Source organism: Cupriavidus basilensis (assembly GCF_000876015.1).
GTDB classification, from domain to species: domain Bacteria; phylum Pseudomonadota; class Gammaproteobacteria; order Burkholderiales; family Burkholderiaceae; genus Cupriavidus; species Cupriavidus basilensis_B.
The window spans coordinates 57,672-112,578 of sequence record NZ_BBQM01000018.1 but is presented as its reverse complement, the minus strand read 5'-3'; the positions used below and the strand labels follow the sequence as shown (position 1 = coordinate 112,578).

56 protein-coding genes and 1 tRNA gene (1 of these 57 running past the window's edge) are annotated in these 54,907 nt (G+C 67.8%); 28 read left to right on the top strand and 29 right to left on the bottom strand.

Going from position 1 to position 54,907, the window contains the following annotated elements; genetic code table 11:
* The 5 genes from KF708C_RS19165 to ftsB form a co-directional block, all read left to right on the top strand.
* Nucleotides 1–1,547: the 3' portion of a CTP synthase gene (locus KF708C_RS19165; RefSeq protein ID WP_020201457.1), read on the top strand. It extends 106 nt beyond the left edge of the window; the window shows 1,547 of its 1,653 coding nt (coding positions 107–1,653); its start codon lies off the left edge, out of view; the stop codon is at nt 1,545–1,547.
* A 35-nt stretch (nt 1,548–1,582) separates the two neighbouring features.
* Complete coding sequence (gene kdsA / locus KF708C_RS19160) at nt 1,583–2,452, top strand: 3-deoxy-8-phosphooctulonate synthase (RefSeq protein ID WP_020201458.1); 870 nt, start codon at nt 1,583–1,585, stop codon at nt 2,450–2,452.
* Nucleotides 2,453–2,552: 100 nt separating this feature from the next.
* Nucleotides 2,553–2,843, top strand: coding sequence for a DUF1330 domain-containing protein (locus KF708C_RS19155; protein ID WP_020201459.1), 291 nt, complete (start codon nt 2,553–2,555; stop codon nt 2,841–2,843).
* A gap of 70 nt (nt 2,844–2,913) precedes the next feature.
* Entirely contained in the window at nt 2,914–4,203 is a 1,290-nt protein-coding gene (gene eno, locus KF708C_RS19150; RefSeq protein ID WP_020201460.1) for a phosphopyruvate hydratase, read from the top strand.
* An 86-nt stretch (nt 4,204–4,289) separates the two neighbouring features.
* Entirely contained in the window at nt 4,290–4,628 is a 339-nt protein-coding gene (gene ftsB, locus KF708C_RS19145; protein ID WP_020201461.1) for a cell division protein FtsB, read from the top strand.
* A 189-nt stretch (nt 4,629–4,817) separates the two neighbouring features.
* Here the strand turns inward: ftsB and KF708C_RS19140 are convergent, their stop codons facing one another.
* From KF708C_RS19140 to KF708C_RS19130, 3 genes are all read right to left on the bottom strand, one after another.
* Complete coding sequence (locus KF708C_RS19140) at nt 4,818–5,267, bottom strand: hypothetical protein (RefSeq protein ID WP_059412936.1); 450 nt, start codon at nt 5,265–5,267, stop codon at nt 4,818–4,820.
* Between the two features lie 89 nt (nt 5,268–5,356).
* Complete coding sequence (gene hslO / locus KF708C_RS19135; RefSeq protein WP_020201463.1) at nt 5,357–6,385, bottom strand: Hsp33 family molecular chaperone HslO; 1,029 nt, start codon at nt 6,383–6,385, stop codon at nt 5,357–5,359.
* A gap of 61 nt (nt 6,386–6,446) precedes the next feature.
* Entirely contained in the window at nt 6,447–6,971 is a 525-nt protein-coding gene (locus tag KF708C_RS19130; RefSeq protein WP_017230018.1) for a gamma carbonic anhydrase family protein, read from the bottom strand.
* A gap of 152 nt (nt 6,972–7,123) precedes the next feature.
* Between KF708C_RS19130 and KF708C_RS19125 the strand changes: the two genes are divergently transcribed.
* Nucleotides 7,124–8,029, top strand: coding sequence for a ferritin-like domain-containing protein (locus KF708C_RS19125; protein WP_059413050.1), 906 nt, complete (start codon nt 7,124–7,126; stop codon nt 8,027–8,029).
* Between the two features lie 7 nt (nt 8,030–8,036).
* Here KF708C_RS19125 and KF708C_RS19120 read toward each other — a convergent pair whose 3' ends face one another.
* Together KF708C_RS19120 and KF708C_RS19115 are read right to left on the bottom strand one after the other, a co-directional pair.
* Complete coding sequence (locus tag KF708C_RS19120) at nt 8,037–8,399, bottom strand: hypothetical protein (RefSeq protein WP_020201466.1); 363 nt, start codon at nt 8,397–8,399, stop codon at nt 8,037–8,039.
* A 597-nt stretch (nt 8,400–8,996) separates the two neighbouring features.
* Entirely contained in the window at nt 8,997–10,730 is a 1,734-nt protein-coding gene (locus KF708C_RS19115) for an acyl-CoA synthetase (RefSeq protein ID WP_059412935.1), read from the bottom strand.
* Nucleotides 10,731–10,892: 162 nt separating this feature from the next.
* Between KF708C_RS19115 and KF708C_RS19110 the strand changes: the two genes are divergently transcribed.
* Nucleotides 10,893–11,786, top strand: a complete 894-nt coding sequence (locus tag KF708C_RS19110) for an alpha/beta fold hydrolase (protein ID WP_059412934.1) — start codon at nt 10,893–10,895, stop codon at nt 11,784–11,786.
* Between the two features lie 18 nt (nt 11,787–11,804).
* Here KF708C_RS19110 and KF708C_RS19105 read toward each other — a convergent pair whose 3' ends face one another.
* Nucleotides 11,805–12,920, bottom strand: coding sequence for an NAD(P)/FAD-dependent oxidoreductase (locus KF708C_RS19105; RefSeq protein ID WP_059412933.1), 1,116 nt, complete (start codon nt 12,918–12,920; stop codon nt 11,805–11,807).
* A 244-nt stretch (nt 12,921–13,164) separates the two neighbouring features.
* Between KF708C_RS19105 and KF708C_RS19100 the strand changes: the two genes are divergently transcribed.
* From KF708C_RS19100 to KF708C_RS19065, 8 genes are all read left to right on the top strand, one after another.
* Complete coding sequence (locus tag KF708C_RS19100) at nt 13,165–14,010, top strand: 3',5'-nucleoside bisphosphate phosphatase (protein ID WP_020201470.1); 846 nt, start codon at nt 13,165–13,167, stop codon at nt 14,008–14,010.
* A 141-nt stretch (nt 14,011–14,151) separates the two neighbouring features.
* Nucleotides 14,152–14,775, top strand: coding sequence for an L-threonylcarbamoyladenylate synthase (locus KF708C_RS19095; protein WP_020201471.1), 624 nt, complete (start codon nt 14,152–14,154; stop codon nt 14,773–14,775).
* Nucleotides 14,776–14,842: 67 nt separating this feature from the next.
* Nucleotides 14,843–15,508: a site-2 protease family protein gene (locus tag KF708C_RS19090; RefSeq protein ID WP_020201472.1), complete on the top strand. Its 666-nt coding sequence runs from the start codon at nt 14,843–14,845 to the stop codon at nt 15,506–15,508.
* Nucleotides 15,509–15,596: 88 nt separating this feature from the next.
* Nucleotides 15,597–16,799, top strand: coding sequence for a tryptophan--tRNA ligase (locus KF708C_RS19085; protein WP_020201473.1), 1,203 nt, complete (start codon nt 15,597–15,599; stop codon nt 16,797–16,799).
* 8 nt (nt 16,800–16,807) lie between these two features.
* Nucleotides 16,808–17,401 carry a class I SAM-dependent methyltransferase gene (locus tag KF708C_RS19080; protein WP_156173880.1) on the top strand — a complete coding sequence of 198 codons (594 nt, stop codon included), beginning with the start codon at nt 16,808–16,810 and terminating at the stop codon, nt 17,399–17,401.
* A 150-nt stretch (nt 17,402–17,551) separates the two neighbouring features.
* Nucleotides 17,552–18,436, top strand: a complete 885-nt coding sequence (gene dapA, locus KF708C_RS19075) for a 4-hydroxy-tetrahydrodipicolinate synthase (RefSeq protein WP_020201475.1) — start codon at nt 17,552–17,554, stop codon at nt 18,434–18,436.
* A gap of 48 nt (nt 18,437–18,484) precedes the next feature.
* Nucleotides 18,485–19,702: an outer membrane protein assembly factor BamC gene (gene bamC, locus KF708C_RS19070; RefSeq protein ID WP_029043279.1), complete on the top strand. Its 1,218-nt coding sequence runs from the start codon at nt 18,485–18,487 to the stop codon at nt 19,700–19,702.
* A gap of 79 nt (nt 19,703–19,781) precedes the next feature.
* Nucleotides 19,782–20,570, top strand: coding sequence for an MBL fold metallo-hydrolase (locus KF708C_RS19065; RefSeq protein WP_020201477.1), 789 nt, complete (start codon nt 19,782–19,784; stop codon nt 20,568–20,570).
* Nucleotides 20,571–20,682: 112 nt separating this feature from the next.
* Here the strand turns inward: KF708C_RS19065 and KF708C_RS36720 are convergent, their stop codons facing one another.
* Both KF708C_RS36720 and KF708C_RS19060 read right to left on the bottom strand, forming a co-directional pair.
* Nucleotides 20,683–20,913: a hypothetical protein gene (locus KF708C_RS36720; RefSeq protein ID WP_081651328.1), complete on the bottom strand. Its 231-nt coding sequence runs from the start codon at nt 20,911–20,913 to the stop codon at nt 20,683–20,685.
* Nucleotides 20,914–21,112: 199 nt separating this feature from the next.
* Nucleotides 21,113–22,321, bottom strand: a complete 1,209-nt coding sequence (locus KF708C_RS19060) for a cupin domain-containing protein (protein WP_197090389.1) — start codon at nt 22,319–22,321, stop codon at nt 21,113–21,115.
* A gap of 11 nt (nt 22,322–22,332) precedes the next feature.
* Here KF708C_RS19060 and KF708C_RS19055 point away from each other — a divergent pair, with 11 nt between their 5' ends.
* Complete coding sequence (locus tag KF708C_RS19055) at nt 22,333–22,863, top strand: FKBP-type peptidyl-prolyl cis-trans isomerase (protein ID WP_059412930.1); 531 nt, start codon at nt 22,333–22,335, stop codon at nt 22,861–22,863.
* A gap of 115 nt (nt 22,864–22,978) precedes the next feature.
* On the opposite strand, the gene KF708C_RS19050 is transcribed toward KF708C_RS19055, so the two are convergent.
* The 5 genes from KF708C_RS19050 to KF708C_RS19030 form a co-directional block, all read right to left on the bottom strand.
* Nucleotides 22,979–24,031 (bottom strand): hypothetical protein, encoded by a 1,053-nt coding sequence (locus KF708C_RS19050; protein ID WP_059412929.1) that lies wholly within the window; start codon nt 24,029–24,031, stop codon nt 22,979–22,981.
* A complete protein-coding gene (mutS, locus tag KF708C_RS19045; RefSeq protein WP_156173879.1) occupies nt 24,028–26,721 on the bottom strand; it encodes a DNA mismatch repair protein MutS in 2,694 nt (897 codons plus the stop codon). The genes KF708C_RS19050 and mutS overlap by 4 nt, the downstream gene beginning before the upstream one ends.
* 283 nt (nt 26,722–27,004) lie before the next feature.
* Nucleotides 27,005–27,439, bottom strand: coding sequence for a universal stress protein (locus KF708C_RS19040; protein ID WP_020207013.1), 435 nt, complete (start codon nt 27,437–27,439; stop codon nt 27,005–27,007).
* Nucleotides 27,440–27,480: 41 nt separating this feature from the next.
* Entirely contained in the window at nt 27,481–27,696 is a 216-nt protein-coding gene (locus KF708C_RS19035; protein ID WP_020207012.1) for a YdcH family protein, read from the bottom strand.
* Between the two features lie 223 nt (nt 27,697–27,919).
* Nucleotides 27,920–28,735 (bottom strand): inositol monophosphatase family protein, encoded by an 816-nt coding sequence (locus tag KF708C_RS19030; protein WP_020207011.1) that lies wholly within the window; start codon nt 28,733–28,735, stop codon nt 27,920–27,922.
* Nucleotides 28,736–28,901: 166 nt separating this feature from the next.
* Between KF708C_RS19030 and KF708C_RS19025 the strand changes: the two genes are divergently transcribed.
* On the top strand, nt 28,902–29,819 hold the full coding sequence (locus tag KF708C_RS19025) for an RNA methyltransferase (protein ID WP_231586533.1): 918 nt from the start codon (nt 28,902–28,904) through the stop codon (nt 29,817–29,819).
* 341 nt (nt 29,820–30,160) lie between these two features.
* Complete coding sequence (gene cysE, locus KF708C_RS19020) at nt 30,161–30,904, top strand: serine O-acetyltransferase (RefSeq protein WP_020207079.1); 744 nt, start codon at nt 30,161–30,163, stop codon at nt 30,902–30,904.
* A gap of 34 nt (nt 30,905–30,938) precedes the next feature.
* On the opposite strand, the gene KF708C_RS19015 is transcribed toward cysE, so the two are convergent.
* From KF708C_RS19015 to KF708C_RS19000, 4 genes are all read right to left on the bottom strand, one after another.
* Nucleotides 30,939–31,730, bottom strand: coding sequence for a UDP-2,3-diacylglucosamine diphosphatase (locus tag KF708C_RS19015; RefSeq protein ID WP_059412928.1), 792 nt, complete (start codon nt 31,728–31,730; stop codon nt 30,939–30,941).
* A gap of 84 nt (nt 31,731–31,814) precedes the next feature.
* Nucleotides 31,815–32,315, bottom strand: a complete 501-nt coding sequence (locus KF708C_RS19010; RefSeq protein ID WP_059412927.1) for a peptidylprolyl isomerase — start codon at nt 32,313–32,315, stop codon at nt 31,815–31,817.
* Nucleotides 32,316–32,387: 72 nt separating this feature from the next.
* On the bottom strand, nt 32,388–32,972 hold the full coding sequence (locus KF708C_RS19005) for a peptidylprolyl isomerase (RefSeq protein WP_020207076.1): 585 nt from the start codon (nt 32,970–32,972) through the stop codon (nt 32,388–32,390).
* A gap of 90 nt (nt 32,973–33,062) precedes the next feature.
* Complete coding sequence (locus KF708C_RS19000; RefSeq protein ID WP_059412926.1) at nt 33,063–33,806, bottom strand: tetratricopeptide repeat protein; 744 nt, start codon at nt 33,804–33,806, stop codon at nt 33,063–33,065.
* A gap of 343 nt (nt 33,807–34,149) precedes the next feature.
* Here KF708C_RS19000 and cysS point away from each other — a divergent pair, with 343 nt between their 5' ends.
* The 7 genes from cysS to KF708C_RS36470 all read left to right on the top strand — a co-directional run bounded on the left by cysS (nt 34,150) and on the right by KF708C_RS36470 (nt 41,798).
* Complete coding sequence (cysS, locus tag KF708C_RS18995) at nt 34,150–35,538, top strand: cysteine--tRNA ligase (RefSeq protein WP_059412925.1); 1,389 nt, start codon at nt 34,150–34,152, stop codon at nt 35,536–35,538.
* Entirely contained in the window at nt 35,535–36,374 is an 840-nt protein-coding gene (locus KF708C_RS18990; RefSeq protein ID WP_043367404.1) for a DNA-3-methyladenine glycosylase family protein, read from the top strand. The genes cysS and KF708C_RS18990 overlap by 4 nt, the downstream gene beginning before the upstream one ends.
* A gap of 116 nt (nt 36,375–36,490) precedes the next feature.
* A complete protein-coding gene (locus KF708C_RS18985) occupies nt 36,491–37,462 on the top strand; it encodes an acetyl-CoA carboxylase carboxyltransferase subunit alpha (RefSeq protein ID WP_020206155.1) in 972 nt (323 codons plus the stop codon).
* Nucleotides 37,428–38,876 (top strand): tRNA lysidine(34) synthetase TilS, encoded by a 1,449-nt coding sequence (gene tilS / locus KF708C_RS18980; RefSeq protein ID WP_370552848.1) that lies wholly within the window; start codon nt 37,428–37,430, stop codon nt 38,874–38,876. Before KF708C_RS18985 ends, tilS begins: the two co-directional genes overlap by 35 nt.
* A 131-nt stretch (nt 38,877–39,007) precedes the next feature.
* Nucleotides 39,008–40,258 carry an aspartate kinase gene (locus tag KF708C_RS18975; RefSeq protein ID WP_029044270.1) on the top strand — a complete coding sequence of 417 codons (1,251 nt, stop codon included), beginning with the start codon at nt 39,008–39,010 and terminating at the stop codon, nt 40,256–40,258.
* Between the two features lie 153 nt (nt 40,259–40,411).
* Nucleotides 40,412–40,505, top strand: a tRNA-Ser gene (locus KF708C_RS18970).
* Nucleotides 40,506–40,940: 435 nt separating this feature from the next.
* Nucleotides 40,941–41,798, top strand: a complete 858-nt coding sequence (locus KF708C_RS36470; RefSeq protein ID WP_196812939.1) for an AlpA family phage regulatory protein — start codon at nt 40,941–40,943, stop codon at nt 41,796–41,798.
* Nucleotides 41,799–41,966: 168 nt separating this feature from the next.
* Here the strand turns inward: KF708C_RS36470 and KF708C_RS18965 are convergent, their stop codons facing one another.
* Nucleotides 41,967–43,718 carry a hypothetical protein gene (locus KF708C_RS18965; RefSeq protein WP_144195996.1) on the bottom strand — a complete coding sequence of 584 codons (1,752 nt, stop codon included), beginning with the start codon at nt 43,716–43,718 and terminating at the stop codon, nt 41,967–41,969.
* 96 nt (nt 43,719–43,814) lie between these two features.
* Nucleotides 43,815–44,567: an FkbM family methyltransferase gene (locus KF708C_RS18960; protein ID WP_059412924.1), complete on the bottom strand. Its 753-nt coding sequence runs from the start codon at nt 44,565–44,567 to the stop codon at nt 43,815–43,817.
* Between the two features lie 234 nt (nt 44,568–44,801).
* Here KF708C_RS18960 and KF708C_RS18955 point away from each other — a divergent pair, with 234 nt between their 5' ends.
* On the top strand, nt 44,802–45,167 hold the full coding sequence (locus KF708C_RS18955; protein WP_043367402.1) for a helix-turn-helix domain-containing protein: 366 nt from the start codon (nt 44,802–44,804) through the stop codon (nt 45,165–45,167).
* Here KF708C_RS18955 and KF708C_RS18950 read toward each other — a convergent pair whose 3' ends face one another.
* From KF708C_RS18950 to KF708C_RS34730, 8 genes are all read right to left on the bottom strand, one after another.
* Nucleotides 45,168–45,806, bottom strand: coding sequence for a hypothetical protein (locus KF708C_RS18950; RefSeq protein ID WP_020206149.1), 639 nt, complete (start codon nt 45,804–45,806; stop codon nt 45,168–45,170).
* The gene (locus KF708C_RS18945) at nt 45,806–46,108 is read right to left on the bottom strand and encodes a hypothetical protein (RefSeq protein ID WP_029044269.1); all 303 of its coding nucleotides are present in this window, start codon (nt 46,106–46,108) and stop codon (nt 45,806–45,808) included. The genes KF708C_RS18950 and KF708C_RS18945 overlap by 1 nt, the downstream gene beginning before the upstream one ends.
* 93 nt (nt 46,109–46,201) lie before the next feature.
* Nucleotides 46,202–47,203: a hypothetical protein gene (locus KF708C_RS18940; RefSeq protein WP_020206147.1), complete on the bottom strand. Its 1,002-nt coding sequence runs from the start codon at nt 47,201–47,203 to the stop codon at nt 46,202–46,204.
* The gene (locus tag KF708C_RS18935; RefSeq protein WP_020206146.1) at nt 47,200–48,108 is read right to left on the bottom strand and encodes a recombination directionality factor; all 909 of its coding nucleotides are present in this window, start codon (nt 48,106–48,108) and stop codon (nt 47,200–47,202) included. The genes KF708C_RS18940 and KF708C_RS18935 overlap by 4 nt, the downstream gene beginning before the upstream one ends.
* A complete protein-coding gene (locus tag KF708C_RS18930; protein WP_020206145.1) occupies nt 48,093–49,121 on the bottom strand; it encodes a YqaJ viral recombinase family nuclease in 1,029 nt (342 codons plus the stop codon). Before KF708C_RS18930 ends, KF708C_RS18935 begins: the two co-directional genes overlap by 16 nt.
* Before the next feature lie 87 nt (nt 49,122–49,208).
* Nucleotides 49,209–50,174: a DUF932 domain-containing protein gene (locus KF708C_RS18925; protein ID WP_020206144.1), complete on the bottom strand. Its 966-nt coding sequence runs from the start codon at nt 50,172–50,174 to the stop codon at nt 49,209–49,211.
* Between the two features lie 88 nt (nt 50,175–50,262).
* Nucleotides 50,263–50,562 (bottom strand): hypothetical protein, encoded by a 300-nt coding sequence (locus KF708C_RS18920; protein ID WP_155888351.1) that lies wholly within the window; start codon nt 50,560–50,562, stop codon nt 50,263–50,265.
* Between the two features lie 99 nt (nt 50,563–50,661).
* Nucleotides 50,662–50,985, bottom strand: a complete 324-nt coding sequence (locus KF708C_RS34730) for a hypothetical protein (protein WP_081651572.1) — start codon at nt 50,983–50,985, stop codon at nt 50,662–50,664.
* A 384-nt stretch (nt 50,986–51,369) separates the two neighbouring features.
* Here KF708C_RS34730 and KF708C_RS18915 point away from each other — a divergent pair, with 384 nt between their 5' ends.
* Both KF708C_RS18915 and KF708C_RS18910 read left to right on the top strand, forming a co-directional pair.
* Nucleotides 51,370–51,930, top strand: coding sequence for a hypothetical protein (locus tag KF708C_RS18915; RefSeq protein WP_020206142.1), 561 nt, complete (start codon nt 51,370–51,372; stop codon nt 51,928–51,930).
* Nucleotides 51,911–52,138, top strand: coding sequence for a hypothetical protein (locus tag KF708C_RS18910; protein WP_020206141.1), 228 nt, complete (start codon nt 51,911–51,913; stop codon nt 52,136–52,138). The genes KF708C_RS18915 and KF708C_RS18910 overlap by 20 nt, the downstream gene beginning before the upstream one ends.
* Nucleotides 52,139–52,585: 447 nt before the next feature.
* Here the strand turns inward: KF708C_RS18910 and KF708C_RS18900 are convergent, their stop codons facing one another.
* Together KF708C_RS18900 and KF708C_RS18895 are read right to left on the bottom strand one after the other, a co-directional pair.
* A complete protein-coding gene (locus KF708C_RS18900) occupies nt 52,586–54,007 on the bottom strand; it encodes a Cu(+)/Ag(+) sensor histidine kinase (protein WP_020206139.1) in 1,422 nt (473 codons plus the stop codon).
* On the bottom strand, nt 53,997–54,680 hold the full coding sequence (locus KF708C_RS18895; protein ID WP_059412923.1) for a heavy metal response regulator transcription factor: 684 nt from the start codon (nt 54,678–54,680) through the stop codon (nt 53,997–53,999). Before KF708C_RS18895 ends, KF708C_RS18900 begins: the two co-directional genes overlap by 11 nt.
* Nucleotides 54,681–54,907: the final 227 nt, after the last annotated feature.

Here is a 54,907-nt window from a genome sequence, read left to right as displayed (position 1 = left end):
CCCTCCTCAAGCTAGATCCCTACATCAACGTCGACCCCGGCACGATGAGCCCCTTCCAGCATGGCGAGGTGTTCGTCACGGAAGACGGCGCGGAAACCGACCTCGATCTCGGCCACTACGAGCGTTTCGTCTCGGCCAAGATGCGCAAGTCGAACAACTTCACCACGGGCCAGATCTACGAGTCGGTGATCCGCAAGGAGCGCCGCGGCGAATACCTCGGCAAGACCGTGCAGGTGATCCCGCACATCACCAACGAGATCCAGGCCTTCATCGAGCGCGGCGCGGCCGCCTCGCACGGCGGCAAGGCCGACGTGGCGCTGGTGGAGATCGGCGGCACCGTGGGCGACATCGAATCGCTGCCGTTCCTGGAGGCGGCGCGCCAGATGAGCCTGCGCATGGGCCGCAACCACGCCGCCTTCGTGCACCTGACGCTGGTGCCGTTCATCGCCAGCGCTGGCGAGCTCAAGACCAAGCCGACCCAGCACTCGGTGCAGAAGCTGCGCGAGATCGGCATCTCGCCGACCGCGCTGCTGTGCCGCGCCGACCGCCCGATCCCCGACGACGAGCGCGCCAAGATCTCGCTGTTCGCCAACATCCCGCAGGAAGCCGTGATCTCGGTGTGGGACGTGGACAGCATCTACAAGATCCCGCAGATGCTCAACGAGCAGGGCCTCGACCGCCTGATCTGCGAGGAACTGCGCCTCGACCCGAAGCCGGCCGATCTCTCCATGTGGCAGCGCCTGGTCAATGCCCAGGAAAACCCGCAGCACGAGATCACCATCGGCATGGTCGGCAAGTACGTCGACCTGACCGAGTCCTACAAGTCGCTGATCGAGGCGCTGCGCCACGCCGGCATGCACACCGCCACCCGCGTGAACATCGAGTACATCGATTCCGAGGAGCTCGAGTCGGGCCACCTGGAAGTGCTCGCGCCGCTGGACGCCATCCTGGTGCCGGGCGGCTTCGGCAAGCGCGGCACGGAAGGCAAGATCCGTGCGATCCAGTACGCCCGCGAGAACAAGGTGCCGTACCTCGGCATCTGCCTGGGCATGCAGCTGGCCGTGATCGAGTTCGCCCGCCACGTGGCCGGCATGACCGACGCCAACTCGACCGAATTCAACCTCGAGACCGAGCACCCGGTGGTGGCGCTCATCACCGAGTGGGTGGACCGCGAAGGCAAGGTCGAGCAGCGCTCGGCCGACTCCGACCTGGGCGGCACCATGCGCCTGGGCGCGCAGCGCGTGCCGGTCAGGGCCGACACCAAGGCCGGCCAGATCTACGGCGCCGAGGTCAACGAGCGCCATCGCCACCGCTACGAGGTCAACAACCACTACGTGCCCACGCTGGAAAAGGCGGGCATGGTGATCTCGGCGCGCACCCCGACCGAGGACCTGCCCGAGATGATGGAGCTGCCCGACAGCCTGCATCCGTGGTTCGTCGGCGTGCAGTTCCACCCGGAATTCACCTCCACCCCGCGTGACGGCCATCCGCTGTTCAAGGCCTACGTGGAAGCGGCGCTGGCCAGCCAGAAGAGCAAGGCGGCCTGAGGGCCCGGCACCGCGCAAGCAGGAGACTAGTAGCGATGAAACTCTGCGGCTTCGAGGCTGGCCTGGACCAGCCCTTCTTCCTGATCGCCGGCCCGTGCGTGATCGAGTCCGAGCAGATGGCGCTGGATACCGCCGGCGAGCTCAAGGCGATCACCGGCGCGCTCGGCATCCCGTTCATCTACAAGTCCTCGTTCGACAAGGCCAACCGCTCGTCGGGCAAGAGCTTCCGCGGGCTGGGCATGGAAAAGGGCCTGGAGATCCTGGCCACGGTCAAGCGCGAGATCGGCGTGCCGGTGCTCACCGACATCCACGAGATCGACGAGATCAAGCCGGTCTCGGCCGTGGTCGACGTGCTGCAGACGCCGGCTTTCCTGTGCCGGCAGACCGATTTCATCCGCGCCTGCGCGCAGAGCGGCCGCCCCGTCAACATCAAGAAGGGGCAGTTCCTGGCGCCGCACGACATGAAGAACGTCATCGACAAGGCCCGCGACGCCGCGCGCGAGGCGGGCCTGCCCGAGGACAGCTTCATGGCCTGCGAGCGCGGCGTCTCGTTCGGCTACAACAACCTGGTCTCGGACATGCGCTCGCTGGCGATCATGCGCGAGACCGGCGCCCCGGTGGTGTTCGACGCCACCCACTCGGTGCAGCTGCCGGGCGGGCAGGGCACCAGCTCGGGCGGCCAGCGCGAGTTCGTGCCGGTGCTGGCGCGCGCCGCGGTGGCGGTCGGCATCGCCGGCCTGTTCATGGAAACGCACCCGGACCCGAGCAAGGCCATGTCCGACGGCCCCAACGCGGTGCCGCTGTCGCGCATGAAGGAACTGCTGTCGGTGCTCCGGGACCTCGACGCGCTGACCAAGCGCGCCGGTTTCCTGGAAGACAACTTCGGCTGGCCGGCCTGCGCCTGAGCCCGCCGGCCTGCCGCGCCGCCGGGGGCGTCCGCTGACGGAAGCTCTCGGCCGGTGACGGATCGTATCGAAAGACAATACAAAAACTTCGGAGACACGCATGCCCGCCGGCTATATCATCGCCTACGTCGATGTGACCGATCCCCAGCAGTACGAGCAGTACAAGGTGCTGTCGAGCAAGGCCATCGCGGCGCACGGCGCTGAGATCCTGGTGCGCGGCGGCAAGACCGAGCAGCTCGAGGGCGAATTGGCGCCGAGCCGCGTCGTGGTGCTGAAATTCCCCGATTACGAGGCCGCGAAGGTGTTCTATGCCTCCGAGGAATACGGTGCCGCGCGCGCCGCGCGCGAGCATGCCGCGAAGATGAACATGATCGTGGTGGAAGGCGCCTGACATATTGGTCGGGCATCATCCGCGCTGATCCCGGTCAGCAGCAAGATTCAAAACAGTCAGAGAGGAATTCATGAGTGCAATCGTAGATATCATCGGTCGCGAAGTTCTCGACTCGCGCGGCAACCCGACGGTCGAGTGCGACGTCCTGCTGGAATCCGGCGTGATGGGCCGCGCGGCGGTGCCGTCGGGCGCGTCCACCGGCTCGCGCGAAGCCATCGAGCTGCGCGACGGCGACAAGTCGCGCTACCTGGGCAAGGGCGTGCTGAAGGCGGTCGAGCACATCAACACCGAGATCTCCGAAGCCATCATGGGCCTGGACGCTTCCGAGCAGGCCTTCCTGGACCGCACCCTGATCGACCTCGACGGCACCGACAACAAGAGCCGCCTGGGCGCCAACGCCACGCTGGCCGTGTCGATGGCGGTGGCGCGCGCCGCCGCCGAGGAAGCCGGCCTGCCGCTGTACCGCTACTTCGGCGGCTCGGGCGCGATGCAGATGCCGGTGCCGATGATGAACATCGTCAACGGTGGCGCGCACGCCAACAACAGCCTGGACATCCAGGAATTCATGATCATGCCGGTGTCGCAGACCAGCTTCCGCGAAGCCCTGCGCTGCGGCGCCGAGGTGTTCCACGCGCTCAAGAAGATCCTGGCCGACAAGGGCATGTCCACCGCGGTCGGCGACGAAGGCGGCTTCGCGCCGAACTTCGCTTCCAACGAGGAATGCCTGAACGCCATCGTGCAGGCCGTCGAGAAGGCCGGCTACCGCGTCGGCGAGGACGTGCTGCTGGCGCTGGACTGCGCCGCCAGCGAGTTCTTCCGCGAAGGCGAGGACCTGTACCACCTGGACGGCGAAGGCCTCAAGCTGACCTCGACCCAGTTCGCCGACTACCTGGCCAACCTGTGCGACAAGTTCCCGATCGTGTCGATCGAGGACGGCATGGCCGAAGGCGACTGGGAAGGCTGGAAGACGCTGACCGACAAGCTCGGCAAGCGCGTGCAGCTGGTGGGCGACGACCTGTTCGTCACCAACACCAAGATCCTCAAGGAAGGCATCGAGAAGGGCATCGGCAACTCGATCCTGATCAAGATCAACCAGATCGGCACGCTGACCGAGACCTTCGCCGCCATCGAGATGGCCAAGCGCGCCGGCTACACCGCCGTGATCTCGCACCGCTCGGGCGAGACCGAGGACAACACCATCGCCGACATCGCGGTGGGCACCAACGCCGGCCAGATCAAGACCGGCTCGCTGTCGCGCTCGGACCGCATCTCGAAGTACAACCAGCTGCTGCGCATCGAGGAAGACCTCGGCGACATCGCCAGCTACCCGGGCAAGAGCGCCTTCTATAATCTGCGCTAAGCCCGCGTCATGCGCCGGCCGCGGATAACCCTCATCGCGGCCGGCGCCGACGGCCCCGACCTCTTCTGCAAAGCGCCGGAATCCCTATGCGCCTGATCTCGCTGCTGCTGTTCGTGCTGTTGCTCGCCATTCAGTACCCGCTGTGGCTGGGCAAGGGCGGCTGGCTGCGCGTGTGGGACATGGACAAGCAGGTGCAGGAGCAGAGCGCGCGCAACCAGGCGCTCAAGCTGCGCAACGCCAAGCTGGAAGGGGAAGTGAAGGACCTGCAGGACGGCACCGGCGCCATCGAGGAGCGTGCCCGCTACGAGCTGGGCATGGTCAGGGACGGCGAGGTGTTCGTGCAGTTCGTGGCGCCCGCGCCCAAGGTCAGCGCCACGCCGCCGCTGCCCCCGCCGCCGAATTCGCCGGCCGGCGGCAGCCACTAGCGCCGGCGCCGCGCATGGCACCCGCCGCGGGTGCTGTCATGCCGCCGGCGGGATTCGCCGGTCCGGCGATTCCCCGTTTTTCCCTCGTTTTCCCCCAATTGCAGCTACCTGTCGCGGCTCGCATTGCCGTGGCGGGCGGCGTCTCGTCCACGCGCGCCGGCGTCTTGCCGCCTCATTGCTGCCGCCCCATTACCACCAGTACGGATAACCGCCCCAGCCCCAGCCCGGATAACCATATCCGCTGCTGAAGCCGACGCCGCCGCCCCAGTGGCGCCCGCCCCAGCCGCCGTAATACAGGTTCCAGCTCGGCGACGGGTAGGCGTAATAGGAATAGGCGCGCGCGTAGGCCTCGGCCTGCTGCTGGCGCGCGATGGCGGCGTCCTGCTCGCGCAGGATGTCGCGGTTCAGCGTGCCCAGCTTCTGGCTTTCCTCGGGGGTGATCGGCGCGGGCGGGATGCTGTTGGGCACCAGCCGCGCGGTCGGCGGCGAGCCGTTGATGTCGCGCGGCAGCCCGGCGCAGCCGCCCAGCAGCGCGGCGCCGAGCAGCAGCGCGCCAAGCGCGCCCGGCAGGCGCCGCGCCGCGGCGGCAGGCGCGTTTGGAGACGGGTTCGGAGACGGGTTCGGAGACAAAGCGGACATGATATTTCCCCTGGCTCTGGTGGGTCACTGACGCTTGGACCCCGGCGCACCGGGCAAAGGTTCCGCCGGGTCCGGCCGCCGCCCGCCGCTCAGTGCTGCTGGCTGGCGCCGTCGCCGGCGCCGGTGGCCACCGGCACCGGCGTGAACAGCTGGGCACAGTCGACCGGGTCGAAATGATATTGCTGGCCGCAGAAATCGCAGTGGATCTCCACGTTGCCGCGCTCCTCCAGGATGCTCTCGATCTCGGCGCGGCCCAGGTTCTGCAGCATGCCGGCCACCTTGGGGCGCGAGCACGAGCAGTGGAAATGCGGGCCGAGCGGCTCGAACACGCGCACGCCGGCGGCCTGCAGGTCTTCCCAGAACAGGCGGCGCAGCAGCGTGTCGGGGGTCTCGGCCAGCAACTCGCCGGCCTTGAGCGTGGCGCCGAGCTGGCAGGCGCGGTCCCAGGTGTCGAGGTCCTGCGCGCGGGCACTCTCGGCCAGCGGCGCGCCGGTCTCGCCGACCTGCGCCGGGGCGCGGCCGGCGTGGCCTTCCAGGGTGCCGCCGTAGCTCGGCAGCTTCTGCAGCAGCATGCCGGCGGCGACCTGGTCGTCGGCGGCCAGCCACAGGCGCGTGTCGAGCTGCTCGGACGAGCGCATGTAGTGCTCGAGCACCGCGGCCATCGAGTCGAACGCGCCATGCGCGTCGGCCAGCGGCACGATGCTCTGGTAGGCCTGCTGGCCAGGCAGCTTGTCCTGCGGGTCCAGCGTGATGGCGAAGCGGCCGCCGCCGCGCACGTTGACCAGGTCGGCCAGCGTGGCGTCGTCGGCCACCTGCGCGCCCTCGGCCAGCTTGGCGGTGGCGCGCATCGACAGATCGGACAGGCATTCCACCACCAGCATGCGCACCGGGCCGTCGCCGTGCACCTGCATCACCAGCGCGCCGTTGAACTTCAGGTTGGCGGTGAGCAGGGCGGCCGCGGACATCATCTCGCCCAGCAGCCGGCGGACCGGCGCGGGATATTGATTGCGGCGCAGCACATCCTGCCAGGTGGCGCGCATGCGCACCAGTTCGCCGCGCACGGGGGCCGCGTCGAACAGGAATTTCTGCAGGATGTCGGGGGAGGTGGAATCAGTCACGATGGTCCGTCGGTAGATCGGCGCGGGCGCGGTTCCTGGCCGGCGCCCTGGTCGATGCGTGTTAGTCGATGCGTTTCAGCTGCGTCTTGTACATGGCCTGGCGCGTGGCGTAGGTCTCGGCGTTGCGGTACAGGTTGGCCACGTCCTGCTCGGTGAGCTCGCGCACCACCTTGGCCGGCGCGCCCAGGATCAGCGAGCGGTCCGGGAACACCTTGCCCTCCGTGACCACCGCGCCGGCGCCGACCAGGCATTCCTTGCCGATCACCGCGCGGTTCAGGATCACCGCCTGGATGCCGATCAGCGAGCCTTCGCCCACGGTGCAGCCGTGCAGCATGGCCTGGTGGCCGATCGACACCTTGTCGCCGATGGTCAGCGGGCAGCCCGGGTCGGTATGGAGCACGGTGCCTTCCTGCACGTTGCTGGACTCGCCCACCACGATCGGCTCGTTGTCGCCGCGGATCACCACGCCGGGCCACGCGCTCGCGCGCGCCTTGAGCGTCACGTTGCCGATGATGGTGGCCTCCGGCGCGACGTAGGCATCCGGATCGATGGTCGGGGCGATGTCGCCGAGCTGGTAAAGCGCCATGAAGTCTCCTGCACAAGTGCGTATGGGTATATGGGGTTTGCCGCCGGGCTTTAAAGGTTCGCGGGAGGGCGGCGGCGGGGACGCGCGATGTGGCGGATGCCGGCCGCGCCGAGCGCCGGCCCTACAATGGCGGCAACCCGGATTTTACGCTGATGGCAGCCAACCTGAACGACACCCCCCGCGCGGCCGAGCCCGCTTTCCCGGACGCCGCCGCCGCGGCCACCCCCGGCCTGCCGGATGTCACCGGCCTGTCGCTGCGCCGGCAGGCGCTGGCCATCCTGTGCCTGCGCGACGCCCGGCAGAAGGCGGCAGCCACGCGCCGTATGCGCCAGGCCGCCGCGGGCATGGCGCCGGAAGCACTCGGCGCCGGCGAAACCCTCACGGCCACGCTGCCGCTGCCGGGCCGCCCCGAGCGGCCGGAGCTGGTGGCGCCGCAGCGCGTGGAGCGGCGCCGCTCGATCCATACGCCGGCCGGGCGGGCCGCCATGATCCACGCGCTGGCGCACATCGAGTTCAACGCCATCAACCTCGCGCTCGACGCCCTCTGGCGCTTCGGCGGCATGCCGGCCGGGTTCTACCTCGACTGGCTGCGCGTGGCCGACGAGGAGGCGCTGCACTTCACGCTGCTGGCCGACCACCTCGCCACGCTGGGCGCCGGCTACGGCGATTTCCCGGCGCACAACAGCCTGTGGGAGATGGCCGACAAGACCGCCGGCGACGTGCTGGCGCGCATGGCGCTGGTGCCGCGCACGCTCGAGGCGCGCGGGCTGGATGCCTCGCCGCCGGTGCGGGCCAAGCTGGCCGCCGCCGGCGACCACGAGGCCGCCGCCATCATCGACATCATCCTGCGCGACGAAGTCGGCCACGTGGCCATCGGCAACCGCTGGTACCGCTGGCTGTGCGCCGGGCGCGGGCTGGATCCGGTCGCCGCCTATGGCGAGCTGGCGGCGCGCTACCAGGCGCCGCGCCTGCGCCCGCCCTTCAACCTCGAGGCGCGCCGCGCGGCCGGCTTCGACGACGCCGAGCTCGCGTGGCTCGAGGCGCAGGCCGCTCGGTAATACCCGCTCAGTAATACTCGGCCATCACGACCAGGCCCTGCTGGCCGCCGTCCGGATCGCTCTTCCTCACGAAGCGCGCCGTCTCGACCGAGGCGCGCGCCGACTTCAACTGCACGGACTTGCCGGGCATCAGCGGCACGGCGGCGAACTCGGCGGCCTGGGCGCCGTTCTGCGGGCAGCTCACCGAGGCGCTGCCGGAGCCGGCGCTCATCTGCGTCATGCACGACGGCGCGACGATGGCGCCGCGGAAGAAGATCACGCCGCCGGCGCCCCACGCCGGGACCGAGAGCAGCGCGCACGCCAGCGCCAGCGTCAGGCGGTGCTTGAGGTTGCGGATGGAGGCGTTGCCGGTGCGTGCATGCGTGCTCATGGTGATCCCCTTTTGGTCATTGAGCCCAGGAAAATTCGTAAAGCCTTGTCGGAAATTTCTTCTTGTTTGATAGGAAGTTTATTTTCTGTTTGTGGGAAATTCAACTTAGAAAAGATGAATTTTCCTACGTCTATTCGTTCGTTGTTGTGTTAAGTCAATCGGCCTTTTATGCGGGTTTTCAGCATCTTGATATTGGAATAAACAGCATCTAGATGAGATTTATCCTAATTTAAATGATGCGGATGAAGAATAATCAGTGGAAAGTTTTTGGACGATTTTTCTTTAAGAGTTATCTTATGAATAAGATAAATTCCATGCCATTCGATATGCCATGCCATCCGATGCGACTGGCCTGCCATGAACGGTATTTCGCCGACATGACCTGCGCTTTGACTGTGCGATCGGCAACGTGGCCACCTGTCTTCGCTAACGTCAACTTTGGCGAATACTTGACACGGGAATCCACCAGTCCGGATGCCTGCCGGGCAGAGTGGGAAAAAGAGGGGAAAAGATGCGGGGGGAGGGGAAGTGCGGGGAGGCGGCGCAGACCGGCCACGCAGGCGCCGGCGGGCCGGCGCGCGCATGGCCTGCCGGGGGCTAGTGCGCCGGCGTCGTGCCGCGCTGCGCTTCCATCTCGCGCAGCACGCGGCGCTGGATCTTGCCGGTGGTGGTCATCGGCAACTGCGCGATGAACTCGATGGTCTTGGGGTACTCGTAGGGCGCGAGCAGGCCGCGCACGTGCTGCTGCAGCGCCGCGGTCAGGTCGGCGTCGGCCTGCGCGGAGCGGGCCACCGACGGCTGCAGCACGACGAACGCCTTCACCACGGCGCCGCGCTCCGGGTCCGGCGACGGCACCACGGCGCAGTTCGACACGGCCGGATGCTTGAGCAGGCAGTTCTCGATCTCGCTCGGGCCGATGCGGTAGCCCGACGACTTGAAGACGTCGTCGGCGCGGCCCTGGTACCACAGGTAGCCGTCGGCGTCGGCGCGGGCGAGGTCGCCGGTGCGGCACCAGCGCAGGCCGCCGTGCTCGACGAACCGGTCCCGCGTGGCGGCCTCGTTGCGCCAGTAGCCGAGGAAGAACACCGGGTCGGGGTGGCCGTGCCGGTCGGTGTCGCACACGGCGATCTCGCCGGTTTCGCCGGGCGCGCACGGCCGGCCGTCCTCGTCGACCACGGCCAGCCGGTGGCCCGGATACGGGCGGCCCATCGAGCCGGCGCGCGCCGGCCAGCCGAGCTCGCCGTCGTCGTTCTGCGCGGTGCAGTTGCCCACGATGTAGTTGATCTCGGTCTGGCCGAACATCTCGTTGACCACCACGCCGAGCGCGTCGCGGCACCACGCGAACACGGTCTCGCCGACCGCCTCGCCGGCGCTCATCAGCGCGCGCAGGTGCAGGCGGTACTGGCCGCGCGGCGCCGGGCAGGTCTTCATCATCTGCTTGAGCGCGGTCGGGAACAGGAAGGTGTTGGTGACGCGGTAGCGCTCCAGCAGCGCGAACGCCACCTGCGCCGAGAAGCGGCCCTGGTAGCCCACGATGGACTGGCCGAAGTACAGCGCCGGCATCAGCGCGTCCCACAGGCCGCCGGTCCAGGCCCAGTCGGCCGGGCTCCAGAACACGTCGCCCTCGCGCGGATACCAGTTCTGCGAGCAGACGAAGCCGGTCAGGTTGCCGATCAGCGCGCGGTGCGGGATCACGGCGCCCTTGGGCGGCCCGGTGGTGCCGCTGGTGTAGATCAGCACGGCCGCTTCGTCGGCCTTGGTCAGCTCGGCGGTGAAGTCCGGCAACTGCGCCGCCAGCAGCGCGTCCCAGCCGTGCCCGGCGCGGGCCGCGGCCGCGCCCACGCCGATCACCGCGGCAAGCGCCGGGCATTCGGGGCGCGCGGCCAGCACGTTGTCGATGGCGCTCTCGTCGGCGATCGCCACGCGCGCCTCGCTGTGCCGGAAGCGGAAGGCCAGCGCCTCCGGCCCGAACAGCATCGACAGCGGCATGGCGATGGCGCCGAGCTGGTAGATCGCCATATGCGCGATGACCGTCTCGATGCGCTGCGGCATGACGATGCCGACGCGGTCGCCGCGCGCCACGCCGAGCGCGCGTAGCGCGCGCGACAGGCGGTTCGCCTCGGCCTGGATGTGGGCGTAGCTGTAGCTGGCGCGGCGGCCGTCCTCGTGCTCGGTGTAGACCGCGATGCGGCCGGCGCTGGCGGGGTCGCGCGCCCAGCGGCCGCAGCAGGCTTCGGCGAGGTTGAAGTGCTCCGGCACGTGCCAGCGGAAGCTGTCGTACAGCGCGCGGTAGTCGTCGCGCCGGCTGGCGGGCAGGGCGGATGCGGTCATGCAGGTCTCCTGTTTGCTGGCGTTCGCGCGGCGGCGTGGCGGCGGCATCGAGGCAGCGGGTGCCGCTATAATCGCCTGAGCGAACGATCGTTCTATTTTTATCGCGCCTCCCCGTTGTCGCGGGTGAAGGCGCCGGCCGGAAAGGGACCGGGGGAGACCACCATGACAATCAGAGAAACCTCGCGCTCGGAATTTATCACGTTGCGCGGGCTCGCCATGCACGTGCGCCACTGGGGCCGGGCGGGCGCGCCGAAGCTGTTCGCGCTGCACGGCTGGATGGACGTGGCGGCTTCGTTCCAGTTCATGGTGGACGCGCTGGCGGGCGACTGGCACGTGATCGCGCCCGACTGGCGCGGCTTCGGCCAGACCGCCTGGCCGACCCGCCATCCGGGCACCGAGTCGTACTGGTTCCCCGACTACATCGCCGACCTCGAGGCGGTGCTCGACCACTTCCAGCCCGGCGAGCCGGTCAACCTCGTGGGCCACAGCATGGGCGCCAACGTGGCCTGCTTCTACGCCGGCATCCGTCCCGCGCGGGTGCGCCGCGTGGTGGACCTGGAAGGCTTCGGCATGACCGCCACGCGCGCGGAGCAGGCGCCGGGGCGCTACGCGCTCTGGCTCGACGAGTTGCGCGCGCCCCCCGCGCTCAAGACCTACGACAGCGTGGCCGCGGTGGCCGCGCGGCTGCAGAAGACCAACCCGCGCCTGCCCGACGACCGCGCCGCCTTCCTGGCCGCGCACTGGTCGGCGCGCAACGCCGGAGGCCGCTGGGAGATCCTGGGCGATCCGGCGCACAAGATGGTCAATCCGGTGCTTTACCGGCTCGACGAGGTGATGGCGATCTGGGCGCAGGCCACCGCGCCGGTGCTGCACGTGGAGGCGCGCGACTCGCAGACGCTGAGCCACATCGCGCGCGGGCAGCCGCTCGACGAATTCCGGCAGCGCTTCAAGGCGTTCCGCGATTTCCGCGAGGCGGTCATCGACGACGCGGGCCACATGCTGCACCACGACCAGCCGCGCGCGGTGGCGGCGCTGGTCGACGACTTCTGCGCGTGAGGCGCGCCCGCGCCGGGTTCAGGCGTGCGTGAGCTTGTCCTTGAGCGCGGCGTTGTTGCTGGTGTGCACGTGCACCAGCGCCTTCTCCGGGAAGGCGTAGTGATAGGCCTTGCGCAGCGCCAGCGCGGCCTCGTGGAAGCCGGACAGGATCAGCTTCTGCTTGTTCGGGTAGAAGGCGATGTCGCCGGCGGCGAAGATGCCGCGGCGCGAGCTTTCGTAGGTGGTGGTGTCCACCACGATGCGCCCGGCGCGCATGTCGAGATCCCAGTGCGCGATCGGGCCCGGCTCCGACACCAGGCCGTACAGCGCCACCAGTTCGTCCGCGGGCAGGCTCACGGTGTCGTCGCGCGTGCGGATGTCCACGCCGGTCAGCGTGTCGCCCTCGGTCTTGAGCGCGCCCAGCATGCCTACCACGAAATCCATCTCGCCGGCCGCCACGGCCGCGCGCATTTCCGCCACCGTGCCGTCGGCGGCGCGGAAGCCCTCGCGCCGGTGCAGCAGGGTGACGCGCGCGGCCACCTTGCGCAGCGCCAGCGCCCAGTCCAGCGCGGAGTCGCCGCCGCCGGCCACCACCACGCGCCTGCCGGCGAAGCGCGCCACGTCGCGCACCGCGTAGTGCAGGTGGCGGTCTTCCAGCGCGGCGGCCTCGGGCAGCGCCACGCGCTGCGGGGCGAAGGCGCCGGCGCCGGCGCAGATCAGCACGGCGGCCACGTCGAAGCGCCTGCCGCCGTCGGTGGTGACCAGCAGGCGCGGCGGATGCGCGTGGCCGGCGTCGGGCGCGGCCGGCGCGGCCTCGCCGGCGCGGGCGATCTCCTCCAGGCCGTTGGCGCGCTCGTTGAAGTGCATCGGGAACGCGAACGGCGCGCACTGCTCGAGCAGGCGGTCCACCAGGTCCTGCGCCAGGCAGCCGGGCACCGCGGGGATGTCGTAGATCGGCTTCTCGGGATAGAGCTCGGCGCACTGGCCGCCGGCGCGGTCCAGCACGTCGACCAGTTCGCAGCGCAGGCCCAGCACGCCCGCCTGGAAGGCCGCGAACAGGCCGACCGGGCCGGCGCCGACGATCAGCACGTCGGTGCGGGTCACGCCGTCGGCGTGGGCGGAGTCGGCTGGGATGGCGGAAGCGTCGGTCGGCATGGCATGGCGGGCGGCGCGCTTGGCGCCGCCGGGCGGGAGGATCGAGAGGCCCCAACTATACCGCGCGGCGGGGCGCCGCCGGCCGACGCCAGCGTTGGCGGCAGGGCTATCGGGCTGTACCTCGGCCGTACCTCGGCCGCACCTCGGGCGGCGCTGTCGGGCCGCCCCGCCGGACCGGCCGACCGGCGCGCGGCGGCGGCCGGCGCCGCGTGTGCGGCCTCGCGCGCGGGAGTAGAATGGCGGCATGCAGAACCCTCACGCCATCAACGCCGATCTCCATTGCCATTCCACCGTGTCCGACGGCATGCTGTCGCCGCGCGACGTGGCCGCGCGCGCCCATGCGGGCGGCGTGGCTTTCTGGGCGCTGACCGACCATGACGAGGTCGGCGGGCAGAGCGAGGCGCGCGCCGCCGCCGAGGCGCTCGGCATGCGCTTCGTGCCGGGCGTGGAGATCTCGGTGACGTGGGCCGGCCAGACCGTGCACATCGTCGGGCTGCAGATCAACCCGGCCTGCCCGGCGCTGGTCGAAGGGCTGGCCGCCACGCGCTCGGGCCGCGCGGCGCGCGCGCAGGACATCGGCGACGCGCTCGCGGCCATCGGCATCGAGGGCGCCTACGAAGGCGCGCTGCGCTACGTCGGCAACCCGGACCTGATCTCCCGCACGCATTTCGCGCGCTGGCTGGTGGACCAGGGGCGCTGCAAGACCATCAGCGACGTGTTCAGCGAATACCTCGGCGAAGGTCGCCCCGGTTATGTCGGGCACCGCTGGGCCCGGCTGGCCGACGCGGTGGGCTGGATCCAGGCCGCCGGCGGCATTCCCGTGATGGCGCATCCGGGCCGCTACGACTACACCCAGCTCCAGCACGACGCGCTGTTCGACGAGTTCGTGCAGCTCGGCGGCGCCGCGGTCGAGGTGGTGACGGGCAGCCATACGCCCGACCAGTACCGCAAGTATGCCGACGTCGCGCGCCGCTACGGCCTGCTGGCCTCGCGCGGCTCGGATTTCCACGGTCCCGGCGAAGGCCGCACCGAGCTGGGCGCGCTGCCGCCGCTGCCGTCGTCGGTCACGCCGGTCTGGCATGACTGGTAAGCCGGCCCGGCCCGCGGCCGCCCGGCGCTCCGATGGCCCGCCCCCGTCATGCGCACCGTCCGATCTTTTTCCCCGCAAGACCTGCCCGTCGCGCATGTCGCCTTCGCGCCGGGCCGGCGGCCTTTCGCCCTCCGACCGCCCATGTCCCAATATTTCGACATCCACCCGCTCAATCCGCAGCCGCGGCTGATCAAGCAGGCCGCGCAGATCATCGGCCAGGGCGGCCTGATCGCCCTGCCGACGGACTCCAGCTACGCGCTGGCCTGCCGGCTCGACGACAAGGCCGCGGTGGAGCGCCTGCGCCGCCTGCGCGGCATCGACGACAAGCACCACCTGACGCTGATGTGCAGCGACCTGTCCGAGCTGGGCAACTTCGCGCGCGTCGACAACCGCCAGTACCGCTGGCTCAAGGGCGCCACGCCCGGGCCCTACGTGTTCATCCTCGAGGCCACCAAGGAAGTGCCGCGGCGGCTGTCGCACCCGGCGCGCAAGACCATCGGCGTGCGCGTGCCCGACCACCCGATCCCGCTCGCGCTGCTGGCCGAGGTGGGCGAGCCGCTGATCTCGGCCACCCTGCAGCTGCCCGGCGACGAAGCCCCGCTCAACGAGCCCGAGGTGATCCGCGCGCGCCTCGAGAAGCTGCTTGACCTGGTGATCTGCGGCGGCGCCGCGCCGGCGCAGCCGACCACCGTGATCGACCTGACCAGCGGCGAGCCCGAGCTGATCCGGCAGGGCCGCGGCGACATCGGGCGCTTCGGCCTCTGAGCGCCGCCGGCGCGCTCCACGCGGGCGGCCGCCTCAGGCGCGCGGCGGCCCGGTACAATAGCGCCCCATGGATTCTTCCCTGATTCAGACCCTTGCGGTCTACGCCCTGCCGGTCCTGTTCGCCATCACGCTGCACGAAGCCGCCCACGGCTACGTGGCCAAGCTGTTCGGCGACAACACCGCCTATGTGATGGGCCGCGTCAGCATCAACCCGGCGCGGCACATCGATCCCATCGGCACCATCGCGGTGCCGCTGCTGCTCTATTTCATGACCAGCGGCCAGTTCGTGTTCGGCTACGCCAAGCCGGTGCCGGTCGCCTTCGACCGCCTGCGCAACCCGCGCTGGCACGGCATGTGGGTGGCGCTGGCCGGGCCGGGCAGCAACGTGCTGCAGGCCTTCCTGTGGGCGCTGATGGCGGTGGGGCTGGTGCTGGCGCAGGTGCAGGAGCCGTTCTTCAGCCAGATGGCGCGCGCCGGCGTGCTGGTCAACCTGGTGATGGCCGCCTTCAACCTGTTCCCGGTGCCGCCGCTCGACGGCGGCCGGGTGCTCACCGCGCTGCTGCCGCAGCGGCTCGCGCATGCCATCTCGCGCATCGAGCCCTACGGCATCTTCGTGGTGCTGGCGCTGGTGGCCGCCGGCGTGATCACCAAGGTCTGGATGCAGCCGGTGATGGGCGTGCTCAGCGGGCTGGTGCAGCTGATGCTGCAACCCGTGCTGGCGCTGGTGCAATAGCACGCCGCCGGGCCGCGCCCGGCGCGCCGCATCCGACCTGCCATACCGAGTACCGAGTACCGAATCCCCATCAAAAGCACAGACAGACATGTTTCCCGACCGCGTTCTCTCCGGCATGCGGCCTACCGGTGCGCTGCACCTGGGCCACTACCACGGCGTCCTGAAAAACTGGGTCCAGTTGCAGGCCGAATACCCGTGCTTCTTCTTCGTGGCGGACTGGCACGCGCTGACCACCCACTATGAATCGCCCGAGGTGATCGGCGAGTCGGTGTGGGAGATGCTGATCGACTGGCTCGCGGCCGGCGTCGATCCCGAGCGCGCCACGCTGTTCATCCAGAGCCGCGTGCCCGAGCACGCCGAGCTGTTCCTGCTGCTGGCGATGGGCACGCCGCTGGGCTGGCTGGAACGGGTGCCGACCTACAAGGACCAGATCGAGAAGCTCAAGGACAAGGACCTGTCCACCTACGGCTTCCTCGGCTATCCGCTGCTGCAGGCGGCCGACATCCTGATCTACCGCGCCGGCCGCGTGCCGGTGGGCGAGGACCAGGTGCCGCACGTGGAGATCACGCGCGAGATCGCGCGCCGCTTCAACTACCTGTACGGCCGCCAGCCCGGCTTCGAGGAACGCGCGCAGGAAGCCGCCAGGAAGCTGGGCGGCAAGCGCACCAGGGCCTATCTCGAGCTGCGCCGCGCCTACCAGGAGCAGGGCAAGGCCGAGGCGCTGGACGAGGGCGCGGCGCTGGTGGCGCAGTCGCAGAGCCTGGCCGCGGAAGACCGCGAACTGCTGCTGGGCTACCTGGGCGGCTCGCGCAAGACCATCCTGGTCGAGCCGCAGGCGCTGCTGACCGCGGCCTCGCGCATGCCGGGGCTGGACGGGCAGAAGATGTCCAAGTCCTACGGCAACACCATCCGCATGCGCGAGGACAAGGCCTCGGTGGAGAAAAAGGTGCGCACCATGCCGACCGATCCGGCGCGCGTGCGCCGCACCGACGCCGGCGACCCGGCGCGCTGCCCGGTGTGGCAGCTGCACCAGGTCTACTCGGACGCGCCCACGCGCGAGTGGGTGGAGCCGGGCTGCCGCAGCGCCGCCATCGGCTGCATCGAATGCAAGCAGCCCGTGATCGACGGCATCCTGCGCGAGCAGCAGCCGATGCTGGAGCGCGCGCAGAAGTACATGGACGATCCCGCGCTGCTGCGCGACATCGTCGCGCACGGCTGCGACCGGGCCAGCCAGGTGGCGCGCGAGACCATGCGCGACGTACGCGCGGCGATGGGGCTGGGATATCAATGAACAGCGCGATGAACCACGCCGCCGCCGCCGCGCCGCCCTCGCCGTGGGTGCTGCGCTGGGCGCACCTGGCGCGCGCGGGCGGCCGCGTGCTCGACCTCGCCTGCGGTAGTGGCCGCCATGCGGCGTGGTTCGCCGCGCGCGGGCATGCCGTGCTGGGCGTCGACCGCGACGGCGCGGCGCTGGCCGCGCTGCCCGCCGGCATCGAGACGCTGCAGGCCGACCTGGAGCAGGGCGCGTGGCCGCTGGCCGGGCGCGCGCCGTTCGACGCCATCGTGGTGACGAACTACCTGCACCGGCCGCTGTGGCCGCACCTGATCGCCGCGCTGGCGCCGGGCGGCGTGCTGATCTACGAGACCTTCGCCGCCGGCAACGAGACCGTGGGCAAGCCCTCCAACCCGGATTTCCTGCTGCGGCCTGGCGAACTGCTGGACGCGGTGCGCGGCGGGCTGCGCGTGGTCGCCTATGAGGATGGCGTGCTGGAAGTGCCTAGAACTGCCTTTGTGCAGCGCCTGTGCGCGGTGCGCGAGGCGGCGAGGGAGGGTGAGGGCAAGGGCGGCCAGGCCAGCGCCGGCGCGCCGCCACGCTATCTTCTGCCCGGCTGAAGTGCGGCCAGGGCTATGCGCCCGCATGCCCGGCGAGACCCGGACTTCACGCGCTGAACCGGCTTGGGTTTTCCCGGGTCGAAGCAGCGGTCGGAAGGCCCGGGCGATCCGGTACAATCGCGGTATTCGTTTCCCGAATTCTCAAACGTTATGACACAGATTAACGGCAGCATCGTCGCGATCGTGACGCCGATGCAGGAAGATGGCAGCCTGGATTTCCCCGCGCTGCGCGCCCTGATCGACTGGCACGTGGCCGAGGGCACCGACGGCATCGTGATCGTCGGCACCACCGGCGAGTCGCCCACCGTGACGGTGGACGAGCACTGCGAGCTGATCCGCGTGGCCGTGGAGCAGGCCGACAAGCGCATCCCGATCATCGCGGGCACCGGCGGCAACTCCACCAGCGAGGCGATCGAACTGACCGCCTTCGCCAGGAAGGTCGGCGCCGATGCCTCGCTGCAGGTCGTGCCGTACTACAACAAGCCGACCCAGGAAGGCATGTACCGCCATTTCCGCACCATCGCGGAAAGCGTGGACCTGCCGGTGGTGCTGTACAACGTGCCGGGCCGCACCGTGGCCGACATGCAGCCCGAGACCGTCCTGCGCCTGGCGCAGGTGCCGGGCATCATCGGCGTGAAGGAAGCCACCGGCAACATCGACCGCGCCGCGCAACTGATCAAGGACGCGCCGCAGGGCTTCGCCATCTACAGTGGCGACGACCCCACCGCGATCGCGCTGATGCTGCTCGGCGGCCACGGCAATATCTCGGTCACGGCCAACGTGGCGCCGCGCAAGATGCACGAGTTGTGCGTGGCTGCCCTGAAGGGCGACGCCATCGCCGCGCGTCGCATCCACATGGAACTGGTTGCGCTGAACAAGGCGATGTTCGTCGAGGCCAACCCGATTCCCGTCAAGTGGGCACTCCAGCAAATGGGCAAGATGCAGGGCGGTATCCGCCTCCCGCTCACCCCGCTGTCACCGGAATACCACGACGTGGTGCGCAAGGCGCTGTCGGATGCCGGCCTGCTCGGCTGAGATCCCGCGGTACCCTGCCGTTGTCCCATCAACTAGGATTGCGTGTCAATGAAACTCAAGCTTAACCGCCGCGGCGCAACGCAAGTTCGCCGTGCCGCCCTGGTCTTGCCCGTGCTGGTGGCCAGCGCGATGTCCGCGTGCAGCAGCATCAACGATGCGATGGCGCCGGACAAGATCGACTACAAGGCCAACGCCAAGCGCACCTCCACGCTCGACGTGCCGCCCGACCTGACCAAGATCGAAGGCGACCGCCGCTACTCCGTGCCCGACCAGAACGGCACCTCCACGCTGTCGACCTACAACCAGTCGACCAAGGTGGCGCAGCAGCAGGTCGGCACCGAGAACGTGCTGCCGTCCACGCAGGGCGTGCGCATGGAGCGCGACGGCAACCAGCGCTGGCTGGTGATCAGCAACGGCATGCGTCCGGACCAGTTGTGGCAGTCGCTGCGCGAGTTCTGGCAGGAGAGCGGTTTCCTGCTGGTGCAGGACTCGCCCGAGACCGGCATCATGGAAACGGACTGGGCCGAGAACCGCGCCAAGATTCCGCAGGACTTCATCCGCAACACCATCGGCAAGGTCTTCGACGGCCTGTACTCGACCTCCGAGCGCGACAAGTTCCGCACGCGCCTGGAGCGCACGCAGAACGGCAACCTGGAGGTCTACATCAGCCATCGCGGCGCGCAGGAGCAGCTGACCGGCATCGACAAGTCGCAGACGGTGTGGACCCCGCGCCCGTCCGATCCCGAGCTGGAAGCGGAATTCCTCTCGCGCTTCGCGCAGCGCCTCGGCGTGCAGAAGGAGCAGGCCGACCGCATGGCCAAGAACGGCGGCGCGCCGGCGGCAGCGGCGTCCGGCGCGGCCGCCGCGCCCGTGGTGGCGGCCAAGGCGCCCGCGGCCGGCAGCAACCTGACCCAGGTCAACGGCAGCCAGGCGCTGCAGCTGGCCGAGCCGTTCGACCGCGCCTGGCGCTCGGTCGGGCTGGCGCTGGACCGCGTCAACTTCACGGTGGAAGACCGCGACCGCGCGCAGGGCCTGTACTACGTGCGCTACGTCGATCCGCGCGACACCGTGGACAACCGCGGCTTCTTCTCCAAGCTGTTCGTCAGGACCGGCTCCGAGGACAGCAAGCGCGCCAAGAAGTACCGCGTGGCGCTCAAGGGTGACGGCACCGGCACCACGGTGACGGTGCAGAACGACGCCGGCCAGCCGGAAAGCACCGAGGTCGGCAAACGCATCCTTTCGCTGCTCGACGAGCAACTGCGCTGAGCGCGGTGCAGGTCGTGCCAGCATACCCGCGGCGTCCTGCCGCGGGAGGCTCCAGCAAGCTGCCGCGCGAGGCCGGCGCATGATGCGCTTCGCCTTTCTCGGCAGCGGCAGCGAGGGCAATTCCCTGTTGATCGAAGCGCGCGAGGGCAGCGCCACCACGCGGGTGCTGCTCGACTGCGGTTTCGGCATCCGCGAGACCGCGCGCCGGCTCGAGCGGCTCGGCGTCACGCCGGACCAGCTCGACGCGGTGCTGGTCACGCACGAGCATGGCGACCACGTCGGCTCGGCCTATGCGTTCGCCTCGCGCCACGACCTGGCGGTCTACACCAGCCACGGCACCTGGCTGGCCACCTCGCACCTGCGCGGGGCCGAGACGGCCGACGTGCGGGTTTGCTGCGCCGACCATCCGCTGGCCATCGGCGCGCTCCAGATCCTGCCGTACACGGTGCCGCACGACGCGCGCGAGCCGCTGCAGTTCGTGCTCGGCGACGGCGACGCGAAGCTCGGCGTGCTGACCGACGCCGGCATGGAAACGCCGTACATCACCGCGCGCCTGTCGGGCGTGCACGCGCTGGTGCTCGAGTGCAACCATGACCGCGAGATGCTGCGCAACTCCGCCTATCCGGCCTCGTTGAAGCGGCGCATCGGCGGCGATTTCGGCCACCTCGCCAACGAGGTCGCGGCCGGGATCCTGGCGCGCGTGGCGCACCCGGGACTCCAGCGCGTGGTGGCGGCGCACCTGAGCCAGCAGAACAATACGCGGGAACTGGCGACGCAAGCGCTGGCGGGAGCACTTTCCGCGGCGGCCAGCGAGATCCTGGTGGCGGACCAGCACGAAGGGCTGGGCTGGCAGCCGGTCAGGGCCTGAATCCGGCGCGCCGCCGCGCGTGTGGCTGCCATGCGACAGCCGGTGCGGAAACGAACCGCATGGACGAAAAAAAGCCGACCCGAAGGTCGGCTTTCTTATCGGTCGAGACCGATTACTGCTTTGCAGCAGGAGCCGAAGCGTCGGCAGCGGGAGCCGAAGCGTCAGCGGCCGGAGCCGAAGCGTCAGCAGCCGGGGCAGCAGCGGGAGCCGAAGCTTCCGGTGCCGGAGCAGCAGCGGCGGGAGCCGAAGCTTCCGGTGCGGGAGCGGCGGCTTCTTCTTTCTTGCCGCAAGCGGCGAGAGCAACGGCGGCGAGCAGCGATGCGATCAGGAGAGACTTCTTCATTGTTCGTCCTTTAACTTTAATAACAGAAAAACAGGCGATGAATAATTACCGGTAATTATCGCTCTTGAACTGCAAAATAGAGGCTCTCCCGGGTGCCGACAAATGCAGTGGTACACAGTACTAGCCAGCCGACGATTATATCCGCGTTTTCCCGGCTTGTGTAGCGCTGTCTTTTCCTGTTTTTGCTTGTTACGGATTATTACAGCGGAGATGGCGCAAATTGCAGCCAACCCTCCAGCGCCCAGTGATGAAAGGTCTCCATCAGGTCGGGCAGAGCAGCGCTGGCGGCCACTTCGGCGGCACTCAGATGGCGCTGGTCGGCCAGTTGGCGCAGCCAGCGCGCCAGTTCCGCGGGCGGTTCGTAGGCTTCGCCGTTGATAAAGAAATGGGTGCGGTCGTACAGCGCGATCGATCCCGGCGCCAGCACGATGCCGTGAGATAGTGCCAGCTTGGTGTATTTCTTCAGCGTGATTTCCGGTATCTCCGGGAATTCCACGCTCGGCTTCGGCTCGGAAAGGTGGGTACCCAGAAACTCGGAAATCATGCTACCCGACCAACGAAGGGCACCGAGGCGCTCGCCGACCGCGCGCACCATGCCGGCCGGCAATTGCGCCGGCCGCGCGGTGGCGGCCTCGCCCGGGTCCGCGTAGCGGCCCTCGAGTTCCTCGTTGTCCTCGACCGTCTCCGACAGCCAGGCCAGGAAATGCCCGGCCAGCTCGCGGTAGGCCGGTGCGCGGAAGCCGACGGAGTAGGTCATGCACTCGCCCTCGGCCACGCCGTCGTGCGCGTATTGCGGCGGCAGGTAGAGCATGTCGCCGGGCTCCAGCACCCATTCCTGCTCGGGCGTGAAGTCGGCCAGGATCTTGAGCGGCAGGTCCGGCACCAGGTCGAGCCGCGGCTGGGACGAGATGCGCCAGCGCCGCCGGCCCGATACTTGCAGCAGGAACACGTCGTAGGAGTCGAAATGCGGACCCACGCCGCCGCCGTCGGTGGCGTAGCTGACCATCAGGTCGTCCAGGCGCGCATCGGGGGCGAAACGGAATTGCCCCAGCAATGCCGCGGCTGCACTATCGTGGAGGTTGACGCCCTGCACCAGCAGGGTCCATTGGCGCGTCTTGAGCGAGGGCAGGTTGTCGGCGGCGAAGGGGCCCTGCTCGAGCTTCCAGCGGTTGCGGAAGTGCGACACCAGGCGGGACTCGACGTCGTCCCGGTCGGCCAGTTCGAAAAGGGACTCGCGCGATACCGGCGGCACGATTCCCGGTATGGCCTGTCGGATCAGCAGGGGCTTGCGGTGCCAGATATCGCGCATGAAAGCGGCCGGCGTCATGCCTCCCAGCAGGGGGAGCGGCACGTCTGGATCGACGGGGCCGGGGGGCAAGGCCTGCGCGTATAATGCGGAATCGTTCATGGAGTCAAGAATTGAAAATCGCTAAGAACACGGTGGTATCCGTGGTGTACAAGCTGTCGGATGCGCAGGGCAATCTGATCGAGGAATCGGATGAGCCGATGGTCTATTTGCACGGCGGCTATGATGGCACGTTCCCCAAGATCGAGGAAGCGCTGGAAGGCCACGAAGCCGGCTTCGAGACCCAGCTCCAGCTCGAGCCCGACGAAGCGTTCGGCGATTACGACGCCGAGATGGTCAAGGTGGAGCCGCGCGACCGCTTCCCCGAGCCGCTCGAGATCGGCATGCAGTTCGAGGGCGTGCCCGAGGACGGCGACGAAGACGATTCGATCATCTATACCGTGACCGACGTGGCCGAAGACAAGGTCGTGCTCGACGGCAACCATCCGCTGGCCGGCATGGCGCTGCGCTTCTGGCTGCAGGTGTCGGAAGTGCGCGAAGCCACCGACGACGAAGTCCAGCATGGCCACGCCCACGGCGCCTCGGGCGTCGAGGTGGTGGACGAGGACGAAGACGAGGACGACAGCAAGCGCACGCTGCACTGAGTGCGCACCGCCGCGCAGCACGTTCGCTCCCGAAAAGCCGGCTTTGCCGGCTTTTCGCTTTCATGGGCCACCGCATTGGCTACCATCCTGGCCGCCGCATCGTCCCCCGCGCCGCTCAGTCCGGCCCCGGGCCGTCCCTGAGCGTCACCTCGAACGGCCTGGGCGAGCCCGGCGTGATCGCCAGTTCGGCGTACTGCCCGGGCGCGCCGGCCGGCAGCGCCACGCGGGTCACGTTGCGCAGCGTCTTGCCGCCGGCATCGCGCAGCGGCGTGTCGATGCCGAAGCCGCCCAGGCTGGTATGCACCAGCAGCACCTGGCCGCGATAGCGCGCGGCCAGTTCGCGCAACTGGCGCTTGAATTCCAGGAAACCGTCGCGCGCGCGGCGGCGCAGGAAGCCATCGAACAGCGATGGGTTGCCGCGCTGCTCCCAGCCGTTGCCGAACTGCGGATCGGCGTGGACCAGCACCACGATGCCGGGCAGGTTCTGCTGCTGCGCCAGTGAGAACGCGCGCGCGAGCCACTGGCGGTTGGCCTCGCGGCGGTCCTCGAACTCGCCGTTGCGGCCGCCCTCGGAGCGATAGTGGTTGTTGTCGCCGGGCAGGTTCAGCGTCACCAGCAGCGCGCCGCCGGCGCTCCAGCGCACGTTCTCGCGGTAGCTGCGGAAGGTAGCCTGGTCGGACTGCCGCATCAGCGCGGCGGTGCGCTGGCCCAGCGTGGCGTCGTCGGGAAAGAACAGCTCGCGCAGCCGGTTGAGGCGCTCCACCGCGTCGAAATGGCCGTTCACGTCGCGCTGGCATTCCGCCCAGTCGGTTTCGCCGGGCAGGTAGACCAGCGGCAGCGGCGACTGGTCGAGCAGGCGCTGGCGTGCCGCGAGCAGGGCGTCGCCGCACGATTCAGTGTCGCCCTTGATGCCGCCCAGGTGCACCACGAAATCGAGCCGGCGCTCGGCGGCGTAGTCGAGCAGGCGCGCGGTGCGCGCCTCGGCCGCGGGCCACTGCGGCTGGCCGGCGATCAGCGCCAGGCGCACGGTCGCGGCGGCCGGCGCGGCGGCGCGCCGGGGCGCCGCCGCCGCGTGCAGCGCGGGCAGGGCCAGCGCCGCGCCCAGCAGCACGGCGCGGGCCAGCGCGCGCGCCGGCGCGTGGCGGCGGCGCGGCCCGGTCGGCGTCATGCGGTGGCTACCGCATCCCTGGCCAGCGCCCGCAGCCGGTAGAGCGCGTCGAGTGCCTCGCGCGGGGTCAGGCTGTCGGGGTCGAGCCCGCCGATGGCGTCGAGCAGCGCGGACTGCTCCGGCGACATCGCGCCGCCCTGCGCCGCGGCGGGCCGCGCGTAGTCGTCCTCGTATGCCTCCTCGTCCGGCGCCGGCGGCGCGGCGAACAGGTCGAGCTGCGGCGTGGGAGTGGCGTCGGCCGACTGCTGCTCCAGCCAAGCCAGGTGCTTGCGCGCGGCACGGATCACCGGCTGCGGCACGCCCGCCAGCTGCGCCACCTGCAGGCCGTAGCTCTGGCTGGCCGGGCCGTCCTGCACGGCGTGCAGGAACACGATGCCGTCGCCGTGCTCCACCGCCGAGAGATGCACGTTGGCCGCCTGCGTGAACTCCTGCGGCAGTTGCGTGAGCTCGAAGTAGTGCGTGGCGAACAGCGTGTGGCTGCGGTTGTGCGCCAGCAGGTGGCGCGCGATCGCCCACGCCAGCGCGAGGCCGTCGAAGGTCGAGGTGCCGCGGCCGATCTCGTCCATCAGCACCAGGCTGGCCGGGGTGGCGTTGTGCAGGATGCCGGCCGCCTCGGTCATCTCCACCATGAAGGTGGAGCGCCCGCCGGCGAGGTCGTCGGCCGCGCCGATGCGGGTGAAGATGCGGTCGATCGGGCCGATCACCGCGCGCCGCGCGGGCACGTAGGCGCCCACGCAGGCCAGCAGCACGATCAGCGCGGTCTGGCGCATGAAGGTCGACTTGCCGCCCATGTTCGGGCCGGTGATCAGCAGCAGCTTGCGTGCCTCGGTCAGTTGGCAGTCGTTGGCGATGAACGGCACCGACTCCGACGCGAGCTGGCCTTCCACCACCGGATGGCGGCCCTGCGCGATGTCGATGGCGTTCTCGTCGACGCGCTCGGGCCGGGTCCAGTCCAGCGTCTGCGCGCGCTCGGCCAGCGCCGCCAGCACGTCCAGCCGGGCCAGCGCGCCGGCCACGCGCTGCAGCTCGCCGATATGCGGCAGCAACTGCTGCAGCAGCGCGTCGTAGAGCTGCTTCTCGCGCGCCAGCGCGCGGTCCTGCGCCGACAGCGCCTTGTCCTCGAAGGCCTTGAGCTCGGGCGTGATGTAGCGCTCGGCGTTCTTGAGCGTCTGGCGGCGGCGGTAGTCGTCGGGGACCTTGTCGGCCTGGCCGTTGGTCACTTCGATGTAGAAGCCGTGCACGCGGTTGTATTCCACGCGCAGGTTGGCGATGCCGGTGCGGGTGCGCTCGCGCGTCTCCAGGTCGACCAGGAACTGGCCGCAGTTCTCGGAGATGTCGCGCAGCTCGTCGAGCTCGGCGTCGAAGCCGCGCGCGATCACGCCGCCGTCGCGCACCACGCTGGCCGGCTCGGGCGCCACCGCGGCCACCAGCAGCGCCTGGCAGTCCTGCGGCACGGCCAGTTCGGCCACGGTCTGGCTCAGCAGCGGCGCGGCCTCGTCGGGCCGCACGCGGGCCTGCACCTCGGGCAGCGCGGCCAGCGTGTCGCGCAGCGAGGACAGGTCGCGCGGGCGCGCGTTGAGCAGCGCCAGGCGCGCGGTGATGCGCTCCACGTCGGACAGCCGGCGCAGCGCCGCGCGCAGCGGCTCGATGCCCTGCTCCAGCAGCGCGCCGATGGCCTGCTGGCGCGCCTGCGGCAGCGCGCGGTCGCGCAGCGGATGGTGCAGCCAGTGGCGCAGCAGGCGGCTGCCCATCGTGGTGGCGCAGGTGTCGAGCAGCGAGAACAGCGTGGGCGACTCGCCGCCGCGCAGGGTCTCGGTCAGCTCCAGGTTGCGGCGCGTGGCGGTGTCCAGGCCGACGAATTCCGATTCGCGCTCGACCGTCACGCCCTGCACGTGGCGCAGCGACTGGCCCTGGGTGGAGGCGGCGTAGTTCAGCAGCGCGCCCACCGCGCCCAGCGCCGCGCCCAGCCCGGCGCAGCCGAACGGGTCCAGGCTGGCCACGCCGAGCTGCTCGCGCAGGCGGCGCGTGCCGGCCTCCTGGTCGAAATGCCATTCCGGCAGGCGCGTGCGCGCGCAGGCCAGCGCCGGCAGTTCGATGCCGTCGGCGAACAGCAGCTCGGCCGGGCGGATGCGCTCCAGTTCGCGGCCCAACTGTGCCACTTCGCACTCCATCAGGCGCAGCTCGCCGCTGGCGAGGTTGAGCCAGGCCAGCCCCATCTTGCTCACGCCGCGGCGCGTGGTGTGCTGGTGCACCGCCATCAGGAAGGTGTCGGCCTTGTCCGGCAGCAGCGCCGCGTCGGTCAGCGTGCCGGGGGTGACGATGCGCACCACCTTGCGCTCCACCGGCCCCTTGCTGGTGGCGGGGTCGCCGATCTGCTCGCAGATCGCCACCGACTCGCCCAGCTTGACCAGGCGCGCGAGGTACTGGTCCACCGAGTGGAACGGAATGCCGGCCATGCGGATCGGCACGCCGTTGGAGGCGCCGCGCGCGGTCAGCGTGATGTCCAGCAGCCGCGAGGCTTTCTCCGCGTCGTCATGGAAGAGCTCGTAGAAATCGCCCATCCGGTAGAACAGCAAGGTGTCCGGATGGTCGGCCTTGAGGCGCAGATACTGCTGCATCATCGGCGTGTGCTTGGCGCCGGAAGCCTCCGCCGCCGTCTGGTCCGGGTCCGTCTTTTTCTGCAATCCCATTGCCATTAAACCTGTTTGGCACGGAGGGCCGCTGCCGGCGCCCCCGTGCTTGCCACCGCCTTGCCGGCCCGATCGGCGCGCACGGCGCGCGGCGCGGGCGCGGCGGAAACAATCCGGCCGCGCGAGGGGCCTGCCTCGGGACGCAAGGGGGTATTTTGGAAGATGGGCGATATGGTACAGCACCGGCCGCGCGGCTTGGGGCCGGCGGCGCCCGGCGAGGGCGCCGGGCACGGCAACGCGCCCCGGTGAGCGGGGCGCGGAGGGAGGGCTGGCGCGCGTGCGCTCAGCGGAACACCAGCACCGGGATGGTGCTGTGCGTGAGCACCTTCTGCGTTTCGCTGCCGAGCAGCAGGCCGCTGATGCCGCTGCGGCCGTGCGATGCCATGAAGATCACGTCGCAGCCCTGCTCGGCGGCGGTGGCGATGATGCCGCGGTACGGCGCGGCCGAAACCGAGGTGACGGCGTTGCACGGCACGCCGGCCAGCGCCGCGGACGCTTCGATGCGCGACAGCTCGGCGCGCGCGGCGGCCTCGACGCGCTGCTCGAACACCGAGCGCTTCTCGTGGGTGGCGTCGCTGGTCGGCAGGAACGGATATTCCTCCAGGCTCATGTAGGCGGTCAGCTTGGCGCCGGTGGCGCGGGCGAACTCGATGGCGGCGCCGACGGCCTTCTGGGAAAGCTCGGAGCCGTCGATGGGGAGGAGGATGTGCTTGAACATGGGTGGTACCTGGGTTGGGGCGTTGGGGAGGGGGCGGTGCTTCAGGCCGAAGCCTTGCGCAGGATGACGTAGAGCTCGTCCTTGAGCTTGAGCTTTTCCTTCTTGAGGGACTCGATGGCGGTGCTGTCGGCCGGCACCAGCCCGGCTTCCATGTTCTTGATTTCCTGGTCCATCTCGTTGTGGCGATGGAACAGCTTGGCGAAGTGCGTGTCCTGTGCCTTGAGCACAGAGATCAATTCGCGGAATTCGGGAAACATGCGAGGCTCCTTGAAGTGGCGGTCCGGGCTGCGCGGCGGCCTGCAGCGGGCGGGAGCCCGCGCCAGGGCGAGGGTGCCGGCAGCGCATGCCTTCATTGTGTGCCGGCGCGGCACCGCGGGCCTTGATATGGATCAGGCTCACACGGCGTATGCGCCGCCTGCGCGCAAACGAAAACGCCCGCTCCGTGAGGGGCGGGCGTTGCGAGCGGGCGGCGGGGGAGGCTCAGGCCGCCTTGGCGTGGTCGGCCGAGAACGGCGACAGCAGGCGCACCATCTGCGCGAACGCCTTGGGGTTGCCGGCCAGGATCTCGCCCTGCTCGAGCTGGCGCGCCTCGCCGGCGTAGTTGCCGGTCAGGCCGCCGGCCTCGGTCACCAGCAGCATGCCGGCGGCCATGTCCCAGGGCTTGAGGCCCTGCTCGAAGAAGCCGTCGGTGCGGCCGCAGGCCACGTAGGCCAGGTCCAGCGCGGCGGCGCCCGGGCGGCGCAGGCCGGCGCAGTTCTGCGTCATCAGCGCGAACAGCTCCATGTACTGGTCCAGGCCGGCCAGGTCGCGGTACGGGAAGCCGGTGCCGACCAGGCAGTCGGCCAGCTTGTCGCGGCGCGAGACGCGGATGCGGCGGTTGTTCAGGAACGCGCCGGCGCCCTTGCTGGCGGTGAAGAGCTCGTCGCGCGTGGGGTCGTAGACCACGGCCTGCACCGGCACGCCCTTGTGCAGCTGGGCGATGGAGACGCAATACTGGGGAAAGCCGTGGATGAAGTTGGTGGTGCCGTCGAGCGGGTCGATCACCCACGTGTATTCGCCGGCTTCCTCGCCCTCGGCCCAGGACTGGCCGGACTCTTCCGCTAGAATGGCGTGTTCCGGGTAGGCCGTGTGGATGATCTCGATGATCGCGGCCTCTGCGGCGCGGTCGACTTCGGTGACGAAATCGTTGTGCTGCTTGCGGGAGACATGGACCCGGTCGACGTCCATCGACGCGCGGTTGATAACGGAACCTGCCTTGCGGGCCGCCTTGACGGCGATATTGAGCATCGGATGCATGAATCTCTCCAGGCCGGCCAGGAGTGCGCCCCCCGGCGCGAAAGGCCGGGCGCGCTGCCCTCCGGGGGCGGCTGACAACACAACGAATTGTAGAAGAACGGGCGCGTCGCCTTGGCCGGAAACCGGCGGAACGGGCGGCGCACCGAAGATGAAGCCTGGATTGTATATGAACCCGCCGAACCAGACGAGTGCCGCCGCCGGCGACGCCGCCGCCACGCCGCGCCAGCCAATGGATATGACGCAGGGCGCACCCGCGGCCTTCGCCGCCGTGCGCTTCGTGCTGGTGGAGACCAGCCATCCCGGCAACGTCGGCGCGGTCGCGCGGGCCATCAAGACGATGGGCTTCGGCGCCGTGCCGGGCAGCCTGGTGCTGGTCGCGCCGCGCGAGCCGGAAGTGCGCGCGCACCCGGACGCGGTGGCGATGGCCAGCGGCGCCGACGACGTGCTGGCCGGCGCGGTGATCGTGGACGGCATCGAGCACGCGCTGGCCGGCACCGCCTACGCGGTGGCGCTGACCGCGCGCCAGCGCGAGTTCGGCCCGCCGCGCCTGCTGCCGCGCGACGCCGCCGCGCAGGCCGCCGGCCGCATCGCCGCGCGCCTGGCCGCCACGCCCGGCGAGCCGCCGGCCGGCGCGCATGTGGCCTTCGTGTTCGGCAACGAGCGCTTCGGCCTGCCCAACGAGGCCGTGGCGCGCTGCGCGGCGGTCACGCACATTCCGGCCAACCCGGCCTACACTTCGCTCAACCTGGCGCAGGCCGTGCAGCTGATCGCCTACGAGATGCGGCTGGCCCTGCTGGCGCCGCGCGCCACGCCGCTGGCCGAGATCGGCTATGCTGGCGAGCCGGCCACCGCCGAGCAGGTCGAGGCCATGTTCGGCCACCTGCAGACGGGGCTCGAGGCGATCGGCTTTCTCGACCCGGCCGCGCCCAAGAAGCTGATGCCGCGCCTGCGCCGGCTGCTGGCGCGCAGCGGGCTGGAGCGCGAAGAAGTGAACATCCTGCGCGGCATCGCCAAGCACATGCTGCTGGCCGCGCGCGGCGAGGTCCCCGGCGCCGCGCGCGCGCCGGGCAAACAGGAGACGTAAGCGGTGGTGCAGATTCCTGCCTTCGGCGCGATCCACGCGATCGGCCTGACGACGACCGGCCCGGCAGTTGGCCCGACAACCGGCCCGGTAGCCGGCACGACGACCGGGCCGTTCCGCGCGCCCGCGCGATGTTGACGGCCGGCGCCGCCGGCGTCCGCCAGCGCGGACGGGGCGGCGCACGCGCAGTCAATGTCCATGACGGCAGCAGGGCACCAAATCTCTTACACTCCCTGCTCCGTTCCCACCGGCCAACGACCATGCCGGCGATCGCGTTTCCACCCCGGCGCACCTGACCGGGCCGGGGCCCGCGGCGCACGGCAGGGCAACACGACACGACCACGATGTTCTCTCGTCTGAAGGAAGATATCGACGCCATCATGCGGCGCGATCCCGCCGCGCGCAGCCGTCTCGAGGTGCTGACCTGCTATCCCGGCCTGCATGCCGTGGTGTTCCACCGCTTCGCGCACGCCTGCTGGAACGCGGGCTTTCACTGGCTGGGGCGCTGGATCTCGCACTGGTCGCGCTTTCTCACCGGCATCGAGATCCACCCGGGCGCCAAGGTCGGGCGGCGCGTGTTCATCGACCACGGCATGGGCGTGGTGGTGGGCGAGACCGCCGAGATCGGCGACGACTGCACCATTTACCAGGGCGTGACGCTGGGCGGCACCTCGCTCTACAAGGGGCAGAAGCGGCATCCCACGCTGGGCGCGGGCGTGGTGGTCAGCGCCGGCGCCAAGGTGCTGGGCGGCTACACCATCGGCGACGGCGCGCGCATCGGCTCCAACGCCGTGGTGCTCAAGCCGGTGCCGCCGGGCGCCACCGCGGTGGGCGTGCCGGCGCGCATCATCCTGCCCGACGCGCCCGGCGCGCAGCAGGGCGCCAAGCAGGAATTCTCGGCCTACGGCATCACGCCCAACGCGGACGACCCGGTCTCGCTGGCGCTCAAGAGCCTGATCGACAACGCCGCGCAGCAGCACGAGCGGCTGGAGATCGTGATGGCCGCGCTGGACCGGCTCGGCGAGCATCTCGAGAACACGCCGAACGACCGGTTCGACGCCAGCGAGCTGCGCAAGCTGATGAAGTGACGATGATGGCGGCGCGGGGCCGCGCCGGGCGCGCTCAGTCCGCCTGCGGCAGCACGCTGAAGCCGCTGGCGTCGAGCTGCAGCACCGCCGCGCGCGGGCGCCGGCCGTCGAGGTCCCAGTCGGTCAACACCCAGCGCACGCCTTCGGCGCTTTCGTGGCGCGCGGGGCGGTGGGTGTGGCCGTGCACCAGCACCGGCGCGCGGCTGGCGCGCAGCAGCGCGGCCACCGCCTGCGGCGCGGTGTCGCCGTAGTCGGGCGGCGCGTCGCGGCGCGCCTGGCGGGCGCGGCCGGCTTCGCTGTCGGCGCGCAGCCGGCGCGCCACGCGCAGGCGCAGCGCCAGCGGCAGCGCCAGGAACGCGCGCTGCACCCAGCCCTTGCGGGTCCAGCGGCGAAAGCGCATGTAGCGCGCGTCGCCGGTGCACAGCATGTCGCCGTGGCTCAGCGCCACGCGCTGCCCGGCGCAGTCGATCACGGTCGGGTCGGGCAGCAGCGTGGCCCCGGCGGCGCGCGCGAAGCGCTCGCCCAGCAGGAAATCGCGGTTGCCGTGCATCAGGTACACCTGCACGCCATAGCGGGCCAGCTCGCGCAGCCGGGCCGCGATCTGCGCCGCGAACGGGCTGTCGGTCTCCTCGTCGCCCACCCAGAATTCGAAGAAGTCGCCGAGGATGAACAGCGCGCGCGCCTGCACGGCGGCGCGCTCGAGCACGCGCTCGAACGACGCCAGCGTGCGCGGCATCGCGGGCGTGAGGTGCAGGTCGGAAATGAACCACGCCGGCTCCGGCACCGCGAGGGCGCCGGCAGCCGGCGTGGAGGGGGGCATGGTCATGGGGAGGAAAAGAAGTTCTGGCCCGACATCATGCCGCGACCCGGCGCCACCCGGCGGCACGGACCGCCGGGCTGCGCCGCGGATTTACTCGACCACCACGGCCTTTTCGATGACCACGTCCTCGAGCGGCACGTCCTGGTGGAAGCCCGCGCTGCCGGTGCGCACGCCCTTGATCTTCTCGACCACGTCGGCGCCTTCGCTCACCTTGCCGAACACGGCGTAGCCGAAGCCCTGCGGGGTCGGCGAGGTGAAGTTGAGGAAGTCGTTGTCGACCGTGTTGATGAAGAACTGCGCGGTGGCCGAGTGGGGCGCGTTGGTGCGCGCCATCGCCACCGTGTAGCGGTCGTTCTTGAGGCCGTTGCCGGCTTCGTTCTCGATCGGGGCGTCGGTGCCCTTTTGCTTCATGCCGGGTTCGAAGCCGCCGCCCTGGATCATGAAGTTCTTGATGACACGGTGGAAGACCGTGTTGTCGTAGTGGCCCTTGCGCACGTAGGACAGGAAATTCTCGACCGACTTCGGCGCCTTCTCGGCGTCGAGTTCGATGGTGATGACACCCTGGTTGGTGTGGAGTTCTACCTTGGACATGTTGCTTTCCTCTGTTCGGTGATTGCCTGGCTGTTGCCCGGCGTGACGACGGGGCGGGGCGGCCGTGCAGCCTTACTTGACGACCGTGGCCGACTCGATGACGATCGGCGCGGCCGGCACGTTGTGCATCGGGCCATATGACGTGGTAGGCGCGCTCTTGATCTTGTCGACGGTATCCATGCCTTCCACCACCTTGCCGAACACGGCATAGCCGTTGCCGTCCGGCTGCGGATAGTCGAGGTTGGAATTATCCACCACATTGACGAAGAACTGTGCGGTGGCCGAGTTGGGATCGCTGGTGCGCGCCATCGCCACCGTGCCGGCCTTGTTCTTCAGCCCGTTCTGCGCTTCCAGCGGGATCGGCGCGCGCGTGGCCTTCTGCTTCATGTCGCGGTCGAAGCCGCCGCCCTGCACCATGAAGCCGTTGATGACGCGGTGGAAGATGGTGCCGCTGTAGAAGCCGCTCTTGACGTACTCGAGGAAGTTCGCCACGGTCTTGGGCGCGGCATCGGGGTAGACCTCGATCGTGAACTTGCCCGCGCTGGTGACGAACTGCACCCGTTCGGTCCTGGTCTGCTGTGCCTGCGAGGCCAGCGGCGACAGCGCCAGGGCGCCGGCGAACAGGCCGGCAAGGACGAGGCGACGCGAAAAAATCATGCTTGACTCCGTGGGTCGGGGAAACATTGGGGACGGGCCGCGGCCCGCCTGCCGGATAGGGAGGATGCGGCGGCTATGGCGTCTGTGACGTTACCGCGCGGGTTCGGCGGCGGCATCGCTGGCGGCGCCGCTCGCGCGGGTCTCGGTGGCGGCCGCGGCGGCGCCGGCGGCCGGCTTGCGCCGCGCGCCGGCGGCCGGCGCTGCCGGCGCCGGCGCCGGGGTGGCCGTCAACTGCCGGAGGCCGGCCTGCGCCACGGCGTCCGCCGGGTTGCGGCGCAGCGCGTCGCGGTAGGCAGTCTCGGCCAGGCGGCGGTAGACGTCGCCGAGATTGGCGTAGCCGACCGAGAAGCCGGGCCTGACCTCGACCGCGAGCAGCAATTCCGCCTCGGCGCGCTTGAGGTCGCCGCGCCTGGCATACAGCAGCGCCAGGTTGTTGTGCGGCTCGGGCAGCTCGGGGAAGTCCTGGGCCATCGACGACAGCGCGGCAATCGCCTCGTCCTCGCGCCCGGCCTGGGCCAGCGCCCAGGCGCGCTCGAAACGCGCCTGCGCATTGCGCGGGTTGGTGGCCAGCACGCGGTCGAAGCCGCTGATGGCCTCGTCGTAGTGTTGCTGCGCCGCGGCCTTCTGCGCCGCGGCCATGCCCGGGTCCGCCGAGCGCACGCCGCCCGGCGGCGTGGCCGGCGCCGCCAGCGAGAGCGGCCCGTTCTGCGCGCCGGCGGGCGCCGCCGCCAGCAGGCCCGCCAGCATTGCCGCCAGGCCGATCGACGCGGCCGCGGTGCGTCGGCGCGCGGGCTTGGGTGAAGCGGTTTTCAGGGTGGGCAGGAACAGGCTCATGTAAGGGCGGTCCGTTATACTCCGCGGCATTCTAGCAAAGCGCGGCCCGCGGGCCGCGCTTTGCCGCTTGTGCGGGCGCGCGGCGGGCCGCCTCCGGGCGCCGCCGTGGTGCGCCGCGAGGCGCGGGGCGCGTCACGGCGGGCGGGCGCTTCCGGTAAGATATGGGGCGCGCCGGAATTTGCCCGGGCGCAAATCGCCGGACTCGCGAATGGCGCGACAATGGCGTGACGATCTGGCGCGATTGTCGCCTTGTCGCCTGGCCGTGTCGCTGTGCCCTGTTGTGCCGTCGCTGTCGCAACCTGTCATGCTGCCGGCAGGATTTCTCTTCCATTCACCTCGTTTCATGTATCCACTGAATATCTACAACACGCTCGCGCGTGAAAAGCAGCTCTTCGTGCCAATCGAACCCGGCCGCGTGCGCATGTACGTCTGCGGCATGACGGTGTACGACTATTGCCACGTCGGCCACGCGCGCGTGATGGTGGTGTTCGACATGGTGCAGCGCTGGCTGCGCACCGCCGGCTACGAGGTGACGTATGTGCAGAACATCACCGACATCGACGACAAGATCATCCGCCGCGCGGCCGAGAACGGCGAGACCATCGGCGCGCTGACCGACCGCTTCATCCGCTACATGCACGAAGATGCCGACGCGCTCGGCATCCAGCGCCCGGACCACGAGCCGCGCGCCACTGAGTACGTGCCGCAGATGCTCGACATCATCGGCAAGCTCGAGGCGCGCGGCCTGGCCTACCAGGCCAGCGACGGCGACGTAAACTATGCGGTGCGCAAGTTCCCGAACTACGGCCGCCTGTCGGGCAAGTCGCTCGAGGACCTGCGCGCCGGCGAGCGCGTGGCCACCAACGAGGCCAAGCACGACCCGCTCGACTTCGTGCTGTGGAAGTCGGCCAAGGAAAGCGAGCCGGCCGAAAGCAAGTGGCAGTCGAAGTGGGGCGTGGGCCGCCCGGGCTGGCACATCGAATGCTCGGCCATGAGCTGCGCGCTGCTGGGCGAGCATTTCGACATCCACGGCGGCGGCGCCGACCTGCAGTTCCCGCACCACGAGAACGAGATCGCGCAGTCCGAGGGGGCGAGCGGCCAGACCTTCGTCAACCTGTGGATGCACAACGGCTTCGTGCGCATCAACGACGAGAAGATGTCGAAGTCGCTCGGCAACTTCTTCACCATCCGCGAGGTGCTGGCCGCCTACGACGCGGAAGTGGTGCGCTTCTTCATCCTGCGCGCGCACTACCGCAGCCCGCTGAACTACAGCGACGCGCACCTCGACGACGCCCGCCATTCGCTCACGCGCCTGTACACCGCGCTCAAGGACGTGCAGCCCGACGGCGAGCCGCTCGACTGGGAGGAAGCGCACGCGAAGCGCTTCGTCGACGCGATGGGCGACGACTTCAACACGCCGATCGCGATGGCCGTGCTGTTCGACCTCGCCAGCGAGGTCAACCGCACCGGCGCGCCGGCGATGGCGCGCCAGCTCAAGGGCCTGGGCGCCACGCTGGGCCTGCTCGGGCGCGACGCGCACGCCTTCCTGCAAGGCGGCAAGAGCGCCGACGGCCTGCAGCCCGGGCAGATCGAGGCGCTGATCGCCGCGCGCAAGGAAGCCAAGGCCGGGCGCAATTTCGCCGAGGCCGACCGCATCCGCGCCGAGCTGCTGGCCGGCGGCGTGATCCTCGAAGACAAGCCGGGCGGTGTCACCGAGTGGAGGCGCGCTTGAACGCTGCCGCGCGCAAGACGGTGCCGCCCGCGGCGCCGGCCAAGACCGCCGCGGCCGGCAAGGCCGCCGCGCCCCGGCCGGCCAAGGCCGCAGGCGCGGCCAAGGCCGCCGCCAAGCCGGTGAAGCCGGCGCCTAAGGCCGGCGCGCGCGCCGCCAAGGCGCCCGCGCTGCCCGAGGCGCAGGCGGTGCCGCTGCCGGTCGAGGCCGTGGTCGACGCGGTGCGTCCCGCCTACTGGGACGAGGCCTGCGCCGACCTGATGAAGCGCGACCGCATCCTGCGCAAGATGATCCCCACCTACGGCCCCGCGCACCTGATCTCGCGCGGCGACCCCTTCATCACGCTGGCCCGCTCGGTGGTCGGCCAGCAGATCTCGGTCAAGGCCGCGCAGACCGTGTGGGAGCGGCTGGCGGCGCTCTGTCCCCGGCTGACGCCGGCGCAGATGCTCAAGGCCGGGCACGAGAGCCTGGCCGGGTGCGGCCTGTCGCGCCGCAAGGCCGAGTACATCGTCGACCTCGCCGAGCACTTCAAGGCCGGGCGCGTGCACGTGGGAAGCTGGGCGGAGATGGACGACGAAGCGGTCATCGCCGAGCTCACGCAGATCCGCGGCATCGGCCGCTGGACCGCCGAGATGTTCCTGATGTTCAACCTGATGCGGCCCAACGTGCTGCCGCTCGACGACGTCGGCCTGATCAACGCCATTTCGGCTAATTATTTCAGCGGCGAGCCCGTCACGCGCAGTGAGGCGCGCGAGGTTGCCGCCAACTGGGAGCCCTGGCGCACCGTGGCCACCTGGTACATGTGGCGCAGCCTTGACCCGCTGCCAGTGACCTATTAGCCTGACGGGGCGCAGAATTTGCAAGGAAGTGCGCGAGACTGCATCCGCAGACTTGCGGTTCAGCGGGCGAATTCCGGTAGAATGCGCCCCTTCACAGACAGGTACGTGTGATTCTCATGAAAACCACCTTCCTGGATTTTGAGCAGCCCATTGCCGAACTCGAGGCAAAGATCGAAGAACTGCGTTTCGTGCAGGACGATTCGGCTGTCGACATCTCCGAAGAAATCTCGCGGCTGGCCGGCAAGAGCCAGCAGCTTACCAAGGACATCTACGCCAACCTGACCCCGTGGCAGGTGGCGCAGATCGCCCGGCATCCGCAGCGTCCCTACACGCTGGACTACGTGCGCGAAATCTTCACCGATTTCCACGAGCTGCACGGTGACCGCGCGTTTGCCGACGATCTCTCCATCGTGGGCGGGCTGGCCCGCTTCAACGGCCAGGCCTGCATGGTGATCGGCCACCAGAAGGGCCGCGACACCAAGGAGCGCGCGCTGCGCAACTTCGGCATGTCCAAGCCCGAAGGCTACCGCAAGGCCAAGCGCCTGATGGAGCTGGCGGACAAGTTCGGCCTGCCGATCTTCACCTTCGTCGACACCCCGGGCGCATTCCCCGGCATCGACGCCGAAGAGCGCGGGCAGTCCGAGGCCATCGGCCACAACCTCTACGTGATGGCCGGCCTCAAGGTGCCCCTGATCGCCACCATCATCGGCGAAGGCGGCTCCGGCGGCGCGCTGGCGATCGCCGTGGGCGACGTGGTGCAGATGCTGCAGTTCGCCACCTACGCCGTGATCTCGCCGGAAGGCTGCGCCTCGATCCTGTGGAAGACCGCCGAGAAGGCGCCCGAAGCCGCCGAGGCGCTGGGCCTGACCGCGCACCGCCTCAAGGCGCTCGGCCTGATCGACAAGATCGTCAGCGAGCCGCTCGGCGGCGCGCACCGCGACGCCAAGGGCATGGCCGCCATGCTCAAGCGCTCGCTGGCCGATTCGCTGCGCCAGTTCCAGGGCATGGACGTGAAGGAGCTGCAGGCGCGCCGCCACGCGCGCTTGCTGGCCTATGGCAAGTTCAAGGAATCCGGCACGGCGGGCTGATCCGTCCGCCGGCTTGACCGACAAGGTCGCACAGGCCCTCCAGGCCGGTGCGGCCTTTGTCGTTTCTGGCCCCGGCGAGCGGAGCGGCACGGTGGCGGTGGCGCTGTCGGGCGGGCGCGACTCGGTCGCGCTGCTGCACGCGCTGCGCGCGGCGGTGTGCGCCGCCGCGCTGCCGCTGCGCGTGGTGGCGCTGCACGTGCACCACGGCCTGCAGGCCCGCGCCGACGAGTGGGACGCGTTCTGCGCGTCGCTGTGCCGCGACTGGCAGGTGCCGTTCCTGAGCCGCCGCGTCACCGTCGGCCAGCAGCACGGCGAAGGCCTCGAAGCCGCCGCGCGGCGCGCGCGCTACGCCGCGCTCGAAGCCATGTGCGGCGAGGCCGGCGCGCACCTGCTGCTGTTCGCCCATCACCAGGACGACCAGGCCGAGACCGTGCTGCTGCGCCTGTTCCGCGGCAGCGGCCTGGCCGGGCTGGGCGGCATGCCGCGCCTGCGGCGCATGGGCGCGGACCGGCAGATCGTGCTGCTGCGCCCCTGGCTCGACGCGGGCCGCGACCAGATCGACGCCTACTGCGCGGTCCACGCGCTGCCGTGGATCGACGACCCCTCCAACCACGACCCGCGTTTCGCCCGCAACGCGCTGCGCCAGCACATGCCGGCGCTGGCCGAGGCGTTCCCGGCGCTGCGCGCCAACGTGGCGCAGGCCGCCGCGCACCTCGCGCAGGCCGGCGAACTGCTCGACGCGCTCGCCACGGAATGGATGGCGCCGCTGGTGCGCCCGCCGCGCGACGCCGCCACCGTGGCCGAACTCGACCTCGCCGGGCTGCGCGCGTTGTCCGCGGCCCAGGCCGACGCCGTGCTGCGCCTGTGGCTGCGCGAGCTCGGCACGCAGGCGCCGTCCACCGCGCGGCTGTCCGCCATGCGCGCGCAGCTGATCCGGCACGACGGCGGCGAGCCCGCCATCCGTCACGAAGCGCTGGTGCTGCGGCGTTTCCAGGGCCGCGTGCTGGCCTGCCGCGCCGAGCCGGATGTGTCCCCGCCGGAACTGGCCCTGCGCTGGAACGGCGAGGCGAGCCTGCCCGCGTCGTCGTGGCGCGGCGAGCTGCGCTTCACGCGCGACGACACCTTCGGCGTGCCCGAGGCCGTGCTGCGCGAGCCGCTGCGCCTGGCCGCGCGGCAGGGCGGGGAACGCATCGTGCTGCGCCCCGGCGGCCCCGCGCGCGCGCTCAAGCAGGCCTACCAGGAAGCTGGCGTGCCGGCGGCGCGGCGCGCGCACCTGCCGCTGCTGTGGGCCGGCGGCCAGCTGGTGTTCGCGGCCGGCCTCGGCATGCACCGCCGGTGGCCGCAGGCGCCGGCCGCGCCGCGCTGGCGGATCGAATGGTTGGCGTGGCAGGGCGGGGTGCCGGCCGCCGAATAGGCCGCATCCGGCGCGGGTGCGCACCGCCCTCCACATCGGCCGGCGCCTCCTCGGGCCGCCCGCGCCTTGCCTCGGCACGCCTCTTCGTGTATTTTCAGAGGTTTTGCACAATCGCTGGCGTCGACAAGAAGATGGCTCTCATCGTTCACAAATACGGCGGCACTTCGATGGGTTCTCCGGAACGCATCAAGAATGTCGCCAAGCGCGTTGCCAAATGGCATCGCGCCGGCCACCGCGTAGTCGTGGTGCCTTCGGCCATGTCGGGCGAGACCAATCGCCTGCTCGGCCTCGCCAGGGAAATCTCGGCCCAGCCGAACCCGCGCGAACTGGATATGCTGGCCTCCACCGGCGAACAGGCCAGCGTGGCGCTGCTGGCCATCGCGCTGCAAGGCGAGGGCATCGACGCCATCAGCTACACCGGCTGGCAAGTGCCCGTGAAAACCGATTCGGCCTTCACCAAGGCCCGCATCGAATCGATCGACGACGAGCGCATCCTCGCCGACGTCGATGCCGGGCGCGTGGTCGTCATCACCGGCTTCCAGGGCATCGACGACGAAGGCAACATCACCACGCTCGGCCGCGGCGGCTCGGATACCTCGGCCGTGGCCATCGCCGCCGCCATCGAAGCCGACGAATGCCTGATCTACACCGACGTGGACGGCGTCTACACGACCGATCCGCGCGTGGTCGAGGACGCCCGCCGCCTGGACAAGATCACCTTCGAGGAAATGCTGGAAATGGCCAGCCTCGGCTCCAAGGTGCTGCAGATCCGCTCGGTGGAGTTCGCCGGCAAGTACCGCGTGAAGACCCGCGTGCTGTCGTCGCTGACCGACCCCCTGATGCCGCTCGAGAAAGAAATGCACTCGGGCACGCTGATCACTTTTGAGGAAGAGTCTGACATGGAAGCAGCCGTCATCTCCGGCATCGCCTTTGCCCGTGACGAGGCCAAGATCACCGTCCTGGGCGTGCCCGACAAGCCCGGCATCGCCTACCAGATCCTGGGCCCGATCGCCGACGCCAACATCGACGTCGACATGATCATCCAGAACCAGTCCGTCGACGGCAAGACCGACTTCACCTTCACCGTGCCGCGCGGCGAATACCAGCGCGCGCTGTCCATCCTGAACGACGGCGTGAAGGGCCACATCGGCGCCGCCAGCGTGTCGGGCGACCCCAAGGTGTCGAAGGTCTCGGTGGTCGGCGTGGGCATGCGCTCGCACGTCGGCATCGCCAGCAAGATGTTCCGCACGCTGTCCGAGGAAGGCATCAACATCCAGATGATCTCCACCTCGGAAATCAAGATCTCGGTGCTGATCGACGAGAAGTACATGGAACTCGCGGTGCGCGCACTGCACAAGGTGTTCGAGCTGGATCAGGCGTGATCCGGCGCGGCAGGCCGCATCCGGCCCGCCGCACGTTTTGCCGGGGTGCACAAATTTTTGCGGCCGGTCATCGAAACTTCGTTGACCAATCGAAAACACCCCGATAGAATACGCGCTTCGTTGTGTGGCCTCCCTCACACAACGGCAGGTTTGGGAGACGTGGCCGAGAGGTCGAAGGCACTCCCCTGCTAAGGGAGCATCCGGGCCAAAACCTGGATCGAGGGTTCGAATCCCTCCGTCTCCGCCAGCAATGGCGGCAGAACCCCGGAAGATTGCGGTCTTCCGGGGTTTTGTTTTTTCTGGCCCATCAGCCAGCCCATCATCAGATGGAGCCTATCCCGGCGGTTGTCAGCCTTTCCTCGTGTACTCTCGAAGTCATTGACCACCAATGCAAGAGGAACACGTGCGAGTCCGCGTCGAACTATCTTCTGGCCCCCTGATTGAATTCTCGGATTTCTGTCATGCGATAGCTCAGGCCATTTGCCCCGCTGACGAGCAGCCGCTTGAGGGGATGAGATGTGTGGTCGGGAGGAGAACAAGACGCAGCTTCACCGTGCGTCGGCTCCCAGATGGTAACGGGCAGCCTCCCGCGGGCGAGTTCCAAGTGGGTCCAATTTCCGATGGTGCGCTCTTCCATAGCCAGTCGATTCTGGAGCCATGGTGCCCTGATGGCGAAGGAGCAGTGGAATCTCCCGTAGACGCTTCGCAGGATCAAGTCCGGGAGGCGTGGCTGCCCTTTGCGCTGAGCGACAGTGACCGTTGTTGGCTCGAGGGCGTGCTCCCTCAGTTGCCACCACTGCGGTATCCAATCTCTGATGAAGAGGCCGCTGCTTTTCTGACGGCCTACCGTGACCTGAAGGAACGGCCGGAGTGGGAGCCGATGCTGATGACGACAGCAGAAATGGAGCGGAGGAGGGACGGGCAGGCGGCCGTGTTGGCACGTCAACGAGAGGCACTGCAAGCTGAATTCAAGCGTGGCAACATAGCTGCCGTTGACAGCATGTACGTGCCGGTCCCGGTGCTTACCACCGGCAGCTATATTCCACGTGAGCAGGCGGTTGCATACTTAGATCGGTGTGGTCTTGTTCCTGAGGGCAACGATGCGGAAACCGAAGCACAATTCCCACGGCAAGAGACTGAGTCGGGGCAGAAGGCGACCTCGGCTGCAATGCCGGAGGTAGAGCAAGCTCAAGGGGATACCGAGCCCCTTCACACGACCCCGAAATTGACGGAGAAGCCTGTCGTCAGCAAGGCAGGTGAGTTGCGTGAGCCGAAAAGCCGCGGTGGTGCGGGCTATCTGGCGGAGTCTTTGCCCGCTGCCGAGAGGCGACAGATAGGCAAGGTCGCGCGGTTGCCTCGCGTCATGGAGCTTACCGGGCTTGGGCGGAGTTCTATCTACAACCGCATGGACTCGCGCTCAGCCCAGTTCGATCCCTCCTTCCCTCGATCTTTTCCGCTTGGGGCTCAGAACGGAGGGGCTGTTGGCTGGGATGAAGAGCAGGTTAAGGCGTGGGTCGCCAAGTACGCGGCAAACGATTGAGAGTGAGAACAGCATATGGCTAGCGAGGGGTGCCGGCGATTGTTCGTTTCTATGCGGTGTGAAAGGCTTCGCTGAGTCCAATGGATGGCCATAACTCCGCCTGCAAATGCATGAAGGGCAAAAAAAGAGACTGGCCACCGGAAGGTGAGCCAGTCTCGGCTCATGGTCTTACCAGGTCGACAGCGCGGCCTTGATAACGGTCGTAAGTTGGTCAAAGCCTTGCTTTTTGAGCAATGGCGTGAGTTCTTCCGTGCCGGCTGGCACCAGCAGACCGTAGCGCAGATGGCCGTTGTGCAGGGCAATGACAAATTTTGCGCCAGACTTGAGAAGATCGCGATATGTATGCCGGTAGTCGTACAGAATATCCAGATAAAGAGGCATGGAATCGGCGTCTGCGATGTCTTCGTACTTGGCGTTCAACACCATGACATCCGGATTGCGCGGATAGATCGACCAGCTGATCTTGGTGTTGTCTAGCAGGATTTTGCTCGCATCGCTACTGTCATACACTGCCAATTGCCCGTTCGGGCCAAAGCGAAGGTAGCCCGGCCCGATTGGAGGGAACGGCACCGGCCCTATGGTCAACACATCCTGCACTGATGTGTAGGTATTGGCTGGGGTGCCCAGCAGTGGGCACTGAACGACCCCGTCTTCGATGATCGGATTCTCACCATAGTGGCACTCAGTCGATGCTCTGATCGTGACCGAATCCATGCTGCGCGTTGTGATCACGGCGTAGCCAGTCGTGCTCGTAGTGAAGGTACCATTGAGCAGCGCCAAGAAGTCGCTCTGCGTGCCGGCCGGCATGGCATCGACATACGATTTTCCATCCAGCACAGTACGGCGATATTCCAGACGCACCGGCATACCGGTCACCGTGTCCGATGCCGTCACGATATTGCCATTGATGGCTTGCACAGCGAGGTTGCCATCGATATCGCTGGCCGCCGTGAAGGGCGCCCAGGTGCCATCGGTCTTGAGTGCATATTGACCAAACGAATAGGCGACGGCCGCTGCCCCCGTACTGCTAGGTGACCACACATCAGTAGACAGTGCTTGCTCTTCGTAGTTGGATTGGAGCGTCAGTCCGTTAAGCATCCAACTGCGACGTATAGCGGCGACAGATACTAGCTTGTTGGCATCGAAATCCGAACGCGTACCCGCGTAGGTATACATCGTGTCTGCCAGCAACGTGCTCGGGTCGACGTCGCTGATGTAGACCGGCTTCGTCTTGGCTGCATTGACATCGGCCAGGGTGACGGCCGCGATGCTGCCCTTGGTCACAATGGCGTTCATGACGGCACGCACGGTGTCGGCGTCGCTGCGGCCGCCGGCTGCGAGTTCCAAGATTTTATCTACAACAGCGGCGGCAAAGGCATTGGCTGCGTTGTCACCTGTGGCGATGTAGTCGTCCTTAACATTCACGACGCCACCGACCAGAGAGACGATGGCCTTCTGGGCAGCTTCCCGGCTCTTGCCGCTCTCGATCAAGGCTTGCGACATGGTGGTGATCGGAGTGATGTGCTGTATCGGGGTACCGTCGACCACGGCACTCAGCACGAAACTGCTAGGAAAGACGTAACCGGGGCGAGACAGGTCGTGAGTGTTGGCATCGACTACGACCAGGATCTTCTTGCCGACTGCACTGTCGGCGACCACAAGGCCGTAGTTGCCACTGGCATCGGTCACGGTGGTGGGTTCGCTGGCGTCACAAGCACCGTTGTCGTTCTGGTCGAGGCAGACGGTGGCGCCAACGAGGTAGCCGTCAATGGCCTTTCCGGTGAGGGTTGGTGTCGCAGGCGAAGTGGGGGAGGTTGGCGGCGCCGAGTCGGCGGGCGCACCACTGCCATCGCCACCACCGCATGCGCCCAGCATGGACGCGCAAACTGCAGCAAGGATTGTGGGTTTGAGTTTGTTCATGGGATGTCCCCGTCAAAAAAGCACCTGCGCGAACAGTCGTCGCGTGGTGAAGCTAGGAAGTGTTGGGTTTCTGCTTCGATGGTCAGGGCGCGGTCCTTATGGCCGTGCGGACGTTGCCTGGTAGTTGCCACGTTCGTACACCAGCGTGCGGTTGCGCATGGCAATCAACTGGAATCCAGCGTCATGCAGGAGACGCGCGGACTCGGAGATTTCCTGCCGGTTGTGCGTCTCGAAGAGGACATAGCGCGTGCGTTCCAGCGTGCGCGATCCCCCCTTCAGCGCCTCGGCACCATGCCCCTCGATATCGATCTTCAGCAGGTCAATGTGCACGAGACCATATGGAGCGAGGCGGGCATCGAGCGTGCCCGTCTTCACGGTCCGCGTTTGCCGGCGTCCCGTTGCGGTGACGCTGTTCTCTCCGAAGAGCGGATCATCGAAACTGATCTCCAGGCTGTCGCCCTCGGTTGCTGATAGCGCGCATGTGATCGGTTCATACCAGCTTCCCGCACTGCCAATGCGATCCTGAGTGAACGCATGGGCCTCCTGCATCATGTCGAAGCCGAAGACGCGCGCCCTATTGTTGAGGTGATGCCACCAGCGGATCGTCACGCCGATGTTGACGCCGCAATCGACGACGACAGGTGCTGCTGCGCTGCGCAAATGGTTCTCGACTTCAGGGTGCCGCAGCTCACCCTTGCCGAAGTTATCGTGAATGTTGAGCACCTCGTCGAGGGTCGACACCGTGCCGAAGACGGGCAATTCCAGAGCAAAGGGCACCGCCCGCAGGGTTCGGAACAGTGACACCAGACGGCCCTTGGGGCCGATCAATTCTTTGAGCTGTTTTTTCATTTGTGATCTGAATAGGTAATAGACCTCGCGCACAGCAGCGCAGGTCTGTGAACTCCGGGGGAACACGCGGCCAAAGCACGGCGACGCAAGGTCGCCATGTCCTCGATGCCCTCGGGAAGGGAGGGCACCGAGATGGCTTATGAACTGGTTGACGTCAAAAACGGGAGTTATTGTAGAGTAAACACTACAACAAAAGACGAATATAGAACGTCGAGGATCAGTCGCCGGGCAGGCATCCTGCCCGGCATGACTGCCTCTCGCCCGGACAAACCTCCCCGTCGCTCTGCCGCGCATGCGGCCTCCCGCGCCGTTCCTGTCTCCGCGGTACTTGGCAGGCGCATCAAGGAGTGCCGGCATGCGGCCGACAAATCCCAGGAGACGCTGGCCTTCGAGGCGCAGGTCGACCGCACCTACATCTCTGCCATCGAGCGCGGGATCGCCAATCCGTCCATCGAGACATTGGCAGACATTTGCTACGCGATCGGGATCAGCCTGGCAGCGCTTTTCGAGCCCATGACAGAGGTTCCACGTGCCCCGAGTGGGGAGCGCCGTGCGAATGCTGCGACACCGCCCGAGATCAAGCGCAGCCGGCTGCGGTAGCTATGCCGTTCCGTCCGATCGCCGGATCGAGACGCAGCCCTCGATCGCGACAGGGCGCCGTCCGGTAGCGATGACGTATGTCGTCCGACCGCCGGCCTTGCCGAACTCCAGCCGTGCATTGAAGGCGGCAAGCCCAGGTCCGGTCTCGGCCGGGTCCAGCAGCAGTAGGGCATGGGGCACGAAACCCCGAGCCCGCTGCCGTCCCTCCACCCCGACCACCAGTGCAGCGTGCGCTGACGCCGGGTACTGGGTGTGCCAGCCGATGACTACCGGCCAGCCCTTGGCCAGTTCCTGCGCGCAGAAACGGAGCACCTCTGCCGATCTTCCCTCGGCCGTGACCGGTCGCAAGCCGCAGTTCAGCTCCCAAATGAGGCTCGCCAGTTCTGCCAGCGTCAGGCCATGCAGGTAATGAGGGGAGGCGCGGTCCCAGAATCTGGCCTCGGGACCGTGTGCATACCGCCAGACATGGACCGGATCGGACAGCTTGCCGAGCAGCGCGAGTGCCATGGCGGTGCAATGCAGCGTGCTGCCGCCATCCCATCCTCCCTGTCGACTGAAGAGTGGTTTGCCAGAGGTGGCCATCGTGAGCCGCTGGCCGAGGCGCAAGGCCGGATGCAGCTTTTGGATCAGAGGGGACATCAGTAATCACTCGGTAGCAATACGGTCGTCACCGACCGATCCCATTCAGTAACGACCCAGACCATTTGCCGATTGGGCAGCAGGTAGCCGGACAGCACGCGCTGACTGGTGATGGCAGCCAGGTTGTTCCGCAGGCGGTCTTCCTCGGGCACATCTCCCCAGTCACCCCGTGCGTGCCGGTTGATCAAGCCAAAGATCGATACACCGGCTTCCTGCAAGGCTTCCATTGCAGCAGGCGTCGCCAGAAGGCGGCCAAGCCGCAGGCGAGGCGGCGCTGGCGTGGGTACGAAAGGTTCCGTCATGTTGTTCTCCTGATTGAAGGCGTGAGTCGGCCTCCGGAAAGCCCGGATGCGTGAACGTCGGATGGATGGAAAGCGCCGGGCCGAAAGCCCGGCTTATGCCGTTGGGTGATGGGCGGCGAGTTGGCGGCGCAGTGCTGCCGCCCTGGCCTGGGAGCAGCGCAAGTGGCTGCGGATCTCTGCGACGGTAGGCCGAAGCTCGCCAATGGCGATGGCCCGATGCAGTCGCGAGAGGTCAGTCTCGGTATCGGCGTGACTGGTGGAGGCCGGTGGGCTGACCGGGGGCGGGACGATTTGGTGACTCTTCGTGACTGCCGTCATGGCCGGCACCCGCGAGGCAAGCGTCAGGAGCCAGCCGTAGCAGGCGACGCCCTCCAGGGATCCCGCCAGGATCATCGCGCCGAGGAATTCGACGCCGGCAGGTGAGATGCCCAGCCACGCCGCCAATGCTGCGATGACGGGGTCGTGACGGGCAGCGTCACGGCGGGTGGTCTCACGTTGCCTTTCCTCGTCCTGGCGGTCCTCAGCCGCTTCCCAGCGGCGAACTTCCTCTGCTTCCACCGCGAGCGCGTCCAGCGTCGCGGTCAGGCTCTCCCGTCTGGCTTGCAGGAGAGGGCAGCCCCCGTCGCAGTGCCTGGCCTGAGCCGTAGCCAACGCGGTCACGACCCTGGCGCGCTCGGCGGCGATGGCCGACAGAGATCGTCCTGGCGGTGTGGCCGACGATGACTTTTCCGTGACTACGGTGGTCGAACTGGTGGACGCCATGACTGACACGCGTGCCTCCCCTGCATGCTGCTGTGACCAGAGGAAGAAGGTAGCGTGCCCGTAGCCGGCGGCCATCATGCATGCTGCCCAAAGCGCGCCGCCGACCCAACGCGTCTTTTGCCGAGCCGCCTGGCCAAGCGCCGGCAGCAGATGGGCGCTGAGGACCAGCACCCCGCCCATTGCCACCCAGGCGATGCGCTCCACCAGCCAGCCGCCGCGTTGCCAACCAGCCAGCGTCGACAGGAAAAGCGCTGTACCCGTGCCTGCCAACGCCAAGATCAGTGCGCCAAACGAGATCGGATGCCAGCCTCGCGCGGTATCCGCGGCGCTCATGCCGGCAGCGTCGGCAGGGCCTTCTCCTGACGCTCCAGCTTTTCTCGCAACGTCGCATTGGCCGGCGCCTCCGTCCGGCGCATGCTGTGTTCTACAGCTTGTCCGGCTTCGGGAAAGAACTCTTCCGCCACGGCAGCCTGTTCCTCCTCGCCGTCTTCGAACGCGCCATTGGCAAAACCGAGCCGGGCTGCCTCGTCCAGGGCGCCTTGGTCGAAGCCCGCCATACAACGACGCTCATGTATCTCGCGCGCTTCCACGATGGCCGCTTCCAGCGAACTGCCGGCGCGCACGCCCAGGTCCACGTAGTAGATGGCCGAGCGGTAGCTTTGGGTCGTGGACTTGCCCCGCAACTTGAGTTCCAGCGGCAGGCACGCGAGCAGCCCACCCGAAACGGCCCCGAAGTAATGCAGGCGCGCCGCCAGCGTGCGGATGGAGTTGTAGGAGGTCGTGCGGAAGATGAAGGAGCCCAGTTCGTCGTCATCACCGATGACGACGTTCAGACGTCCATAGGGCTTGCATCCTGCGGCCTTGCCGAAGCCACAGCCGTCCGGCGACGGACACGGAAGGGTGGCGACACCATCGTTGCCGACTCGCTTGCAGGTTTCGCCGTTACCGACGCAAACGGGTCGCCCGGTCTCCCGGTCGAAGAGGGTGTATTCGGCGCGCAGATTCAGATTCGGATCATTGAACAACATCCGCACCGGAATCGCACGGAGCTTGCTTTGTCCCGCCTTGCGCAGCGTCTCGTCCAGCGGGTGCAAAACCCAGCCATCGCGATTCTGCACCTGACTGGTCAACGTGAACTGATCGTCTTTCTCCGGCAGTCGCTTGCCGTTCTTTTCCACGACGCGACCGATGGAAATCCGCCCGATGACAGGCGGCGTAATGGTCAAGCCTTTGAGCATGAAGTTTCTCCTTGAGCGTGAATCAGGAACCGGCGCGAACCAGCTTTGGTGGTGGCGTATGTCGCCTGGAATTCGGGGTGCTCGGCCAGCAGCCGCTTCAGATCGAAGCCGGTGCCGTCCTTGCTGCGTTTGAAGCTCACTTCGCCGGTCTCGAAGCGCGCGCGCGAGGCGTCGCCCATGGCCTGCTGGATCGTCTGCTTGAGGTGGGCTTCCAGCGTTTCGCGCGTGGCAATCTCGGAGCGCAACATCACCAGATCGGAAAAAACCGCACTTAACGGCCTGTCTTCGCTGAAGTCCACGGTCTGGCCGTTGTCCAGCGGAAACAGGCAGCGCAGGGCGGCGTCCGCCGACGCGGAGCCATCGGCCGGTGGTGGGGTATCGCTTTGCACGTACTGCCAGAATCGCGCTTCCAGTTCGATGAGACGGGTAATAAGGGCGTCGTCCCGTTCGATCCGGTAGACGGTCAGTGCCTGTCCGCACAGCAGGACGGCGACATCCGCCGCCTGCTTGCCGGTGACAGCGAGTTGGTGCTGGACCTGCAACTGCACGTATTCGGGCACACCATCCCGCCACAGCCGTGCGCCGAACTCGCCCGCCGTCTTGCATTCGAGAATCTGCACGTCCGGCACGCCAACGATCTCTCGATCGAGGTTGGCCAGCATGAAGGGCACGGATGCATGGCGCAGGATGGCATTGACCTTGCGCACCCGGCGACCCGTTTGCTGGGTGTAGGCGGCGGCCACGATGGGTTCGAGCAGCGTGCCCCAGTAGACGGGCTCCGTGGTGTCCTGAGGGTCGGGCTTGGTCAGGCCGGCATCGCGCCCGGTTTTTTCGAGCCACAGTTCCAGTTGGCTTTGGTAGGGATTCAGTCCAACCGCGGCAGCCGCATCCGAGCCGCCGATGCCGGTTCTGCGCGCGGCGAGCCAATCATCTCGGCTCAGGCCCTTGGTATCGACCAGGCGCAGCGCGGGCCTGCCATTGGCGGACTTCGTTTGTTGGTTGGGGTGAGACATCTTTGCCTCCTTGAAATGAATAAGCCCGGTGTGCGATATGCACACCGGGCTTGGACTGATGAATGAAGGACTGCACAGCGCACGCGATCAGTGCGCCAGCCGCAAGGCCTCCTCCCACGCGCGTTGCTTGATGACGGCACCCTGACCAAACCACGCTGCGTCGCGGCGGTGGTCGTCGCTGCGGGCACGGCGATGGTGGTCGACGAATTCCGTGATGCTGTTGAGCAGACCCCACGCGGTCCCGGCCGAGGAGGGAAGCTGCGCACCTTTGCCGCTACCCGCGTAGAGTTCCTGCACCGCCTTGACGGCGCGATCGTTGACGGCAGTGGTTGCCCGCTCGGCCGGGTTGGCGGTGGGGTAGGTCAGCACACGGCGGAAGAAGGTTTCGACTGCATCGTCACTGACACGGCATTCGGACAGCGCCTTCATGCGAGCCATAAAACCATCCCAGGATGAGATGGCAATCCCGAGCTGGCGCTTGACGGCTTGCGCATCGAATTGGCTGCGGTGGGGTACCTTGACGGCACCCGCGCCGTCGCCCAGCGCGATGGACAAGGTGTTGTTGCAGACGACGCGCACGGAAGTGAATTGCGCGGTGGTGGCAAGGGTCCCGTCACAGGCTGTCGCCAACAGCAGATAGCCGTTGACCTTGTCGCGACCCTTCAGCGTGGCGCTCTGCCCGGTGCGGGCGAGCGCCCAGAGCTTGCGGCCTTCCTTCAGCACGCCGGCCGTTTCCAGTTCGAAGCCACCGACCTCGGTGAGATCCCGATAGAACTCCAAAATCTCGGCGGGCTGGACGACCTGGTAGCGGCTGGAGACGACGGAGAGCGGCGCCTTGGTATCGGAGCGGTAGAGGACCTTCTGTTCGGGAAAGGCGTGAATGGAGCCCAGGCCGGCGCTCCCGGACACGAAGCGAACTTCGGACTCCTCGATGCGCCAGTTCATGCCGGCGCGCTCGGCCCAGACCTCGAGCGGCTGGTTCGCGGTCAACTTGTTGCCCAGACCATGCCAGGGCGTTGCGTTGACGTAGGCCATCGTTTGTACGAGATGCATGATAAAAATCCTTTAGAGAGAAAAATGCAAAAAGCCCGGCGCAAGACCGGGCTTCGGAGTGGGTTGACGTAGACGCGGTAAAGGGTGATCAGGCGCCTCGGAATTCGATCTCGTTGGCGCCCCGTGTCTCGAGGTTCTGGTCGACATAGATGGGCTGGTCGTTGCAGGGATCGGTTTCCGTCCTCTGGCCGTTCCACCAGACTTCGGTGTTGCCGGAATAGACGGGTTGGTCATGGTGGTCGAAGCCGGCCACGCAGGCGCAGCCCGGGATCTGCTCGAGAGTGCCGACGATGCGCAGGTCGGTGCCTTTCACATAGGCTTGCTTCAGGGGCAGGACATGTTCTAGGCCGTCATGCGTTGGCGCGAGGGATGGGGTAGCCGTGGTCATGGTGGTAAGGCACAAGAGGCATAAAGCCCGGCAACGGGGCCGGGCTCTACCTAAGATCAAGAGAGTCAATGCAGTCGACGTGGCGTCACGCTGAACGAGCTACTCGCGCTTACGCGCGCTGAAGACATGCTGACAATCAAGGCAATGGAAGTTGTCGAGGACGGCATCGTCTATCGCTTCGCCGATCCGCGCGCCGGTGACACAGCCAGTGGCTCCGCCCACGAGTCCTCCGATGATGGCTCCGGCAATCGTACCGAAGGGGCCACCAGCCGAGCCGACGAGAGCTCCAGCCTCCGCGCCGCCAATCGCGGCCGACGTGCCGCCTACGGCACCGGCAATGCCGCCGATGATGCCAGCGCTCTTGCGAGCGTAATCCCGGGTTTCGATCCGGGTGGAATTGCAGCGAGGGCAGGGCAGCGTCATGGCGTGTTCCCCGGGAGCGTGTAGACCGGGCGCGTTGCCGCGCCGCTGTCCGTGAGTCGGCAGCGCGGCGCAGCTTTCGTGCAGTTGGTGAAATTGTCGAGGCGAGCGTGCCTGCTGGTCTCGAGGATGACGATGACCGGAAGCGGTCGGGAAGGTCGTTGGATGGGTATCACGCTGACTCCATGAAGAGAGAACTCGATGGATGAGGCACCCCAAGGCAATACCGGGGCGGGTTCGTGTCAGTGATATGAGATTGAAAATTTCTGGGATCGGGGCTGTGTAGCGGTCTTTGTGCGTGAGCGGAGGCTTATTGGGCGGCGGCAGTTCCTCTCTTGTCACCTTGATGTGATACAGTAATCACAAATTGATAGGAATCCTCGCACTGTGCACCACTACATCACGCCGGCGCTGCTAATTGATCTTCTTGCGGACCAGCCGGCGAACGATCCAACCTTTGTGGGAATCAGCGAACCGATGCCGGTCGATGGCGACGGCATCGAAGTGATTGGCATCACATTCGGTGTGGTGCGTTTCGTGGTTTTCTTCGCCGACGTCCTCGTTTATGCCGACGGTGATCTCGAATGGATGCGGGAGACGGCCGAAGAATGGGCGGACGGCTTCGCGCCCGCCCCGCATGCCCGTCTGGTGAAATTCATGCGGGCGGAGGCCGACGCCGAAACCATGTTCGATCCCCAAAGTTGGCCACTGCCCGACCCGGGGATGATTTGGCAATTCTGCGATGTGCTGGCAAGATCACTGGTTATTCATGCAAGCACATACTCGGACGTGCCGCAGTACTTCTTCATGCCGCAATCGGGCCAGTTGGATCTGCTTTACAATAGATTGGGTAAGCACTTCGACAAGGGGCGCTATGGCCCCAGGTTCCGGTGCGTCACGCGACCGGATCAGGATAAAGGAGGTTTCTATGGCTTTGAACGCGCGTAACCTGCTGCCGGCCCGCTCGACCAAGGCCAGTAAGCCGAGCAAGCAGTTGCGTCCGCGAGTGGTCGCCATGCAGCAGCGCGGCATGCAAGTTCTGCTGGCGCAGGCGGACACTGCGGCGAGCAAGCCCCAGCCCTCCAAGCCTGTGCGGAGCGCCTATACCAGTACTCTGCGTGTCACGGTCAGCAAGTCTCGCTTGACGGTCAAATAGGGTCGGGCGCAGACTCCCGACGAGCCTCCTTCGGGAGGCTTTTTTGTGGTTGCGGGGTTCCGGATGGACTACCGTCTCAACGCGAAGCTTAGCCTGCATGAGGGGTCGTCGGACGGCAGCGAGCTCATTCCGCTCCCGCTCCCGCTCCCGCTCGAGCTCTTGGCTCAGCCATGCGATCTCCGCCAACTACTCCTCGCCCTTGTCCGAACGGTCCAGATCGCCAATACGAAAGGCGCTGAAATGATCTCCGGCCGCGCGATGGAGGTCACCGCCAGCCTGGCACTTAGTAACGCTGGTCGCCAGACCTATGGCGGCTCCCGTCTCACCGTCAGATGGGTCCGGTCGAAGCCCGCGACAGCAGGGGCGACCGCCAGGCCGGCGCCGCCCGTGTCGGGATGCTGAGTTTTCTGGGCGGCCTTGGTCTGCACTCGCGCGCAGGCCAGTGCGTCAGTCGCTTGGCGGCAAGAGGATATCGAACCGCGTTACCGTGTCGTCCGATGCCACATGCACATCACCGCCATGTGCCTCGACGATCGACTTGACGATGGCGAGCCCCAACCCAGCGCCTTCTCCCTTGCGTTGCCGCGAGGGATCGACACGGTAGAAGCGATCGAACAGCCTAGGCAGGTCCTCATCAGCGATCTTGCTGCCCGGATTCTCGACGCGCACCGTGGTGCGTCCCTGATCCTGACCCAGCCGCACGGTGACGGCAGCGCCGCGCGGGGTGTGGCGGATGGCGTTGGACAGAAGGTTGCTCAAGGCACGCCGCAGCATCTCCCTATCGGCCCTTATCGGTTCGATCCGCCCCTGCAAACGAAGGGTCACGTTGCGATCCTCCGCGAAGGCCTCGAAATAGTCGAAGAGTCCCTTGATCGTGTTGCCCAGGTCCATTTCTACCCGATGGAGATTGCGCGGGTCGTTCTCCGTCTGCGCGAGAAACAGCATGTCCCCGATCATTCGGCTCATGCGCCCGAACTCCTCCAGATTGGAGTACAGCACTTCCCGATACTCTTCGGCGGAGCGGGACTGGCCGAGGGCCACTTCCGTCTGCGTGGTCAGGTTGGTAACCGGGGTGCGCAACTCGTGCGCGATGTCAGCCGAGAAATTAGCCAACTGCACGAATCCGTCTTCGATGCGTGCGAGCATGTCGTTGAACGAGGCGACAAGTTCTTCCAGTTCGAGCGGTACTTCGTGGGGATTCAATCGCACGTTTAGCTGCGATGAGCGGATCGCGCGAATCCGGGCGCTGACTTTGCGGATGGGCCGGTGCCCCCATTGAACGGACAGCCAGGCGACCAGCAGCGCAATGCACAGCACAACGCAGGTGGCCAACCACAGCATGCGCTTGAAGTCTTCGAGAAACGAGAGGTGGAAATCGATGTCCATCGCAACAGCGACGGTATAGCGATCTGCGTTCCGGCCTGCACCGCCATCCACACGTAGCACCGCGCCACGGTAGGACTTCCCTTGTTCCTGCCAGGTTGCCAACTTGCGGGTATTGATCGTCTCGGTGGGACTCTTGCTTGCGACGAGGGATGACAGTTTGGGGCCTCCGCTAGCATAGACCGTGGTTCCTTCGGTGTTGGCGACGTAGTAGAACACCCCATGATGTCCCGCCACCGCGCCGGCAAGCCGGCGGCGCAGCGACCCATCATCGGCATTCATACCGGCGTCGCGCAACGGCTTGACGACGGCATCGGCCACGGCCCTGAGTTCCCCGGCATCTTGCTCGGCAAAGTGGTGTTCCAACGCGCGGACGATGAGCCAACTGAAGGCCAGGAATACTAGCGTCGTGGCGATGCCGACCAGGGCCGTAACCCGCAGCGCGAGCGAAGCCGGGCGACGGATGCGTAAGGCCCTAGTCGGCATCCGGGGCATCCAGCGTATATCCCATGCCCCGTACCGTATGGATGAGCTTGGGTTCGAAGGCATCGTCAATCTTCGCGCGCAGCCGGCGAATGGCGACGTCGATCACGTTGCTGTCGCTGTCGAAATTCATGTCCCAGACCTGCGAAGCGATCAATGAACGCGGCAGCACCTCGCCTTGGCGCCGCGCCAGCAGCTCGAGCAGGGCGAACTCCTTGCTTGTCAGGTTGATGCGCTGTCCTGCCCGGGTCGCGCGTCGTCGCGCTAGGTCGAGCAGCAGATCGGCGATCTGGATGCGATCCGGATGATTGGGCGCGCTGCCGCGGCGCAGCAACGTGCGCACGCGCGCGAGCAGCTCGGAAAACGCGAAGGGCTTGACCAGGTAGTCGTCGGCGCCGAGTTCCAGGCCCTTGACGCGGTCATCCACGCCGCCACGCGCGGTCAGGAATAGTACCGGAACCTGCTTGCCCGCCTCACGCAGCGACTGCACGATGCGCCAGCCATCCACGTCGGGCAGCATGACGTCGAGGATGACCAGATCGTAGGGTTCGCTCATGGCCTGGTGGTGGCCGTCCAGGCCATTGCGTGCCACGTCCACCACAAACCCCGCTTCCATGAGGCCCTGGCGAACGTAGTCCGCTGTCTTGTCCTCGTCCTCGACCACCAACAGTTTCATCACTCTTCCCTGGCTCACGCCATGAACTCTCGCGCATCTGTTCGCTCATTCTGCGCGACTGACTTCCGGATCAATGTACTTGGATGAATCTTCCACCAAGATGACTGGATCATTACATGAATGTAATTAATGGGTCATGCGAGAGAAAGTGGCGCCTCTCTAGCATGGTCGTCAACGGCGTAAAAGCGCGCTCCCTTTCCCAGGGCTCGCGCGTACCCTTCGATGTC

Excerpts from the sequence above, each read along its gene's own strand:
- KF708C_RS18925 (WP_020206144.1), bottom strand. The coding sequence starts at position 50,174 with ATGCATCTCGTACAAACGATGGCCTACGTCAACGCAACGCCCTGGCAT.
- KF708C_RS18930 (WP_020206145.1), bottom strand. The coding sequence starts at position 49,121 with ATGTCTCACCCCAACCAACAAACGAAGTCCGCCAATGGCAGGCCCGCG.
- KF708C_RS19140 (WP_059412936.1), bottom strand. The coding sequence starts at position 5,267 with ATGTCCGCTTTGTCTCCGAACCCGTCTCCGAACCCGTCTCCAAACGCG.
- dapA (WP_020201475.1), top strand. The coding sequence starts at position 17,552 with ATGACACAGATTAACGGCAGCATCGTCGCGATCGTGACGCCGATGCAG.
- KF708C_RS36720 (WP_081651328.1), bottom strand. The coding sequence starts at position 20,913 with ATGAAGAAGTCTCTCCTGATCGCATCGCTGCTCGCCGCCGTTGCTCTC.
- KF708C_RS19115 (WP_059412935.1), bottom strand. The coding sequence starts at position 10,730 with ATGACCGCATCCGCCCTGCCCGCCAGCCGGCGCGACGACTACCGCGCG.
- KF708C_RS19010 (WP_059412927.1), bottom strand. The coding sequence starts at position 32,315 with ATGTCCAAGGTAGAACTCCACACCAACCAGGGTGTCATCACCATCGAA.
- KF708C_RS18985 (WP_020206155.1), top strand. The coding sequence starts at position 36,491 with ATGAAAACCACCTTCCTGGATTTTGAGCAGCCCATTGCCGAACTCGAG.
- KF708C_RS18935 (WP_020206146.1), bottom strand. The coding sequence starts at position 48,108 with ATGCTCAAAGGCTTGACCATTACGCCGCCTGTCATCGGGCGGATTTCC.
- KF708C_RS18975 (WP_029044270.1), top strand. The coding sequence starts at position 39,008 with ATGGCTCTCATCGTTCACAAATACGGCGGCACTTCGATGGGTTCTCCG.
- KF708C_RS19080 (WP_156173880.1), top strand. The coding sequence starts at position 16,808 with ATGAACCACGCCGCCGCCGCCGCGCCGCCCTCGCCGTGGGTGCTGCGC.
- mutS (WP_156173879.1), bottom strand. The coding sequence starts at position 26,721 with ATGGGATTGCAGAAAAAGACGGACCCGGACCAGACGGCGGCGGAGGCT.
- KF708C_RS19120 (WP_020201466.1), bottom strand. The coding sequence starts at position 8,399 with ATGAGCACGCATGCACGCACCGGCAACGCCTCCATCCGCAACCTCAAG.
- KF708C_RS18895 (WP_059412923.1), bottom strand. The coding sequence starts at position 54,680 with ATGAAACTGTTGGTGGTCGAGGACGAGGACAAGACAGCGGACTACGTT.
- KF708C_RS19050 (WP_059412929.1), bottom strand. The coding sequence starts at position 24,031 with ATGACGCCGACCGGGCCGCGCCGCCGCCACGCGCCGGCGCGCGCGCTG.
- KF708C_RS18960 (WP_059412924.1), bottom strand. The coding sequence starts at position 44,567 with ATGAAAAAACAGCTCAAAGAATTGATCGGCCCCAAGGGCCGTCTGGTG.
- KF708C_RS34730 (WP_081651572.1), bottom strand. The coding sequence starts at position 50,985 with ATGACGCTGCCCTGCCCTCGCTGCAATTCCACCCGGATCGAAACCCGG.
- KF708C_RS19105 (WP_059412933.1), bottom strand. The coding sequence starts at position 12,920 with ATGCCGACCGACGCTTCCGCCATCCCAGCCGACTCCGCCCACGCCGAC.
- KF708C_RS19060 (WP_197090389.1), bottom strand. The coding sequence starts at position 22,321 with ATGAACGATTCCGCATTATACGCGCAGGCCTTGCCCCCCGGCCCCGTC.
- KF708C_RS18910 (WP_020206141.1), top strand. The coding sequence starts at position 51,911 with ATGGCTTTGAACGCGCGTAACCTGCTGCCGGCCCGCTCGACCAAGGCC.
- KF708C_RS18945 (WP_029044269.1), bottom strand. The coding sequence starts at position 46,108 with ATGACGGAACCTTTCGTACCCACGCCAGCGCCGCCTCGCCTGCGGCTT.
- KF708C_RS19025 (WP_231586533.1), top strand. The coding sequence starts at position 28,902 with ATGAACCCGCCGAACCAGACGAGTGCCGCCGCCGGCGACGCCGCCGCC.
- KF708C_RS19035 (WP_020207012.1), bottom strand. The coding sequence starts at position 27,696 with ATGTTTCCCGAATTCCGCGAATTGATCTCTGTGCTCAAGGCACAGGAC.
- KF708C_RS18965 (WP_144195996.1), bottom strand. The coding sequence starts at position 43,718 with ATGAACAAACTCAAACCCACAATCCTTGCTGCAGTTTGCGCGTCCATG.
- KF708C_RS19090 (WP_020201472.1), top strand. The coding sequence starts at position 14,843 with ATGGATTCTTCCCTGATTCAGACCCTTGCGGTCTACGCCCTGCCGGTC.
- cysE (WP_020207079.1), top strand. The coding sequence starts at position 30,161 with ATGTTCTCTCGTCTGAAGGAAGATATCGACGCCATCATGCGGCGCGAT.
- KF708C_RS19155 (WP_020201459.1), top strand. The coding sequence starts at position 2,553 with ATGCCCGCCGGCTATATCATCGCCTACGTCGATGTGACCGATCCCCAG.
- KF708C_RS18940 (WP_020206147.1), bottom strand. The coding sequence starts at position 47,203 with ATGAGCGCCGCGGATACCGCGCGAGGCTGGCATCCGATCTCGTTTGGC.
- KF708C_RS18900 (WP_020206139.1), bottom strand. The coding sequence starts at position 54,007 with ATGCCGACTAGGGCCTTACGCATCCGTCGCCCGGCTTCGCTCGCGCTG.
- tilS (WP_370552848.1), top strand. The coding sequence starts at position 37,428 with ATGGCAAGTTCAAGGAATCCGGCACGGCGGGCTGATCCGTCCGCCGGC.
- KF708C_RS18950 (WP_020206149.1), bottom strand. The coding sequence starts at position 45,806 with ATGTCCCCTCTGATCCAAAAGCTGCATCCGGCCTTGCGCCTCGGCCAG.
- KF708C_RS19100 (WP_020201470.1), top strand. The coding sequence starts at position 13,165 with ATGCAGAACCCTCACGCCATCAACGCCGATCTCCATTGCCATTCCACC.
- KF708C_RS19030 (WP_020207011.1), bottom strand. The coding sequence starts at position 28,735 with ATGCATCCGATGCTCAATATCGCCGTCAAGGCGGCCCGCAAGGCAGGT.
- kdsA (WP_020201458.1), top strand. The coding sequence starts at position 1,583 with ATGAAACTCTGCGGCTTCGAGGCTGGCCTGGACCAGCCCTTCTTCCTG.
- KF708C_RS19065 (WP_020201477.1), top strand. The coding sequence starts at position 19,782 with ATGATGCGCTTCGCCTTTCTCGGCAGCGGCAGCGAGGGCAATTCCCTG.
- KF708C_RS18920 (WP_155888351.1), bottom strand. The coding sequence starts at position 50,562 with ATGACCACGGCTACCCCATCCCTCGCGCCAACGCATGACGGCCTAGAA.
- KF708C_RS19125 (WP_059413050.1), top strand. The coding sequence starts at position 7,124 with ATGGCAGCCAACCTGAACGACACCCCCCGCGCGGCCGAGCCCGCTTTC.
- KF708C_RS19110 (WP_059412934.1), top strand. The coding sequence starts at position 10,893 with ATGACAATCAGAGAAACCTCGCGCTCGGAATTTATCACGTTGCGCGGG.
- bamC (WP_029043279.1), top strand. The coding sequence starts at position 18,485 with ATGAAACTCAAGCTTAACCGCCGCGGCGCAACGCAAGTTCGCCGTGCC.
- KF708C_RS19000 (WP_059412926.1), bottom strand. The coding sequence starts at position 33,806 with ATGAGCCTGTTCCTGCCCACCCTGAAAACCGCTTCACCCAAGCCCGCG.
- KF708C_RS19015 (WP_059412928.1), bottom strand. The coding sequence starts at position 31,730 with ATGACCATGCCCCCCTCCACGCCGGCTGCCGGCGCCCTCGCGGTGCCG.
- eno (WP_020201460.1), top strand. The coding sequence starts at position 2,914 with ATGAGTGCAATCGTAGATATCATCGGTCGCGAAGTTCTCGACTCGCGC.
- KF708C_RS19040 (WP_020207013.1), bottom strand. The coding sequence starts at position 27,439 with ATGTTCAAGCACATCCTCCTCCCCATCGACGGCTCCGAGCTTTCCCAG.
- KF708C_RS19095 (WP_020201471.1), top strand. The coding sequence starts at position 14,152 with ATGTCCCAATATTTCGACATCCACCCGCTCAATCCGCAGCCGCGGCTG.
- KF708C_RS19085 (WP_020201473.1), top strand. The coding sequence starts at position 15,597 with ATGTTTCCCGACCGCGTTCTCTCCGGCATGCGGCCTACCGGTGCGCTG.
- KF708C_RS19005 (WP_020207076.1), bottom strand. The coding sequence starts at position 32,972 with ATGATTTTTTCGCGTCGCCTCGTCCTTGCCGGCCTGTTCGCCGGCGCC.
- ftsB (WP_020201461.1), top strand. The coding sequence starts at position 4,290 with ATGCGCCTGATCTCGCTGCTGCTGTTCGTGCTGTTGCTCGCCATTCAG.
- KF708C_RS19130 (WP_017230018.1), bottom strand. The coding sequence starts at position 6,971 with ATGGCGCTTTACCAGCTCGGCGACATCGCCCCGACCATCGATCCGGAT.
- cysS (WP_059412925.1), top strand. The coding sequence starts at position 34,150 with ATGTATCCACTGAATATCTACAACACGCTCGCGCGTGAAAAGCAGCTC.